Raw genomic sequence first — 50,952 nt, 5'->3', positions numbered from 1 at the left:
GTATTAAGACTAATTGGTATTATATTATTTTCTACGACATACACTTCACAAGGTGCTAAGCGTCCTTTGTTGAATACCCATTTGAAGAGTTTTTCATATCCGCAAATCAACTTATACTCTCCGGTTGCATTGGCACCTAAGACAGTACAGGTCTGCTGTGTTGATGAGTTTATCAAGCGCATGATCTCCTGATTGATGTGATGCCACTGCTTGGTGTTTCTCTGTGCTGTATTTAAGGCAACACCTTTACCTACAAGGATCCCATTTTGTAGCGGAAAAAGTGTCTTAATTGCCTCTATGCTAATATCACGTCGGATAATTTTATTTGCAATTTTATCTTCTATTACACCTAGCTGTATGCCTTGATGGTTGCTTTGTATTGACGATACTTGGTTCATTGTTATTGTTTTCTTTCGTAGTTTGATAATAATTTCAGTATTAGAGTCTTCTTTTTTACTATTCATATCTTAACGTCTAAATTCCCGCAAACTATGGTAAAAACACTCTCTTCATGGAGTACAAAGTGGCAAGTAAATTTACTACCTGCTCGGATCTTATCGGATAAATCTTCAACTATTTCCAGCTCTAGCAAGTGTTTTTCAGTGTCTAACATGACTAACTTTGCCGCATCAAAGCCAAAGTATTTTTCCACATATTTATAGATAGCTTTAAATAAACTCTCTTTAGCAGAAAATAGTAATGTCACTAGATCGGAGTCATTAAAATTACTATGTTTAAAGGCTAATTCCTCTTCTTGTGAAATTACTAAGTCTCTGATTTCATTTGATATATCTTCTTTCATCCAGTGTTCTATATCGATTCCTAAGTATTCGTACTCACTTTCAATTGCTGCGGCACAGATAGCACTTGTATCAACATGAGAGATAGAGCCTAGAAGTCCTTCAGGCCAAATTGGTTGTCTGTTTTCTCCAATAGGTATTTGCTTACAACTCCTGTTTAGAGATTTTACAGCTTGCGATGCACAAAAACGGCCTGCTAAAAATTCACTTTGGCGACTTTTTACCGCTGAGTGAAGTGATTCAGGAAACTCGATACCTAATTCATCAAACTGCATTGAGCTAAAGTTATCACTGTTAAATTGGCACTTATAAAGCTGTATGTCCTTTAAATGTGGTAAAGTATACGACTCAGTGGCTTCTATAAAGGCATTGTTTATACAATGGCTTTCTGATATTTTACGGTTGTGAAAATGTAACTGTTGCATAAGCATCTCCATATTCAAAAGAACTACTGGTCTTTTGAAATTGAAGGTTCGCACTTATCAACGATGCGACAGTATGCCAATGTATATAAGTCGCTAAGCAAAGCTGCTTGTAATTCTTGGTCGTTGTTTGTTGTGTTAGCTTCACTCGCACATGTATTAAAAGAAAGTAGAGTTGTTGCTAAGATTACTGCTAATTTTTTTGTTACGTTTTTCATGTGTTAATCCTTAATAATGGAACATAGTTGAATTGTTTAACTAGGCTTCAGGTCGCTCTCTAAAGCTCCATTTCAAGGTACTCAAGGTAGGATGATTAAAACTCTCGGAATGTTTTTGGTTCTTACTTTTAAATCGTGGGAATAGCTATTTATAATCTCGCGGAATTGTCACGGTATTGAATTTAAAGCTTTTTTTCTTGCTGGCATTAAGGCGGTGAGAAAAAAGGAAACAAAATCTTCTGGTAAAGGTATTGTTTGCGATGGAAATTAAGTGTGGGAATTGGGATGTCTTTGTTGATGATCTCGTTGTGCAGATCCACGATGAGACATTTAAACTAGAGCCCAAAACGATGGACTTATTGGTATGCCTGGCTAAAAATCAGGGTAATATCATGTCTAAGGATGCTCTAATAGAAAGTGTATGGGATGGTATGGTCGTCAGTGATCATGCGGTGACATCTTGTATCGCAAAACTAAGAAAGGTGCTTTCTCAAGATCAGAGTATTCCAATATATATTGAAACTATCTCCAAGCGCGGTTACCGAATCCCCAAGCAGGTATATGTTTCGATCTGCAATAAAGAAGAGGTAACTGAAACTACGAGTCATACATCGGCAACGAGTACGAATAATATCAAACTGATCAAGGTATCAGTCGTATTGATATTTGCACTTGTTGTTATTTTGGTGGTGTTTTATAGCGCAGATACCTTATCCATTGTTAAAGAGAACCATGTTGTAGAGAAGCCGTTAAAGTTTCAAGGTATGCACCCGGTCACTAGTTTAGAGGGGCCTGAGAAAACACCTAGGGCTTCACCGGATGGGAAGTTTATTAGTTACTTATCTTTCAACCTTGATGAGAAAAGGTGGGATATCAATATATCGTTGTCATCTTCTAGGGAAATTGTACATCGCATCTTAGACGTTTCTGAATTTACGGCTCCAGCATGGTCATTTTCCAGTGATAAAATTATATTTCATAGAATAGGAGAGGATTTTTGTGAAATCTATATAGCTGGCTTGCGTGAAAGTACTTGGAGTGAAGAAAGCGTTTATACTTGTGAACTATTCAGCCATGCTATGGATTTTGCTTGGGATAAGAAAATCGAACTTATCTACTTTAATGAAAAACCATACCTAACTGAGCCCGCGGCAATCTTTCAGTTAAACCTAAATACTGGACGAAAAGTACAAGTAACTAATCCAATCGTTAGTGGCTTTGGAGATTACCGTTTAAACTATTCATATGACTTAGGTCTGTTATATTTTCTCCGCAACGAGCATTGGAAGAAGAGCACTGATTTTTATAGCTTAGATCCTCTCAAACAAGAGATAACGCACTTATTTAAAAAAGATAGATTAATCAAATATTTTACGCTAACCGAAGCCGGCTATCCGCTGTTTTCCAGTAGCAAGTACTCCTTTGATTATTTTGATTTATTAACTACGAAACAACATTCTGCATATCGAGCTTCTTTTCCGATAAAGCACCCACAGATATTCGCTGACGATAACAAGCTGCTATTCATGGTGGAATCGATAAAAGGGAGAGATTTAGAAGTTTTCTCACATAATAAGGATGTGCCAACTGCGCTACTTAAAACCCTCAACACTTCTAGGGACGACTATAGCCCTAGGTTTGCCAACAAGACAGGGTTACTTGCGTTCGTCTCCAATCGTAATGGTTCACCGCAAGTGTTTGTTGTTAATATGCAAGGTAAGGTGATTTCTACGAGTAAGTTACCTGAAGAAGTGCGCCCAACAGGCTTAGTTTGGTCAGCAGATGATTCAAAAGTTTTATTTTTATTCGAACAAGATATATACTCAGTGAATGCAAAAACTGGCGAGCATGAAGTGACTGAGTTATACCAACCTTATTACGCATTCAGTGATGTAGCTCGAGAAGGTCGTTCGTATTACCTGTCTTCCGACCATAAATTGGATTGGCAGATATATAAGGTAGGCGACAATCAAGTTGAGCAAGTAACAGATAAAGGAGGGTATTATGGCATCGAAAGTGATGACGGGAAGTATCTTTATTTTAGTAAGTTTAGAGCGAAAGGGCTCTGGCGAACCGCTATCGATGTCGGTAACGAAGAGTTAGTGATCCCCGATATTGATCTATTGAATACTGGCGGGTTTCAAATATTAGGAAAGTACCTTTACTATAAAGAAAATACCAAAGACGGGTTTATTGTCTTTCGGTTTGATACTGAAAATGATGAGCTAGAGCAATTTGCTAATATCAAAGGTGAAGTCGATAAAGGATTTAGCGTTTCATTTGATGGGAAATATGTTATTTATACAAATAATATGACAGAGGTTGAGTCTGACATCGTGATGGCTGAAAGGTTACGCTAGTATGTACGGTTTTCCTCTTTTGTTAATTGCTGAACAAAATAGATGAATGTCTCACGTGTGAGATGTGTTGTTCACGCAACATGGTGACGCATCATAGCACTTTCATTTAATGTGCAATAAATTTGAGAAACTAAGGCTGACGCCAAAAAAGATAAAATCTCGCACCTGACTTGAGGTTTATGTAAGGAATGAGCTAATTGAATGCTTTATCGCTCACCTTAATTATTTACCAAGTTTAGGGATACCGAGGAAAATTCATGGGTCAATAACTCGGCTATTGGAAGTGAATTTAACGCCTCTAGCGCTATGGTTGGATACCAAAGAGGCGATAGTTAGCAAAAGTGCAGGTATTAAGTGTAACCAAAACGAAAAGTTGTGCTTTATGTGCACGGACCAGGAAACCTTGGTGGTTTCAATGTTATTAACAAAATTTCACTATCTGCGGATAGAACATTTGGTTAAGTAAGTCGGAAACACAATGAACAGTAGGCTGTATCAGTTCACTATTTACAGGAAAAATAATGAAAACAATAGAAGTAAATTTTGACGGCTTGGTCGGCCCAAGTCACAACTTTTCGGGTTTATCATCAGGAAATCGCGCTTCACAATTTAACAAAGGACGCATATCCAACCCAAAGTTAGCTGCCTTACAAGGGTTAGAAAAAATGAAGTTGTTGATGGATAGTGGTTTAACACAAGGGATACTTCCGCCTCAGCTGAGGCCTGATATTAGCATGCTAAGACGGTGTGGCTTTACGGGAAGTGAGCACCATATCATTGATAAAGTTTCCAAAATAGAGCCACAACTACTCAGCCTATGTTATTCATCGTCCTCAATGTGGGCTGCCAATAGCGCTACAATTTCTCCCAGCTCTGACACGAATGATGGTAAGCTACACATTACGGCTGCTAACCTTGCATCTAAGTTTCATCGGAGTTTAGAAGTGGAAGGTACAGAGTTAGCACTAAAGAAGATTTTTAAAGATAGTGATAAATTCGTGCACCATCCAGCATTGCCTCCTGCTGAGTTATTTAAAGATGAAGGCGCTGCAAACCAACTGCGATTTTGCAATGAGTATGGTGACGCTGGTTTAAACGTATTCGTTCATAACCAATGTGCAACGGTTGCGGAGAATGAAGGTAGACAGTCGCGTCAAGCGCATGAAAGTATCCGGAGATTACATCAGTTAAACTCAGATACAACCATCCACCTAATGCAAAACCCTGAAGTTGTGTCAAAAGGTTTTTTCCACAACGATACTATTGCTGTAAATAATAAAAATGTTTTTCTCTATCATGAAATGGCTTATATAAACCATGATGAATTGACAACAAAGATAGCCGAATATTTTGGGGGTAGGTCAAACTTTTACCCTATCTGCGTACCTTCAGAAGTGATCAGCCTAGGCTTGGCTTTGAAAACGTATATGTTTAATTCTCAGCTTATTTCTATAAATAGTGAACATATGGCATTAATCGCTCCGATTGAATGCAGTATGGAACCAACAGTTAAACAATTTTTGGATAGCATTATCACCTCTGATAACCCTGTGAAGTCGATACATTATGTCGATCTTAGGCAAAGCATGTTAAATGGAGGTGGGCCAGCTTGTTTACGTTTGCGTGTACAGCTGACAGAAAGAGAGCTCGCGGCGGTGCATTCAGGGGTTATCCTGACACCTGAACTGTATGCACAGCTTCGTCAGTGGATTGAAAAATACTATAGAGATCAGCTTCGTGTAGAAGATTTAGCTGACCCTAATCTATATGTAGAAAGCTGTGAAGCATTGGATAACCTGTCGCAAATTTTAGATTTAAATTCGCTTTATTTTTTTCAGCAGAGCGAAATATAAAAAGATATGGCACTCATTGGGGAGTGCTATATCACATACAAATTTAATTAATCATTATTTATCAATGAGTAGTGTTTAAAGTGTAACAGAAGAATTAGAACCTACGCTTTAATACTAAGATTGTCATAGAGTTAAGAGGAAAAGAAGTTGATTGAACAACAAAATAAGCCACTTCCCAAAGTGCTACTAAAGTTGATTGAGAATAGTCAAAACTATCCTGATAAGGTGGCTTTCACGTTTATCGAAGCGCAAGGTGAAGTAGAACTTACTTTTAAAGAGCTGGAACATCAAGCGAGAGTAATGGCTAAGCAGCTCTTAGATAACGGAAAGAAAGGCGATAGAGTTGCACTTCTACTTCCAAATGGAGCGGCATATATTATCTCGATGTATGCATGTATGTTTGCTGGCTTGGTATCAGTCCCCCTCTATCCCGCAAGAGCGAAAGATAAGCACTCCAGAATCGATGCTGTTGTTGATAACTGTAATTCAACTATCATAGTTACATTAAGTGATAATCTTGAAAATACAAAAGCTTACTTTGACAGTAGCAGCTATGATTTTCACAGTAACATCGTAACGTTTGAAGCATTGTTAGAAGGTGATGCGATAGAAATTGACACCCAAATTGATGCTGACGACATCTCATATCTACAGTATACATCAGGTTCTACAGGGATCCCGAAGGGAGCAATCATTACCTATGGAAACATCGCGGCAAACTTAGATGCATTAATTGCAGCGAGTGATAGCAGTGAAAACGATGTTTTTGTAAATTGGTTGCCTCTGTTTCATGATTTAGGATTAGTAAATACGCTATTCCTACCTGCTTATATTGGTGCCCAGTCAGTTATTATGTCTCCTTCTGACTTTATCAGAAACCCATTTTCGTGGTTGTCCGCCATTGATAAATATAAAGGGACGATATGTGGTGGTCCAAACTTCTCGTTTGATCATTGTTGTAAGCATGTTACGGATGAGCAGGTATCACAGCTAGACCTCAGCAGTTGGCAAGTCGCATTCAATGCTGGAGAGCCTATCAGGGCGAAGACTTTTGAGAAGTTTCACGATAAGTTTAAATTAGCAGGCTTTTCAAAAGAAGCTTACTATCCTAGCTATGGAATGGCTGAAATCACAGTGTTCTTAAGTGCACCACTGCGTGCTAATTGTGCAATAACAACTCACTTTTGTACCGAGTCCCTTGGTGCGGGAATTGCGAAGGCCTTGGATACTGGTGCAACAGCAGTAAACTCGACAACTCTTTTGGGGTGTGGTCAAACATATACAGACCATAGTGCAATCATTGTAGACCCCACAACACTTGAAATTTTACCAGATAATCAGATTGGTGAAATCTGGGCCAGTGGTAGTAGTGTGGCGCTAGGTTATTGGGGTCGAGAGGAAGAAACTGCTAAGACATTCGGTGCACAGCCAAAGGGGAGTGATGCCAAATACCTCAGAACAGGTGATTTAGGCTTTATCTATAATGGTGAAATATATGTCGCGGGTAGAATAAAAGATACCATCATTATCAACGGAACTAATTATTACCCACAAGATATAGAGTTTGTCGCAGAACAAGCGCTAGAAGGGTTGCCTCTTGGGAATGCTGCTGCATTTTCAATAGAAGATGAAGCAACAGAAAAGTTAGTGCTTGTGCAAGAGTTACGCCCAAGCAAAGATATCAAAGAAGAATTAGGCTCGGTTATTCATAAAATCAGTGAGGCTATCAGTACACGTATAGGGCTAGATATTTATAGTATTAAGCTAGTACGCAAAGGTAAGCTTTTAAAAACCTCTAGTGGCAAAGTGAAAAGGCAAGCGACAAAAGAGTCATTCTTAAATGGAGATCTTGGAGAATATCATGGTGTAACATTTAAGGATACACCAAGTGAATTGGCAGATAATCTTGAATTAACTCGTCAGATACAAGCTAACGCTGTAGAGCGCACTACACTATTCGAATATTTACAAGCTGAGATATCATCTGTTACTAAACAGCCTATTGATAACGTGAGTTATGATAGTTCTTTATTGTCATTAGTGATGAATTCACTGCGAGCGTCGCAATTACAAGCAAGATTAGAAAGAACATTTTCCGTCTCCTTGCCACTTGCCGAATTACTCGCAGTTGCTAAGGTCAAAGACTTAATTGATACCATTTTATTAAAATTAAATAACGTTAAAACTGAGCAATCCATTGAACCTCAACAGATCATTGAAGGTAAGCTTTACCCTGCAAGCGCAAATCAAAGGTCTTTGTGGTCGCTACATCAAAGAACGCCATTACAAACAGCCTACAATATTCACTATGCCTTTAAGTTCGAGTCATCAAGCTTGGAGATTGATCGGGTAAAGTGTGCTTGGGATAAGGTGATTGCCAAACATGCGGCGTTACGTACGCAATTTCAATTTGCTGATGGCATCCTAAATCAAAAGATTTCTTCTGATCTCGGTGAATATTTTACGCACAAACACTGTAATAACTCTGTTGCAGTAGAGGACGCATTACGGCAAGCCGCTTCGTATCATTTTGATTTGGAGAGTGGCCCTTTAATTAGAATTGAACTAATCAGTTCCAGTGAAGACAATTATTTAGCGATTACACTTCATCACATTGTGACAGATATGCACTCAATGATGATCTTAATCGAAGACTTCAAGCGCTTTTATACAGCCAATACAGTAGAGGAATATGAACAAACGAACGCATTTTCGTATGTTGACTTTACACTGTGGCAAAGCAAAGTGGAGCGTTCTGAACCCTATCAAACGCAGCACGAATTCTGGCAAGATAGGTTAAGTAACGTAAACCCTAATCTAGAGCTAGTTACAGACTTTGTTCGTCCTAAATCATACTGTTATGATGGTGAAGTGGCCTCGTTGATGCTAAATAGCGATGAAAAAGAGGCTGTTAAGCAGTTTGCAGTGAGTAATAACATTACGATGAACCAGCTGCTTCTATCTATTTATTTTCTTTTCCTATATAGATATACAGGCCAAGATGACATTGTAGTTGGCACTCCAAGTATGGGTAGGCATCTTAGCTGTTTTAACTCAACAATTGGGTATTTTGTTAACCCTCTCCCTATTCGAAGCAGTTTAAGTCGAGATCTGACTTTCCAACAGCTACTCACAGATATAAAACAAAATCTATTGTCTGCAATGGCAAATAGCCAGGTACCGTTTGAACATATTGTAAATAGTACCTTAAGTACTCGGCTTGAAAATTTTGCACCCTTGTTCCAAACCATGTTTGTGTACCAAACAACCGATGCAAAAGACTATGAAGTACTTGATATACTGCTCAATAATAGTGGCGCACTTGCCTTGAGTGAAAATGAAAGACTGATCCCGGTGCAACGCGATAAGTCGACGGCTCAGTTTGATTTAATGTTAGAAGCAACAGAGTTCGATCAGAGTATAAAGTTAGAAATTAACTATAACACTTCCTTGTTTGAGCGTGCGACAGCTGAGAATATGCTCAACAGTATTAAAGAGTTGCTATTTGCAGTAATACAAAACCAGCATGAGACCTTAGATAAAGTCGCTATACTCAGTGAATCGCAGGAGCATAAAGTGGCAGCTATGCTGGCTCCTCGTCGACGCTTCAATAACGCATCAAATACCATTCAGTCTTTATTTGAAGCGCAAGTAGAAAGAGGGGCAGAGCAAATTGCTGTAGAGTCAACAAATGGCGATAAACTCACGTATTTTGAGCTCAATAAGCGAGCGAACCAGCTCGCTCGCCACTTGCAAACGCAGGGCATTCGAGCTGGAGATAAGATTGCGCTGTTGATTGATAGAAACATTAATACCGTTGTTGCTATTCTTGCGGTATTAAAAGCTGGAGCTGCTTATGTCCCGCTCAATACGACTAATCCTTCGTCTCGTTTGGAGGGGATATTATTAGATGCTCAAGTTGATTTTATGATTTGTGAATCTAATACCGAACATACGATATTTGATGGTAAAAAATTCATTATTGATGCAGATGCTGAGTCACAAAAATTGGCAGAGTATAGTGGCCAAAACTTACAAGTTGATATTGAGAACAATGCATTAGCTTATGTAATTTATACATCTGGCTCTACCGGTAAGCCTAAAGGCGTGATGGTAACGCATAATAATGTCATGAGACTTATTGACTCAGCTTGTGAACTCTACTCTTTTTCAGATCAGGATGTATGGACTTTATTCCACTCTTATAGCTTTGACGTCTCAGTGTGGGAAATGTGGGGAGCCTTGTTTACAGGAGCTAAATTAATAGTGATGCCGCTTGAAATTGCTCGAGACTCCTTTGCAATGCGTAATTTAGTGCAACACTATGGGGTAACTGTACTTTCTCAAACGCCATCGGCTTTTTATCCTTTCATGGCTGTTGAAGGACTCGAAAGTTATCATCATGAACTCCGTTACGTGGTTTTTGGAGGAGAAAAATTAGAGCTACAGAAATTACAACCTTGGTTCGAAGCAAACTCAAACTCTCAAACCAAACTAGTAAACATGTATGGCATTACAGAAACTTGCGTCCACTCTACGTTTAAAGAAATTGGAGCGTCCGCATTAAAATCTACAGGTAACTTAATCGGCCAGCCTTTGGGTGATATAGGGATTTACATCTGTAATGACAGTATGCAAATACAGCCTTTTGGGGTGATCGGGGAGATGTACCTCACAGGGGATTGTGTCGCCAAAGGTTACTTAAATAATGAAACACTAACGAGTGAGCGATTCTTTAATCATCAGTTTCCTGGTCAACAAAGTTTACCAGTATACAAATCAGGAGATTTAGCGTATTTGCGACATGATGGCGAACTTTGTTATGTGTCTCGTGCAGACGATCAGGTCAAAGTGCGTGGCTTTAGAATAGAATTAGGAGAGATTGAAGGCTGTATTCAAGCGCTAGATGGTGTGAAAGAAGCCGCTGTTTTGTGCGTGACACATGATGAAAGCAAAAAGCTTGTTGGCTATGTTGTAGCAGATCAAGGGGTTGATTCTAAAGGTGTATTTACACATTTGAAAAGGCACCTACCGGATTATATGGTTCCTGCATCAATCATGATGCTCGATAATCTCCCACTTACTGCCAATGGTAAGTTAAATAAAAGAGCATTGCCTGAGCCTATTTATCATCATGGCAATGATGTTCAATCTGATACTGTACCTGTCACACCTTTGGAGCTTGAGTTACTGGATATTTGGGCCAGACTATTGAGCGTGCCGAAAGAGAATATTTCAAAAAATGATAGCTTTTTCTCTTTGGGTGGTGATTCAATCTTAGCTATTCAACTATCTTCTCAGGCTAAATTGGCTGGCTTATCACTTACACCAAATGATATTTTCAAGCACCCAACGATTGAAATGCAAGCCGTAGTAGGTGATAAGGAAAGTGAGGTCTTAATAGAATGTGAAACAGAATCTCGTAGTGCTCCACTCACTGCCATTCAAAAGTGGTTTTTCTCGTTGGATTTGGTTGACCATTCTCGTTGGACACAGTCACTAAGGCTAGAAGTGAAAGAAGGGATCTCAAAAGAGGTGTATCAAGCCGCATTTAAACAGCTGATACAAGCACATCGAATATTCAAAACTGGATTTTCAGGTGATGCTCAACACTACCTTGATGAGAATGCGCTTGCTTCTTTAGAATATAACACGGTAGGTTCTGCTCAGGAGGCCAGACTTCTTGAAGCTAAATTACAAGGTAGTCTGAATATTGAGACCGGTAATACTGTTGCTGCAAGTTATATTTGTTCACAAGACACTCCTGATTATATTTTTATTACTATTCATCATTTGATTGTCGATGCTGTTTCATGGCGGATCCTAATTGAAGACTTTTCCCATGCAATCTTAGAGCGTGTTAATAATGTCGTGTCGGAGCGAAAAAATACGACTTCTTATTTTCAGTGGGCTGCGGAATTACATGCTTACAGCGACGTAGACTCGGTTGCCAAAGAGATCCCATATTGGCAAGGTATTATTGATAAGCACTACACTGCTTTACCGTTTCGCTCCGAAATGCAAGCAACCTATGAAGAGCAGAAGAAAGTTACGGTTGAGTTAGGACAAAGAGAAACGCATACATTGCTCAAAAAAGCCAAGGATACTTTCAATACAGAGATGCAAGATATATTGCTGAGTGCGCTTGGAATTGCATTACACTCATGGTCCGGTGGCTCTGACTTTATGATTGACTTAGAAGGGCATGGCCGCGCTAGTCTCAATGAGCGTATTGATTTAAGCCGAACAATTGGCTGGTTTACAAGCATTTATCCATTCAGTCTACGTATCTCTGATCCCAGTGCTTTAGGGCAAACGGTAATTGAGACGAAGGAACGGTTAAGAAACGTGCCTGAAGCAGGATTTAATTACTCTGTGATCAACTATCTAGCTAATGACATACAACAAAATCATCGAGCCCCAATTTTGTTTAATTATCTTGGTCAGCTGGATTATTCACTGCAACAAAGTGATGCGTTTAATAAAATACAGCTTGTTGAGGAAGGCGATAGAAATCCTGCCGACAAGAGAGCATACCCAATAGAGGTGCTTTCAAAGGTACAAGATGGTCAGCTTTGTATTGAATTACTTTATGATGAGCTAACACTGAGTGAAACAACAGCTCGGCAGTTGGTAAACGATATTCACACTCAGCTACAGCAATTTAGTCGTGTTTGTCTAGATCAAGATACGTGTTTTTATACGCCGAGCGATTTCCCGTTGATTGAACTGCCGGAGCATAAATTTAATTCACTAATTCATGATTTAAAACTGAGCACTAATAAAAAAATTAGCAATATATTGCCGACTACTGAAACGCAAGAGTCTATTTTATTCCATTGCCTATCCTCTTTGAACAAGAGCTTATACTTTGAACAAGTTAAGTTTAACTTTACAAAGAAACTAAATGCGCAATATTGGGCAGAAGCTTGGGAACAGGTAATTGAGAGACATCAGATATTGAGGTCGGGTTTTGTCTATAAAAACTGTGCAAACCCACTGCTGGTTGTATATGAAGAGCAGCAATTCTCAATGACGGAGTATGACTTTAGTCACTTGGATGCGTCTACGAAAGTTACCTATCTTGCCAATGAATTAAATGCACAAAGGCAAAAAGGGTTCAATTTAGAAGATGCGCCATTGAGCCAATATCATTTATACAAAATGAGTGATTCATCATTTGTATTTGTCTGGAACTTCCACCATAGTATTCTTGATGGTTGGTCGATGGCCAACATTATCAAAGAAGTGCTTACTATATATGAGCAGCGTCTTGGTCGAGAGTTACAAGAGTTACCTGTTGCTGCAAAGCTAGAAGATTACGTTGAGTTTAAACTTACTAATACATCTAAAGAGAAAGAAACAGAGCGTTTTTGGTCTAATTACCTGAAAGGTATTTCTACGGCAACCACACTGCTCGCGGATAGGTACAATGACCCTAAATTAGATGAAACTCTTGAAGAAAAAGAAAACTTTTCTAAAGATTTCTCACCTTCTCAAAGTGAAAAAATACATCGCTTTTTGACGAAGGAAAAGTTAACACTTAATCACTTTATGCACACCCTGTACACTTTACTCATTGCCAGTCATAGCGGCAGTAAGGATATCATGTATGGCGAAACATACTCAGGCCGACCTGCTGAAGTTAAAGGGATTGAGCAGTTGGCGGGTCTATTTGTAAAGTCTCTGCCAGTTAGGCAACGATTAGAGGCAGGTGAGACAATAAACTCCCTGTTGCAGAAGCAAAAAAGTGAGCAAAGCAGTAAAAATGGTCATTTAGATATTGAGCAAGATAGGCTATATAAATTGACTAACTTTAGTAGCTCACAGTTATTTGAAATTCTGTTGAACGTTAATAATTATCCAATTGATAATAAAACACTTGAACAGTCTACGCTGATAGATCTTCAGGATATTGAACATCATGGTGAAAGTCCGACAGCATTAACACTGATAGTAATACCACGAGATAATATACAGCTTTATTTCTGTTACGACGTTCGTCGCTTTTCTCGAGTAGCGATTACAAACTTACTGGATGATATTCATTATCTTGCAGAGCTGATATGTGACCAGCCTGATACATCAGTGACAGAAGTCTTGCAAAATCTAGATGAGCGTAAACGGAATCTGCGCTCAGCAACAAGCCGAAAACGAGTCGTTAGAACAGGAACTTCTAGACGCGAACCTAGTAATATTTAGTAGAGAAATTGTATATGATTGAATTAAAAAGCAGCCCTAAAATGGCAAAAAGAACAATAACAAGAAGTCGTCAAGCTCCTATTTCTAGTTTAGATCTAGTGGCTTGTACTGAACTGTTTCAAGGTGACTCTTATGCACTGTTAATCACCCCCCAGGTTCCAGGCGTTAGCCTTAAAGATTGGACTCGTACGAACCAAAGCTTTATTGATCAAAAACTTTTGCAGCATGGTGCAATATTGTTTAGAGGCTTTGATGTTTATGGTGATAAGGAGTTTGTTGAATATGTTCGAGACTCACAGTATCAATTAATTGAATATGTAGAACGTTCTTCACCCAGAAAGACGATCGCGAATAATGTGTTTACTTCAACATTGTACCCAGATGATGAAACTATCGCGTTACACAATGAAAATACAGCGTCAATTTCATTCGCATTAAAAGTATGGTTCTTCTGTGAAGAAGAGCCGATCACTGGGGGAGCTACACCAATAGGTTGCAGCAAGCGTATATTGCAACATATAGACCCAGATGTATTAGATAAGTTTAGAAAAGTAGGCTGGACACTACATCGAAATTATGGAAAGTATTTGGCATATGATTGGAAAGATGCTTTCGCTGGACGTTCTAAAAGTGAAGTTGAAGAATACTGCCGTGTGAATCAAATTGACTTTCGATGGAAAGAAGACGACGGCCTCTTCACTAGCCAAACTCGCTCTGCCACGATTATTCACCCGCAGACTAATGAAGAATGTTGGTTCAATCACATTGCCTTCTGGCATCGTGCAAATTTGCCACCGTTTGTACTTGAAAGCATGTTAAGTCAAGTGGGTGAAGAAGGGTTACCATTTGATACCTTGTACGGTGACGGTACAAGGATCCCAGATGATGTAGCGAGACACTTGAAAGAAGCATATTTAAAAGAAAAGAAAATGTTTGATTGGCAAAAAGGGGATGTACTACTTATTGATAATGTGCTCTCTGTTCACGGAAGGGAGGCATTTACAGGCCCAAGAAAAGTACGTGTAGCCATGGCTGACCTTTATTCAAGACCTGAATTTTAATAATAATAATTAGGAGAAAATTATGTCTGATGGATTTCTGACTTCACCACAGCAGAGGGATCTTTTTCAAATACTTGAGCATGATCGCTCTGGTGCACAAATTGTAGTAGAGCTTAAAGGTAGTGTAGATATTGCTGCTTTAAAAGAATCTTTAAGCACTGTCGTGGAAAGGCATGAGATCTTTCAGACAGATTACACTGTTATTCCAGGGATGAAGTACCCACTGCAAGTGCTAGCGGGAGCAAACCTCGAATGGAGCGAGCATGAATTGAGTGAATCGTCGCTAACAGAGATTGCTAAAGTACAAAATGAAGAGTTCCAAAAAAGTGGTAATAGCAGCACAGTATATATCTCTTTAGTAAAAGAAGCCGAGAATAAGCATCATATCATTCTTTGCTGTCATGCCCTGGCTATGGACTACCAAGCCGTAATGACTATGCTAAAAGAGTGGTCCTATTGCTACGATGCTATACACGGATCAGGGTGTCCTGAACTGGAGGAGCCTCTACAGTATATCGACTATGCAGCATGGTTAGATGAGCTTCAAATGTCAGATGATGCTTTTGAAGGAAACAAGTTCTGGAGCAATTATTGCAAAGACTTTTCCCCACGTTTTAGCTTTGCGCTTGAAGAGCCAACAACAGAGCGTGCGTACACCCAACACAGTCAAGTTGTTAACTTACCTAGTGTGTATACAGAGCAGCTTAATGCGTATTGTTCACAACATGATTTGCGGGCTCAAGACGTGCTTTGCTCGATGTGGCTTTTAATTGTCTCACGCATGAGTGGGCAATCCAATCAAGCTGTCTCATTCAGGGTTGAAGGGAGAGATGATGAGCAGCTACAAAGTGTCATGGGTATAGTTCAAAAAGACATACCAATTTGTGTGGACATCACTGAGTTTAAATCATTTTTACCACTTGTTAAGCAACTTTCTAGGCAGTTAACTTCTATTCAAAGTTGGCAAGACTTTTATAAATGGCCTGAGTGTTGGAGAGAAGAAGCATCGGAATCGTTAGATATCGGTTTCGCTTTTTATAACAGCGCCTCTACACTTACTTGTTCCAACAGCGAGTTAAGTTGGACCCCTAAACATATCCAGCTGCTCCTTCTCTACACAAGCTAGCTTTGCATGCCGAAGTAAACATCGACAATAATATCGAGCTATGTTGGCGATTTGACAGTAATGCTTATACTGAACAAGTAATCCATCAAATAAACAATGCGTTTATTACCCAAATGCGTTATTTGTTATCAGCACAAGTTGATGGGTTGCACAATATACCGATATTCGAGTTAGAAGAAGCAGTGCTAGATAATACCAAAGTTAAAACATCGACAGGCAATACAGTAAACAAAGCGATCCACCAACTAGTTGCAGAGCAAATCAAACAATGCCCCGATAAAGTGGCACTAGAGCATGATTCGGACACGCTTAGCTATCAAGAATTGGGTAATTGGGCGAATGCTATTGCGCAAAAGTTAGATGACAATGGGGTAGAAAAAGGGGAAGTAGTTGCCGTTTTTGCACCGCGTTCATTTTTACTGATCGCTGCTATGTTAGGGATTTCAAGAGCAAATGCAGTCTATTTACCACTGGATACTGAGTACCCAGAAGAACGCATCAAATACATGATTGAAGATTCAAACGTCAGCAAGGTTATTTGTTTAGCAGATGATCAGCAACAGCTAGAGAAATACAACTTACAGCTGATTACGGTTAATAAACCCTGTGAATCAATAGCATACAATAAAAATCATGAATATTGTCAAGATGACGATGCCTATATGATTTATACATCTGGCTCGACAGGGAACCCAAAAGGGACTTTAATACCACATCAGTCAGTGATAGCACATACATTATCCATGATTGAGTACTATCAAATGAGCGGAGCTGATCGTTCGCTCTTATTTGCACCAGCAAACTTTGATCCATCTATTGAACAAATCTATGTTGCGTTGGCGAGTGGAGCGACACTATGTATTAGAGGACCCGTTGTTTGGAGTCCTGCTGAGTTAGCTGAAAAGATTGCACAGTATCAGTTGAGCGTGGTTAATATACCTACAGCATATTGGAATCATGTGGTTGATGATTGGCAAAACTTACCATCACTTGAAAAGGTAAGTAGCTTAAGGCTCATGATCGTCGGTGGAGATCGGATGGTAGCTGACAAAGCGAATAGTTGGAACGAGCTATTTGAAAACACTGTCAGATTAATAAATGCTTATGGCCCAACGGAAGCAACGGTAACGGCACTGGCGCATGAAGTTGGTCGCGACCAAAGTAACGCAATCTCAATCGGGCAGCCATTACAGGGAAGGGAGGCTTATATCTTAGATGAAAAAATGAACCCTTTGCCCCCAGGCTTTGTTGGCGAGCTATATTTAGGTGGGATGAGCCTTGCTAAAGGCTATATAAACCGTGATGAAGAAACACGTGCTAAGTTTGTAACCTGTGAAATTGGCTCACAACGGAAGCGATTGTATCGTACAGGTGACAGAGGGTATTACGACATAGATGGTTTATTCTACTTCACAGGCCGAAACGATGCGCAGTTGAAAGTTCAGGGCTATCGCGTTGAGCTTGGTGAGATTGAATCGCAGGTACATGCTATTGCAGGAGTTACAGAGGCGGTTGTTATAGGACACCCATCGAACGGTGATGCAGATAGTGTTGAGCTTATGGCATTCTTCACGGCTGAAGCTGCCACAATAGATGTAGAGCAGCTGAAGAACACGCTAAAAAGCAAAATGCCGGACTATATGATACCCAATGCACTATTTCAGGTTGAAAGCTTTCCGATGACACCGAGTGGAAAAATGGATAGAAAAGCTTTGGTAAGCGAAATAGATAAGTATCAAAAGGAAGAAAGTCGACCCTACCTTGCGCCAACAACAGAAACAGAAGCTGTATTAGCTAAGGTATGGGAGAGTGTCTTTTCACAAGACAAGGTGAGTATCAATAGTAGCTTTTTTGGGCTATATGGAAACTCTCTCAAAGCAATGAGGATGATTGCAAACATTCGTGACGCATTGGAAGTTAAGCTGACAATTAAAGAAATATATGATTCAGAAAGCTTAGCGTCGATGGCCGCACTTATTGATGAGAAAAAAGGTAAAGCGACGAGTAAACAAACTCAGTTGCCTGAGATTAAGCCGCTCAGCGGCACAGAGGATATTCCTTTATCTTATGGTCAAGAGCGAATGTACTTCCTTGATAAAATTGGTGAAAGTACAAAGTACCATATGACAGGCTTTGTTAAGATTAGTGGCCAGATTGATACTAAGGCTTTGGAAAAAGCCATTGCTTACACAATAGCGAGACACGATTCGCTGCGAACTAAGTTTAGTGAGTTAGGCGAGCGACTTTGCCAAATTGTGGAGCCACATATTCAGCTTCCATTACAACAGCTAGATATGTCTACAGAGGCTGATATTACTGATCTATCAAGCTATAGAGCGACATTAGAAAGCTGGGTTGAAAAACCATTTAACCTTGGTGAGTTGCCCTTGATCCGTGCATTACTTGTTCGTTTTGCAGAAGATAAATGGGTATTAGGACTATGTATGCACCATATTGTGGCAGATGGGTTATCTCTGAATATTATTCTTGATGATATCACGTCTAGCTATAGAGATTTTGTACAACAAAAAGATGTGGAGGTCGTGCATCCTGCCATTCAATATACTGACTATGCGAAGTGGCAGCGCGACTTTATCAACGAGAAGACATTAGCTAATGAAGTGAAGTTTTGGAATAAGGAATTAAGTGGCTATCAAAACTTAGAAATGCTAACAGATCACCCAAGACCTAAAGTACTGTCAGGTAAAGGGGAGCGAGTACTTTTCAATCTAGACAAAGGACAATTTGATTCCTTAAAATCTCTATGTGATAGCCGTCAATTAACCGTATTTAGTATGTTAATCAGTGCGGTTCATCTCCTTTTACAACGATATTCAAATCAAACGGATTTTTGTCTGGGTATCCCGGTTGCAAATCGAGAGCAATCTCAAATCCAAGATACTGTTGGACTATTTTTAAATACAGTCGCATTTAATTTAAAAGGTATTTCTCAAGACAGTTCGGTTGGCCGTTTTCTTGAAACAACACAGGAGAAGATGCTAGAGGTACAGTCCAACCAAGCTCTGCCTTTTGAAAAGGTTGTAGAGCTCGTTGAGCCTGACAGAGACCTTAGCAGAAACCCCCTATTCCAAGTATTAGTTAACTATCTTGACCTAAATAATAATATTGACTTTGCAGGGTGTGATGCCGAGCTGATAGAGCCATTACAAATATCGGCCAAATTTGATTTAACTTTTGACTTTGCCAATACGGATGCTGGTGGGCTTGAACTACAAATCGAGTATTCTCAGGACTTATATAACAGAAGTACAATTGACAAAATTGGTGAGCAACTACTATACCTATTAGAATCGCTACAAGCGCAGTGGCTAAGTCCAATAAAGGATATTTCATATCTAAGTGAAGCGGATAAAAACGCTATCTTAAGTCACAGTAGAGGTAAGAAAAGCGATTTAGCTGCTACATCTGTGAAAGACTTATTTGCTCAGCAAGTTCAGGTATCTGGCCATAAAACGGCGATCAAATGCGAAGGGATGGAATTTAGCTATGAAACCCTAGATGCTCGAAGCAACCAAGTGGCAAATATGCTGCTCCAGTCTTCTCAGTTTGTACAAGGAGACTTTGTCGGTATTTTGATGGAGCGCTCTGAGAATATATTGATCACCATGTTAGGGATCATCAAAGCGGGAGGTGCGTTTGTTCCTTTAGATCCTACCTATCCAGCTGAGCGATTGGGATATATCGTTGAAAATAGCGACATGCGTTTAGTGATTTGTAGTGACACGCTAAGTGTTCAGGCAAGCCAGTATGGAGATGAGGTCACAGTATGCCGTATAAGCGAAACTGAGCATCTCAGTAGAGCTGTTGCCAGTAAAAAGTTAGAGCAAGAGCAACTGGCATACGCAATTTACACATCGGGTAGTACAGGAAAGCCTAAAGGGGTTCAAATATCACATGGAAGCTTTGTAAACTTCTTGATGAGTATGCAAGTAGAGCCTGGGTTTAACCGTGACGACTCCATTCTTGCCATTACACCATACAGCTTTGATATAGCGCTACTTGAGCTCTTTTTGCCTATTGTATCAGGTGGAACTTGTGTGATTGGCTCAAGCGCTCAGTTAGCTAATATTGAGTCATTGGCGAACACCATCTCTGATGTCAAACCCAGCGTATTACAAATGACGCCTTCAACTTGGAGTGCATTGCTCAATTTCGGTATTGACCTCCCTAGCAGCATTCGTGCGCTCTGTGGTGGTGAAAGCATGCCAACACAACTGAAGCGTCGGTTGTTAGATGTGACGAGTGATGCCTGGAATATGTACGGCCCAACAGAAACGACTATTTGGTCATCTTGCACTAAAGTTAGTCGTGACGAGTCTGTTGCGTTAGGCCAGCCTATCTTGAATACAGACTTGTATATTCTTGATGAGAACCTTTCATTAAGCCCACAAGGCGCGCAGGGAGAAATTTATATTGGTGGTGCCGGCCTCTCAACTGGTTATATTGCTCGTGATGATTTAAATAGCCAGAGCTTTATAGACTCACCTTGGGGTCGATTATTCAAAACAGGAGACATGGGCCGTTGGGTCGGTGAACGAGATAACTTAAGTGTGCAGTATCTTGGTCGAAAGGATACTCAAGTTAAAGTTCGTGGATTTAGGATTGAGCTGAGCGAAATTGAATCAATCCTTGAGCAACAGGCTGATGTCTCTGCAGCAGTCGCTATGATTAGTGGCAAAGGAGATATGACCACATTAGAAGCGTTTGTGCAGGTAATTGATGGCGGAAGTGTTGATACGCAAAGTTTGCTAACAATATTAAAGCAGCAGCTACCGCATTACATGGTACCTAATTATATTCAGCTACTTGAGCAACTTCCGAAAACACCAAGTGGTAAAGTGGATAGAAAGGCGTTAGCTAATCAGTTTACTGTCGCAAACGAGGTGCAAACATACGAGCTACCAAAGTCTAAAACAGAGCAAGAGCTATCGGTAATGTGGTGTGACGTTCTTGGTGTCTCACACGTGAGCAAAACAGACGGGTTTTTCAAACTAAAAGGCCACTCATTAAAATTGGCCAGTCTGTATAAACGGATCAAGGCCCACTTTGATGTAACCTTTTCACTGCGAGATCTGTTTGAAGCAGATTCATTAGAGCAGATGGCAAGCTTGATCGATAGGCATACATCAGGTGGGAATAAACAAGAGGCAATAATCCGTAATACATCAGCAACAGAGGGGCCGCTTTCTTTTGCTCAGCAAGGCTTATGGCTAGCAGATCAAATAGATAACCATCACACTAGGTATAATAATGTTGCAGCTATTGCCTTAACTGGCTCGCTCAATACTGCGAAGCTTGAGCAAGCAATCAATTGTGTGGTGGAAAAACATGCGGTACTGCGCACTGCGATTATGATGGATGTAGAAAAAGGCATCCCTCATCAAAAACTGGCTGCAATTGGAACTGTTGCATTACCAATTGAGCCGCTGCACCACCTACCGGAGTTTGAACAGCCGGATGCCATCAATAAAGTAGTTACCGAAGAGGAAGCTTACCAGTTTAACTTATCTGCTGCACCTTTATGGCGGGCTCGTTTATTACAGCTCTCACCAGAGAAGTTTATTTTGGTGCTTAACTTCCATCACATTATTACTGATGGTTGGACAACGCGTCTGTTCATCAGTGAGTTGTGTCGCTTCTATGAGCAAGGACATAATGAGCAATCTACTACAGATACCTGCGATTCTGTAAGCTATATTGACTACGCCGTTTGGCAAAGAGATACGCGTAAAGATGAGCTCCAACAGCTACGCTTTTGGCAACAGTATTTGGCAGATATGCCAAACACGATGCTAGCACTGAGTGATAAGTCTGTACCGCAAGCCGGTGACGTGATTACAGGCTCCCAACAGTATGAGTTAGGCGCTGATTTGACGTCACAGCTAAGACGATTTAATGATCAGACACACTTTTCACCATTTATGGTGCTTCAAACCGCATTCAATCTTGCGCTTGCAGCATTAACTGGAGAAAAAGATATTGTTATCGGGACAGATGTGGCAAATCGTGAGCATTATCAACTTGAGAATACAATGGGTTTCTTTGTAAATCAGGTGGCATTGAGAAATGCTGTAGATCATGACAGCAAGGTCTCAGAATTTCTTGATCAGGTTAAATCTAACACCTTAGATGTGTTGAGTAATCAAGAGGTGCCATTTGAAAAAGTTGTCAATCATCTAAGAGGAACGCAAGCAAATAGAAAGTCACCGATTTTTCAGATCAAGCTATTTTTAGATCAAGCGCCAGACACCGAAATTGCATTAGAAAACGTGTATTGTGAAGTTTTAGATATCGGTGAGCCCAAAGCTCGTCTTGATTTAACACTAGGTCTATTAGAGTATTCAGATACGATAAAAGGTAAGCTTGTCTATAATGCGAATGTGATAAGCGAAAAGCGAGTTGATGAACTATTGGCAAGCTTTGAAGCTGCATTAAGACAGATTGCGGCAGGCGCAGATACAGTAAAAGTAGGTGAGTTAATTAATTCTCTGCAACAAAATCTTGCGACACAACGGCAGAATCAAGAAAATGCACTACTAGAAAAACAGTCAACACTTAAGATAACAGGGCGCCGCAGGGGGGCGGATAATAACGGTTCTGCGATTGTATTAACGCCCCCAAGCAACATCAGTGAGCCAATGTCTATCAGTGCTTCACAGCCTGGTGTGAACTTAAGGAATTGGATAAATAGCAATAAAGCTATTGTAGATTCTTATTATTCACGGTATGGTGCTATTCTATTTAGAAATTTCAATGTTGGATCAGTAGAAAACTTCTCCAGCATAGCTAATCTGCTAATCAGTGATTTAGTTGAAGATAATGGCGAGCACAATCCAGTTGATGGTCACGCGACTGTACAGACTCCAGTTCAGTACTCGAGCGAACATCATTTGTTGTGGCACAATGAAAATACATTTAATAGCACATGGCCTTCTCGAATTATGTTTGGGTGCCAAGTCGCCGCCCTTGAGGGGGGAGAAACGCCACTGGTAGACACGAATGCGGTTTATCAAGCTTTACCTGTTGAGGTTGTTGAAAAGTTTAAACAGCATGGTGTGATGTATGTTCGAAATTATTCTCGTACTGATGATGTAGGCTTAGGTTGGGAGAGCGTATTCTGTACAACCGATAAAGCAATTGTTGAAAGAAAATGTAAAGAGCAAAACATCCGCTTTGAATGGCTAGAGAAAGACAAGCTGCGGACTTATGCGGTAAGACCTGCTTTTGTAACAGACCAAGAAAATAAATGTTATTGGGTAGCTCAAATCCAGCATTGGCACTTTTCTTGTTTGGATGACAATACTAGGCAATCAATAGCGACTGTTTACAGCGAAAGTGAATATCCTCGTAACTGCTATTTTGGTAATGGGGACAAAATAGAAGATGGGTTTGTATCAGATTTATTAGCGCTATATAAAAAGCTTGAATCGTCATTTGCTTGGCAGGACGGCGATGCTTTATTAGTCGATAATGTCATGATGGCTCATGGGCGAAACCCGTATAAAGGTGACAGAAAGCTTCTTGTATCAATGGGCAACCTAATCACATTTGAAAGCTAAGGGTAATATTTTGAACGAAAATTGTTATGCAATGACAATTCAGCAACGCAACCTCTGGGCTCAACGCCCGGAGGTTGTAACTGAAAAGTATAATTCAGTGTCAATAATCATCAATGGTATTATTGATAGACAGCGGCTTAGAGACAGCTTACATGAGGTGATTAATGAACATGAATCACTGCGTATGGAGCTGGTACATGATGAGCTGTATCATCAGCCAAGACAGAGTGTCGTATCACCTAAATTAATATGGCAGGAGACGCCAGAAGGTGATGATAATCAAATGCCTACAAGTGGAAGCTACGGCGTTCATGCGACACTAACAGCACTCGCGATTGATAAACATCAGCTAGCTATCCGTGTGCCAGTATTGTTTACAGATAGCCAGAGTTTACAGAATATCTTTAAGCAATTAGTTTCTCGGTACAGTGGTAAAGCTCCCTCATTGGCTTCAACAGAATATATTGATTATGGACTTTGGCAGCAAGAAATGATTGAACAAGACAATCAAGCTACCGAATTTTGGTCATATCATGAAAATGAAGTCGAGGATATTCAAGCACCTTCTGAGCGTGGTAATTATGAAGTTGGATTACCTGATTCAGTCGAAAGTAATATTGTTCTAGCGCAGTGGGCTGGTGTATTGGCTCAGTACTCGGGGAACAACCCATTATCTATCAATGTGGTACTAGACGGTCGTGTGAACCCAGAGCTTCGAGATGCAGTGGGCTTGTATGCGCGAGCGCTACCTCTACAGCTAACCATAGGTGAAACTGAATCTGTAAAAGATGTTGCGTTGCAACTCGCCGATAAGCTCAAGGCGAACAGCGCGTATCAATTATATGCACCTGAAGCGATCAGTAGTTCTATGGCATTTGCTTTTCAAGAGATACAAATTCACAATGTGCAGGCTTCTGAAGGGGCTGAGTTCGTTATTGTAGATCTAGACTGTTGCCATACTTATCAAGGCATTGTGCTAAAGTTGCTTTGTTTTGAAAATGGCAAAAGAGTGGCCAAGTTTGATTATGCAGAAGATCAATACACGACAGAACAGATTGAAGACTTAGCTAATATGCTCTTATGTGCGTTGTCTCATCAAGATGACGATAAGGCACTGTTGGCGACTCAGCTTTTAGATGCTGAAAAAGAGCAAAGCTTACTGTCACAGCTTAATCCTACACCATCTACCACACCTAACTTGACGAGTCTGTTTTCTGACTCTTTTGCTGCATATGCAAAAGATATCGCTGTAACAAATGGTGAGGTTAGTTATGATTATGCCACGCTAGGCTCCGATGTGGGTAAATGTATAGCCTTTCTAACATCCCATGGCTACGGACGTGGCGACACGATAGGTGTGATGTTGCCTCGAAGCTATGAGTTACTAGTACTTCTCCTTGCATCTATATATTCAGGAGTTAGCTATTGCGCCATTGACCCTAAAACAAAGGGTAAACGTCTAGAGCGTTTGCTGACAGGTCTCAAATGCACGTTTGTGAAGCACTCCTGTGTAGAGGTGCTAGATAGTGTATGTCACGACACGAAGGTCTTTGATATTGATTCGGCATGGCAAAGTATTAGTGAATGTTCTGAGGTCTTGCTGCAAGATATCACTGACAACACTGATATCGCATATCGACTTTATACTTCTGGTTCTACAGGTGAACCAAAAGGGGTCGAAGTAACTCGTCAAGGGCTCGCAAATTATTTATCTTACGCAGCTAAGCATTACTTATCTCATCAAGGTAACAGCTTAGTTCATACCGCCATAAGCTTCGACCTGACTGTAACCTCGCTGTTTTCTCCTTTACTTGTTGGTGGCAGCGTTCAGCTGGTTGAGGGCGATGAGACTGATGATTTTAAACGTGCGCTGGTTGATATCAAAAATATCAACTTACTTAAAATTACCCCATCACACCTGAAGCTAGTAAACAGCTGGCTCGCCTCAGGGGAGTTGGAAAGCCTTTGTATAACCCATTTGGTTGTTGGTGGCGAATCCTTACAGCATGAAGATTTGGCTCCTTTGTTCCAACACAATCCAGATATCAAGGTGTTCAATGAATATGGCCCCACAGAAGCAACTGTAGGTTGTTGTGTAGCTAGATTAGAGCGTGGTGGTAAGGGCAACGCTGCAATTGGTCTGCCAATCGACAATATGCAAATGTATGTGCTAGATAGCGCCCTGCGAGTTGCACCGTATGGTATTGCTGGTGAAGTTTATATTGGTGGTACAGGACTTGCTGCCGGCTACTTTGAAAAAGAACAACTCACGCGTGAGCGCTTTTTGACAGTGCGTATAGCTGGCGAGGATAAACGACTATATAAGTCGGGTGACGTTGCTAAGTTAAATCGCACGAAACAAGGTGCAGAGTTAGTATTTCTAGGACGTAATGATCGACAAATTAAGATTAATGGCTATAGAATTGAGCTAGATGAGATTGAGCGCGTTATTAGTCAAGTTAGCGGTAAGAATACCTTGGTTACTACTCGAGAAAATCAACTATCCAAATTGTCGATTTGTGCTTTTCTAGAGACTCCAGAGCAGGATCTAGAGGAAACGCTACCGTATCAATTAGAGGAATTTCTTCCACACTATATGATACCCGACAAAGTGATAACCTTAGATGCGTTCTCGCTTAACACCAACGGTAAAGTCGATATTCAAAAGCTGTTGGCTCATGCAGATTCAAAGCTTAGTAACGTTGCGTATGTAGAACCTAATACGCCCCTTGAAGCGCAGTTGGTGAGTATTTGGCAAGAGAGCTTAAAGGTTGAGCGAATAGGGATAAACGATAACTTTTTTTCCTTGGGTGGAGATTCTATTCGAGTAGTACAGATTGTTGGAGGTGCCAAAAAGCAACAATTGGAAATTTCTTCTGAAGATGTTTTTCAAGCGCCTACTATTGCAAAACTGGCCAACTTGATTGAAACGCGACAGAAACGTCAGGCTGCTGATGAAGCACAGCTAACAGAGCAGTTGCTAGCGGAAATAGAAATGCTTTCAGAAGAAGAAGTGGAGAGGCTTTTGGCTGAAGGCTAAAAGGTTTGGTAATCGGACAGGCAGAATAAGTATAACAATTATGAATAATCTTTCGAACAACAAAAAAAAAATTACTAGCACTACTAAAGCAAAAAAAACTAAAAGAAAATGCCCAACATAACGTAGAACCGGTAGCTCCTTTTAGCTTAATTAGTGACCATGATAAGAGCTTGCTTGCCGATGATGTTGTAGACGCTTATCCGATCAGTGTCTTACAAATGGGCATGCTTCACCACATGGATATGAGTAATGGTGAAGAAAGTCCTGCTGATTACCATAACCTGACTACCTTTAGAGGGCGCATAAAAGGCGCCTTTGATAAAACGCTTTTTCAAGAAAGTATCAATATCATCGTAAAGGAGCACGATAACCTTAGAACTACTTTTGACTTAACGAACTTTAGTATCCCGCTTCAATTAGTGCATCGTGAAGCCTCTTTGGAGATGGGGTATGACGACCTTAGAGGTTTGTCTGAAGCAGAGCAAGAAGCTGAAATTAGTAGATATATCGAACTCGAAAATAAAAATATGTTTGATATTACTCAGGCTCCACTGATGCGTTTTCATGTACATCAAATAGAAGATGATGTGATCAGTCTATCCTTTACGGAGCCTCATTCTGTATCCGACGGTTGGAGTACACACTTAACCGTCATGGATATTTTTGATATTTATTTCGCGCTGCAAAGAGGGCAGACCTTCTCTTTGCCAGAACCGGCGCTGAAATATAGTGATTTTATTCACGAAGAATTGAAAATATTGAAATCTCAAGAAGCCATTGATTTTTGGGATGCAAAGCTTAAAGAGTGCGTTAATACAGAGCTACCTTTCTTAGAAAAAGAAGTCGCGACACAAGAAGTAGACATATATAGCCATAAATACCCATTTAAATTACCCCGTGACATCGTTAAGCAACTGCATGAAGTGGTAAAAAAAACAGGGGTGCCATTCAAAGGAATTCTGCTGGCTATTCACTTTAAGTTTTTAAGTATTGTCACCGGTCAGAGCAATGTGACAACTGGTTTAGCATTTAATGGTCGGCTAGAAGCGGAAAATAGTGAGCAAATGCGCGGAATGTTCCTCAACACTTTGCCGGTAAGCATGGATCTGTCCGCGGGGAGTTGGCGCGATCTTATTCTTGCTTCGCATCAGTCTGAGCTAGAGCTAGTACCATTTCGTCGATACCCATTTGGTGCGATCCAGAAAAAGTACGGAACTCAGCCTGTTTTTCATACTCATTTAGGGTTTCTTCACTTTCACTCGATGGCAGATAAAGTCGCCGAGGGGAATGTAGAAAAAATAAGCAATGTCGACTTGTCAAAGACCAACTTTGATTTATCTACTGTGTTCTGTATGGATCCGAGCGATAAGTACAACATAGAATTTCTTGGTGAGGTAAACCTTAATAAAGTATCTAAGTCGCAATTTGTAAGTTATATGGAAGTTTACGTTCGACTGATGAAGGACTTAGTTGAGAACCTAGATAACCCCCATGCAAGTAGCTGTTTTTTGAGCAATGATGAAAAAGAAAAGCAGTTAGTATTGTGGAATCAACATGAACAGGAGTATGACCGTACTTTACATATTCACACTATGGTTGAGCGCTGTGCTGAGCTTTACCATGATAAAATTGCTGCAAAATATGACGATGAGTCTATTACTTATGGGGAACTAAATACAAGAGCTAACCAGCTGGCATATTGTCTCGTGGAGTTGGGACTAAAAAATAACGAATTAGTCGGTATCTGCTTAGAACGCTCCGTTGAGTCTTTAATCGCAATGACCGCGATCCTAAAAGCGGGAGGGGCGTATTTACCGTTAGATCCTGACTATCCCCAAGAACGCTTGGAATATATGTTTGAAGACACACAGTTAAATCTTGTTATTAGCACCAAAACGTTGCAATCAAAATTACCAGCTAATTCACATACCATGATTTGCTTAGACTCTTTTGGAGAAGAAAAGTGGGATCTTCAACATTTATCTACGCTACCGAGCAGTAACCTACATCACTCAGAGTTACTTCCTAGCGAACAGCAGCTTGCTTATGTTATCTATACCTCAGGCTCCACGGGTAAACCTAAAGGTGTGGCAGTAACACATAATAATGTCGTTAGCCTTGTCGAGGACAATAAAAATATCGAAGTATTACCATCAGATGTTATGGCTCAGGCATCCAACGCCGCTTTTGATGCCGCGACCTATGAATTTTGGGGAGCATTGACTAAAGGCGCGATGATATGTGGGGTAAACAAAACGACTCTACTTTCTCCTGAACTTTTAAAAGCGCAAATTGAACAAGATAAGATTACAGTCATGTTTGTTACTACGGCGTTGTTTAATCGTATTGCCGACGAGCAACCGGACACTTTCCAAACGCTGAGAAAAGTTTTATTTGGGGGAGAGGCACACTCTCTAAAAGCGATTGGAAACATTCTATTGGGTAAATCACCACAGCAATTAGTACATGTTTACGGGCCAACAGAAACAACGACATTTGCGACAGCGTTTAAGTTTGACTGTAATGAGTTTCGCCGCTACGCGAGTGCGCCAATCGGTAAGCCATTGAGCAATCATAAATGTTATGTACTGAACCCACAGTTAGAACCAGTACCCGTTGGTAGTGTTGGTGAGCTATATATCGGTGGAGATGGCGTTGCGTGTGGATACTGGCAACGTGAAGCCTTAACGGATGAGCGCTTCATTCCTAACCCTTTTAATCACAGTGGTGCAGCAACGCTCTATAAAACAGGGGATACGGTACGTTACCTAAGTGATGGTAACATTGAATTTGTTGGTCGTGTTGATAACCAAGTAAAGATCCGAGGCTTCCGCATAGAGCTAGATGAGCTCAGTACAACACTACAGTCTTGTCCTATATTAAAAGACAGTACTGTCATCGTCAGAGAAGATGAACCTGGTGACAAAAAGTTAGTGGGCTATATTGTTTATCGTGATGACAGTGAAAGTAATTTAGACGAAGTAATCAAATATTTAAAATCCAAACTGCCTAGCTATATGGTACCAACACTGTTTGAGGAGCTTGAAAGTATCCCATTAACAGTAAACGGAAAAGTAGATAAAAAATCGTTGCCGAAGCCAACACTTACAGGACAGAATCAGAGCCACTTTGAAGCACCACGTAACACCAATGAAAAGATACTCTGCGAAATTTGGCAAGAAATTTTGGGTCTTGAGAAAGTGGGGATCCATGATAATTTCTTTACTTGTGGCGGTGACTCAATTATTTCAATTCAACTGGTATCTAAAGCAAATCGACAAGGTATTAGCATTAATACAAGGGATATATTTGAAGCACAAACAATCGCTGAACTTGCGAAGAAGTGTGCTGAAAATGATACGGTATCCGCTAGCAAGGTGAGTAGTGGTAAACTGACACTTCACCCAATCCAAGCTAATTTCTTCTCAACACAACATACAGATCACAATCACTTCCATCAATCCGCATGTTTGAGTGTACCAACAGATTTTGATATTAAGTTTTTGGATGAATTTGTTTCAGCTTTATACCAACGACATGACGTGTTGAGGCTAACTTTTGCAAAGCAAGATGAGAAGTGGCAGGGTAAGTTTGCACACATGGATACTGACAAATTAAGTCAGGTAGTTAAGCAGGTAAACTTAGACACTCGTGATGGTGAGTTAGCAACGCGTTATGAAGAGATAGGCTTTGAGTTTAAATCATCATTTGATATTTCATCGGGGCCGCTCCTTAATATCGTGTATATTGATAGCCAAGAGCCTGAAAACAGACGCTTATTAATTATTATCCATCACCTTATTGTGGATGGTGTCAGCTGGCGGATCTTATTAGAGGATTTGAATTCGGCTTATCAACAGTATTTGGCTGATGGCAGTGTGTCTCTTACAGCTAGTGGCACTTCTTACAAAGATTATGCGGCGATGTTAAGCAATCAAGATAGCCAGCAGCGCTTTGAATCAGAAAAGCAATACTGGCTACATCAATTGCAAAATGGCGATCTAGTACTTCCATATCAAGATACTGATTCCAGCGATACTTATGCAGATGCTGCAAATCAAGAGGTTGTTGTAGATGCTAAAACAACACAGTCATTATTAGGTCAGAGCAATGCACCATTTAAAACCAAAGTGAACGAGTTGCTCCTAAGTGCGCTTGCACTTGCGTTTAACCGCTGGTGTGGTTCTACTGCGATCAATGTCACACTTGAAGGTCATGGGCGAGAAGAGTTTCATGAAAACGTGAGTTTGTCTCAAACAATGGGCTGGTTCACGAGTATGTATCCTGTCCTGCTTAGTCACCAAGATTGTAAAGCCAGTGGTGGACTTGGAAATCTTATTTGCTCAGTTAAAGAGCAGCTAAGAAAAGTACCAAATAATGGAATAGGTTTTGGTGCGCTTAGCTATATATTTGACGATCAAGATATTAAGCGTGCGTGTGAGCAACATGAAAATAGCATCTTATTTAACTACCTAGGACAATTTGATCAACAAGCTGGTGAGCAAGCACTATTCAAAGGCGCAGGAGATTTTACCGGCGCAGATATTAGTGCCCAACATACTCGCAGTCATTTATTGGATATAAATGGCATGGTGTTTAATGGCGAGTTGAAGTTCCAAGTAAACTATCATGCAGAAAAGTTCGATAATGCAGACATTAAGAAATTTTGTTCATTTTTCGAATCTGCACTGATGGAAGTATCGGCGTATTGTGAACAGCCTAATGTAGAAAGACTAACACCTGCGGATTTCCCTTTATGTCAATTGAGTCAAGGTGAATTAGATACTCTACAGTCTCGTTATACCAATATCGCAGAGTTATATCCTGTAACTAGTATGCAAGCGGGATTGATTTATCATGGACTGTTAAATACTGAGAAAGATTCTTATATCAATCAGCTAAACATTGAGTTTAAAGGCAAGTTTGAGATAGAACTGTTTAAAAAAGCGTGGTTAGCCGTTATCCAGCGGCACAATATCTTAAGAACGGCGTTTGTTGGGTTAGATCGTGAAACACCATTGCAGCTTGTATCTGAGTCAATTCAAATGGATTGGACACACCTAGATTGGAGTGCCAAAAGTGCAACTGAGGTAGAACATGAATTCGCTGACTTGTTGCAAGAAGACAAACAGCAAGGGTTTGACTTTTCAGTTCCTGGACTCATGCGCTTTTTCACTATTAAGGTTAATGCAACTTGCTATAAGTTCGCATGGACTCATCATCACACACTGATTGATGGTTGGTCACAACCAATTTTATTTGGTGAAGTCTTTAGTGCCTATCAGGCTTTTGCAGCTAATCAACTACCTGAGTTTGTTGGTGAAGCTAACTATAAAGAGTACATAAAGTGGTGTGTTGAGCAACCACTGGATGAAGCGAAGCAGTTTTGGTCTGAACATCTCAAAACACTAGAATCACCAACGCAACTGGGCATTGAGAAGAGAGAGGGTGATGATACCTCCGTAGCCATTGCTGAGCAGAGAAAGTCGTTAACCACAGATCTTACAAGCCAATTAAAGAAGGTTGCGGGCGAGGCACAAGTTACATTGAACACTTTAGTTCAAGCTGCTTGGGGTTATTTACTGCATCGCTATAGTGGTAACGATGAAGTTATATTTGGTGAAACGGTTTCTGGGCGCAATGTTGAAGTCGATAACGTGGATAAAATGGTTGGTTTATTTATCAAGACGTTACCTTCAGTTGTGTCGTTCACAAATGACACTCGTGTCGATCAGTGGTTGAAAGGGCTGCATGAGAATCAGAACAAACGAGATAAATTCAGTTACCTATCACTCACGCAAATTAAAGAATGTAGCCAATTTGATCCGATTGCACCGTTGTTTGATGTTGCAATGGTATTCGAAAACTATCCTATCGCGGATGCTCCTGAGCTTGGTCAGCAAGAGAGTGAGTTTGAAATCTCAGACTTTAATGCAAAAGCACATGCACACTTTGGTATGAGTTTGATAGTCGCACCAGGCGAGGCTTTGACATTTGAATTAAATTATTCAGAGCAAAAATATGAAGCTCATTATGTTCAGACGTTACTGGATCATCTTGAAACCGTTTTAGCAGGCATTGTAAATAACTTAACAGCCAACGTCAGTGAGCTACCATTACTGACCGCAACTGAGCTGGATGCCATGGTAATATCATCGGATAATGCCGCTGAAACTGTACCAGGTATGACAGTACACAGCTGGTTTGAACAACAAGTTGCACAGTACCCAACTCGTCCGGCTCTGCAGTTGCATGATGAGGTCATGAGCTATCAAGCTTTAAATATCGCGGCAAATCGATTTGCCGGGTATCTGCAAGCCCAGGGCGTTAATGCACAGAGTAAAGTCATTATTCACTGTGAACGTTCGTTTGAAATGATCGTTGCGGTTTTAGCCGTTTTAAAAGCGGGAGCATCTTATGTTCCTCTTGATGTATCTTACCCTGTTGAGCGCAAAGATTATGTGATTAATGACTCTGGAGCTGCAGTTATTATTACACACTCAGCGCTAGAGGAGACGTTACCGACTCATTCTTGTGATGTCGTTAGTGTCGATAATTTATCTGAATTAACTGCGGCCTATTCCGAGTGTAATACCGTCAGTGAACACACTGGTGCGAAGCCAAATGACCTTGCATATGTTATTTATACATCTGGCTCGACTGGCAATCCAAAAGGTGTGTTGATTGAGCATGCGTCAATGTTAAATTTAGCTCGCCAACAGACTGGTTTGTTTGCAGTTGATCAGCAAAGCAGAGTGTTGCAGTTTGCATCGCTGAGCTTTGACGCCGCGGCATGGGAACTACTCATGGCATTATGCAATGGTGCTTGCTTGTGCTTGATTGACGCTCACACATTGATGAATCCAGATCTAATGGCTCAATACCTTTCTGACCAAGAGATCACACATGCTACGCTGCCTCCGGCGCTGCTAGTAAACTTAGCCTCAGAGCAATTTAGTCAATTAGAAACTTTGATTGTGGCAGGTGAAGCCATATCAAAAGAGCAGGCAATCATTTGGTCAGAAGGACGGAAATTATTTAATGCCTACGGACCAACGGAGAATACAGTGTGTATTTCTGTTGGAGAAATTACCACTGAGAATGTGCATATTGGACGCCCGATTGGTAATGTCGAGTGCTTTATTCTTGACGCATATCAAAGGCCAGTGCCTGCTGGTTGTGTCGGGGAACTATATGTTGGTGGCCGAGGTCTGGCGCGAAGCTATTTAAACTTACCTGAAGTAACCGCTGAGAAATTCCTGACACTTCCAACGAATGTGGTGGGAAGTAATACCGAGCGAGTATACCGAACCGGTGATTTAGTGAGGCTTAACCTTGAAGGTAATCTTGAGTTTATAGGAAGAGTTGATAGCCAAGTCAAAATAAGAGGCTTCAGAGTGGAGCTAGGTGAGATAGAGAGTGTTATTAACAGCTTCGATTTCATTGCAAATAGTGCTGTTCTCTTGGCACAGGGAGAATCACATGACAATAGATTGATCGCCTTTATCGAGACGACTGAAGCGCTGACAAATGCAGCGGATGATGTATTCACCTTGTTGGAAGCTAAGTTACCGTCTTACATGCTGCCTTCAACTATTAATGTGCTTGAAGCATTGCCTTTAAACCATAATGGCAAAGTGGATCGCAAAGCCCTCAGTCAAAAAATACAAAGTGAACCGAGCACGCTGGAGTATGAAGCGCCAAAATTTGAAATTGAAGCACAATTGATAGCGCTGTGGCAAAGCTTGCTCAATAAGCGCAATATTGGGATAAAAGATAACTTCTTTAAATTGGGTGGAAACTCTCTGTTAGCTATGCGGTTAAGAGAAAAAATTGTTCAAGAGTTGGAAATTGAGGTTTCAGTCACAGACATCTTTAACTACCCAACGGTGGAGCAATTGGCAGGTTTCATTCTGCATGAGCACAAAGATAACCCATTAGTAAATACGGCGCTGATTCAGTTTACCGAAGAAGGTAGCGGCAATGTCCCAATCGCGGTTGTCGGTATGTCTACTCGCTTCGGTAACACACAAAACTTTGAGGAGTTTTGGTCGTTGCTTGAGTCAGGACATGAGGCTATTGAAGAGCTGACTGATGAGCAGCTACGAGCAGCAGGTATTTCAGAGAAGCTAATTGGTAACCCAGAGTATATTAGGAAAACTTTCCGTTTTCAGGGAATGGAAATGTTTGATGCGGAGTTCTTTGAATTTAGCGAACGTCAGGCTGAAATGACAGATCCACAGCACCGAGTGCTGTTGGAGTGTGCATATGAAGCTATGGAAATAGCTGGATACCCAAGTGAACCTGAATCAGGAAGTGTGGGTGTTTTTGTTGGCAAGAGCGACAATATTGGATGGATCCAAAAGATGATGTCGCAAAGTCATGGGCATAATGCCGTTGATGGCATGGAAGCGATGAAAGCATCATCGGGCGCTTTTTTATCGACTCAGCTTTCTTACAATCTGAACCTCACTGGACCGAGTGTTAATATCAATACGGCTTGCTCAACGTCACTTGTTGCAGTTCACCAAGCATGTAAAAGTATTCAAAATGGTGAATGCACGATGGCCTTAGCGGGAGGGGTTTCTATCTCGGCTATGGAGCCTGCTGGCTATGTTCATCAAGAAGGCTTTATCACCTCAAAAGATGGACATTGTCGCCCGTTTGATGAGAGCGCGAGTGGGACACGAGTAGGACAAGGTGCTGGTATGGTGTTACTAAAGCGCTTAGATCTTGCTATTGAGGACGGTGATACCATCTTCGCAGTCGTCAAAGGCTCGGCTATAAATAACGATGGGTCGCTAAAGCCTGGCTATACAGCACCGAGTGTTGAGGGGCAAGCTAAAGCAATTGCGAGTGCAATGACAGTGGCAGGTGTTGAACCCAGCACGATAGGTTTTGTTGAAGCGCATGGTACAGGTACTTATTTAGGAGATCCGATAGAGGTTCGAGCGCTTAACCGAGCATATAAGAGTGTTGCTGGCAAAGAGCTAGATAAACAGTCGATCGCGCTGGGTACGCTCAAAGCCAATATCGGCCATTTGGATACAGCAGCTGGTGTAGCTGGATTTATACATGCCGTTTGTGCACTTAATTATAAGAAAATATCTCCAAATATTAATTTTAACAGCCCGAATCCTGAACTTGATCTACAGTCGACCCCATTCTATTTAGAGAATGAATTACGCGAATGGAAAGGTGGTGTGGAGCCGAGAAGAGGTGCTGTAAGCTCCTTTGGAATTGGTGGAACGAATGCACATGTTATTTTGGAAGAGTTTGAAGGATCCGGTGAGGACAGAAGCCGTATGAAATATCACGTATTACCTTTATCAGCAAAATCTCCAGAGGCGTTAATTGCAAGTAAGGGGAGATTGTCTGCATACATCAATAGCCATGCGGATATTGATGTGGCGAATATGGCGTATACTTTGCAGCAAGGCAGAAAACCTTACCAGTATAGAGATGCGTTGGTCGTGACGTCGGCATCTGAAGCGACTGAATTACTACAAACAACAGCTCAAAAAGTACATCGCGCAGCGTCTCGTGAGCTGACCTTTATGTTCCCAGGGCAAGGTGCACAATATACCGGTATGCTACTGTCTCTATATCAGTCTAGTGATGAGTTTAAACAGCAACTAGACGAGTGTATCGCGCTATTTAATCCATACCTAGACAGTGACTTGTACGCAGTCTGCTTTGACCCCGAAAAAGAAAGGTTATTAGATCAGACTAACTACACTCAAGCTGCGTTATTTAGTATTGAATACGCGTTAGCACGTCACCTTATGACTCTTGGGATCAAACCGAGTGCGATGATAGGCCATAGTATAGGAGAGTACGTGGCTGCATGTCTTGCTGGTGTGTTCAGTCTAGAAGATGCGATTCATATCGTAGCGAATCGTGGTAGGTTAATGCAGAGCATGCCAACAGGTAATATGGTGGCGATTAAATGTACGGCTCAGCAAGCTAATGAGATTGCGGCTCAGTTTAATTTATGTGTAGCTGCAACAAATGCAAAAGAGAGCATCGTGCTATCAGGCGACAGTGACTCTATCTCTCGTTGTCTAGCGTCTCTTGAAGCAAACTCGATTAAGTACAAGAAATTAAAAGGTGATAGAGCATTCCATTCTCGTCATACTCACTCAATCTTGATGGAGTTTGAGTCTGTTTTTGATGGCGTTTCTCTACACGCTCCTGCATTACCTTTTATTTCCAATGTGAGCGGCGACTGGATCACGCCGGATCAGGCTATGACAGCGCAATACTGGGTTGAGCAGCTTGCTGGGGAAGTGCGCTTTGCCAGTGGGATTGAAAGTTTGATAAATCGTTATCCAGAGCATGCACTATTAGAAGTTGGGCCTGGGAAAACGCTAGCGGGCTTGGTTTCAATGCATCTTCCTGATCTAATAGAAAGTGTAGTACCTTTTGTGTCATTAGCGGATAACCATAGTGAAGGCGAAGAGCTAGTCGCCAATGTAATGGCTAAGCTTTGGTCAATTGGTGCTCATATTGATTGGTCAGTTTGCTATCGTGGTGAGAAAAGAAGACGCATTCCTTTGCCGACGTATGCGTTCCAGAGAAAGCGATTTGAACCACAAATACGCCAAGAGATGCACAGTGCAACTACCAATCAAAACAATAAGCTAGACTTTAGTAAGTGGTTCTATGCTCCAAATTGGCTGCGCAAGCCAAACCAGCCTAGCCAAGTAGATGGCCATAGATGTTTATATATTCATGATGCTAAGCATGATCCATCTCTACATATTGCGCAGTTAACAAGGGCAAACGTAGAAGTTGTTCAAGCGATGGGTGCTCAAGCAACGAGGCAAATCAGTGATTCAACATTTGAGGTTAACTTAGCATCTGAGCAAGGAATGGTTGCACTATTCACGCTGCTAGAGGAACAGCACTTTGACCATATTGTCATGCCGTTGGGCTTTAGTACACAAGCCAGTAGTGCGATGTTGTCCTATGAAGCACGTTTACAAAACGACTTCTATCCTGCATTTTTCATGTTTAAAGCGCTTGCAGAAATTCACAGGTCAGACTTGAAAGTTACGCTGTTAACAGCTGAAGCATTTGAAGTCGTGGGTTATGAAAATAACAACGCAATTGCCGCGATGCTCCCTGCATTATGTAAGAGTGCAACTGCTGAGCTCGTGAATATTGATGCGGGTGTGGTAGATATAGAAAACACACAGGCTTCATTCAGTCATAGTTGGGTAGATGAATTAGGCCGCGTGTTCAGTAACGATAGAATTGTCGCGCTTAGAGGAAAAAATCGTTATGTTGAGACCTACTCACAGGTAGATGTTTCAAGTTCTGCGTCCAATCTTAGCCAAGTAAAAGAGAATGGTACTTATATCATTATTGGTGGATTAGGTGGGATGGGATTGGCGGTTGCAGAAGAGTTAGTTTCTAAGGCAAGTGTAAACCTTGTGCTCACAACAAGAACTCAATCTACAATTGCTGATTTACGGACAAGGCTTGAACCACAGGCATATCAGCGCTTACAAGATATTAATAATAGTGCGATGTCTTGCCAGATTAGCGCACTTGATGTCGCCGACAATCAAGCATTTGAAGCCTTTGTTACTGATTGTATTGCGACAACGGGCACGATTGACGGGATTGTATACTGTGCGGGGGTGCCTGGCGCTGATAAGCCCATCGCTGAGTTAGATATTGCAGAGTTACAAGCGGTTATGGCAAGTAAGGTCTCAGGGCTAATCAACCTAGAAATGGTAATTAAACGCCATGAATTGCAGCCTAACTTCATTACCTTGATGTCATCATTACAAACCGTGGTGGATACCCATAAAAACCGAGTTGATTATGGTGCTGCAAATAGTTTTGTTGATAACTTTATCGCGCAGCTATCTGAAACAATACCTACGTGCCAAATCCAAGTAATTAATTGGAACACTTGGAGTGAATCGGGTATGGCTGTGAACGCCGTATCGGAGCAATCTTTGGAAGTTAACATTGCTGAAAAAGTCGTAAATAGCATTTCTAATAGTGAAGGTCGAAGAGTTTTCGCAACGGCCTTAAATAGTGGCTATCAGCGTATTGCAATCTGTGCCACTGACTTATCAGAATTGAAAAATCTTGAAAAACAAGCTTTGAAAAAAGCACACCCCAAGCAGGAACAACAACTAACCTCGGATGAGGCTGCCGAAATCTTTGATAGTATATTGTTTGATATTCTTGGCTGTCAGGAGGTAGATTTACGTCAGAATTTCCATGCGTTAGGCGGGGACTCTTTGGCTGCTATTCGCTTAAATGCGCAATTTGCAGAGCGCCTTGGCGTCGATATTTCGATGGCGGAGATCATGGAATCACAAAGCATGTTGTCTTTATTTGACAGCATAAACCAAAAGCTAGGTGACTCTGTACAGAAAAGGCAAACCATTGCGAGTGTGGAAAAGCTGTATGGCCCACTTACTTTTGCACAGCAACGCCTTTGGTTCATAGATGAAATGGAAGGTGGAAGCTCTGCATATAACCAAGCTTGGGCTATCAAATTAACAGGTGAGCTAAATACGGTTGCGATGGAAAATGCAATCAAGTCAGTGATTGAACGCCACACAATCCTAAGAACAACGTATCATCAGGGTGATGAGGCCTTCCAACAAATTAATGAAAATTTCGAATTTGAGTTGGCATTAGTTGATATTAGCAATGTTAACAAAGCGCAGAGAGATGATGAAATCGAGCGCATAATTAATGAAGAGCAACGCCTACCATTTGTACTTTCTCAGGATCTCATGGTGAGGTCAAAGTTACTTAGACTGGGACAAACAGAACATGTCTTGCTGTTTTCACAGCATCATATTTGTACTGATGGTTTTTCAATGAGTCGCTTATTTGAGGAGTTAAGCTTCTACTATAATGGCTTCCTGAGTGATAATAAGCCGGCTTTACCAGCACTTCCTATTCAGTATATGGACTATGCTTACTGGCAGCGTGAACATATGCAAGGCGAGACGTTTGCGGCTGAGCTTGAATCTGTGTGTGAAAGGTTGAGAGGTGCACCTCAGGTACATAGTCTTCCTTTAGATTTCCAGCGACCAAATCAACAGAGTTATCGTGGTGATAAGTGGATCAGTAATCTAGACAATACGCTATCTAAAAAGCTCCATGCGCTGGCAAAATCGACAAATACGACCCTATTTATGGTGATGAATAGTGCGCTTTCTATACTCATTTCAAAACTTGGGACAGAAAATGATGTAGTCATTGGTACTCCTGTAGCTAACAGAGGTGAGCAAGAGACCATGCCATTGATTGGTTTTTTTGTGAACACAATGGCTATTCGTACGCAAGTTGATGTTGAGCAATCATTTACTGAACTACTGACACAGGTTAAAGAGGAATGCCTTCATACATACGAAAATCAACATATTCCTTTTGAGTTAGTCGTTGAAAAAATTAACCCAGAGAGAAGCTTGGGATACCATCCTTTGGTACAAATTTTACTGGTTGTACAAGATAAGAATGTGGGTGATCTACAGCTAAATAACCTTGATATTGAACGTATGTTACCTAGTGAAGCTTATAGTAAGTTTGACTTGAGTGTAAATGTGACCGATCACGATGATGGTATAGAGGTTTGCTGGGAGTATGCGAAAGATTTGTTTGCTGAGTCTAGTATGGCACGTTTTACCAAACACTTTATCACTTTGTTAAATAATATTGTTGAAAATCAATCTCTCCCAATAGCTGAATTGTCTTTGATTAGCCCAGAAGAGCAAGTTGAGTTATTGTCTTTTGCCCAAGGTGAGGTGATAGAGCTATCTAAAGAGCCGACGATCCACGCCTTATTTGAACAGCAAGTCCAGAAAACACCAGAAGCGACTGCTGTGAGTTACGATGATGACACGCTAACTTATGCAGAACTTAATAACCGAGCGAACCAATTAGCGAGTTACTTGAAGCAAAAAGGTGTTGGGGAAAATAAATATGTGGCCCTGTACATGGATCGCTCCGTCGAGTTGGTGGTAGCAATTTGGGCTGTGTTAAAAGCTGGTGGTGCATATATTCCTTTGGATGTGTCAACGCCGAGTGAGCGCTTAGCTACGATCCTGATGGATAGTCAGCCTGTCTGTATTTTGACTCAGCAGCATCTATATGACTTGGTCGCTCCATGCTCCGCTCTTCCAGTGATCGCGCTCAATGAGCAAAGTCTACAAGCTGAGCTTATGAGTTATACTACTGTAAATCAGTCAATTAACTCTCAGTCACCAGATAGTTGTGCCTATGTTATTTATACCTCAGGCTCGACAGGCACACCAAAAGGCGTTGTTTGTACTCATAGAGGACTGATTAACCGTATTGATTGGATGCAAAATGAATTTAAATTGCATCAAAGTGATGTCGTGCTGCAAAAAACACCTTACAGTTTCGATGTATCTGTTTGGGAGTTTGTATGGCCTCTTACTTCGGGTGCTAAACTTGTCGTGATGCGACCAGAGGAACACAAAGATCCAGAACAAATCCGTCAGTTAATTCAAGCAAAGCAAGTAACCACTTTACACTTTGTGCCCTCAATGCTGAATGCGATGTTAAGTGCTGATGCATGGCATGGATGTGATTCTGTTGCCCGTGTAATTTGTAGCGGAGAAGCTTTACCCATAGAACTGCAAAATACTTTCTATAGCAAAGCAAAACAGGCTTCATTACATAATTTATATGGCCCAACAGAAGCATCGATAGATGTGAGCTTTTGGCACTGCCCGAATGATACATCGGCAAAGACGGTTCCGATTGGTAAACCTATCCAAAATACGCAGCTGATCATTTTAGATGAGCATCAGCGACTTGTTCCTCACGGTGTGGTTGGTGAGCTGTATATTGGTGGTGTTGGTCTTGCGAGAGAGTACCTTAACCGACCAGAATTAACGGCTTCGACCTTTATTGCTAATCCATATTCTAGCTTGAACACACAGCGATTATATAAGTCAGGAGATCTTGCATATGTTAATCAACAAGGGCAAATCGAATATGTTGGACGTATCGATGATCAAGTGAAGATCCGAGGGCTTCGTATCGAATTGGGCGAAATTGAGTACCATTTAAACAATATTGAGCAAATATCTAAAACCACAGTGCTTGCAAGACAGGATCTGTCAGGTAACACCCGACTGGTTGCATACTACAGTGTGGTTGGCGATGCAGAACTTACAAATGAACAACTACATCAAGCACTTGTTGCGGTGTTACCTGAATATATGGTGCCAGCAACTTTCGTGCTGATGGAGCAATGGCCGCTAACGGTAAGTGGTAAAGTAGATAAAAAGCAATTGCCCAACCCTGTGATGCAGACAGCATCGGAATATCTTGCTCCGCAGACGGATGTCGAAAAAGTACTTAGCAGTATTTGGGAGGAATTGTTAGGTATTGCAAAGGTAGGTATTAAAGATAACTTTTTCTCGCTGGGCGGAGACTCTATTTTATCCACTCAAGTCGTGGCTAGAGCGAAAAGGGCAGGTTTAACGTTTACAATTAAAGATATGTTTAATTATCAAACGATCCAAGAGCTTGCACCTGTAGTGATGAGTAATGCTGCAATTGATATTCCTCAAGAAGCAGTCGTTGGAGAGCAGTTACTCACACCAATTCAAAAACAATTTGTCGAGAAGCGTTTAGCTAACCCAAATCACTATAACCAGGCCGTATTATTAAATGCTCCAGAGGGAATGCAGCTATCTGAGCTAGAAACAATTGCAAAAAGTGTAATATCTAGGCATGATGTACTACGTCTGAAGTTTGGACTTGAACAAAATCAATATTGTTACATCCCCGAGTCTGATATTGATATTTCTACTGTTGTACAGGAAGTTAGCTTTACTGAGATTGCTGATTCGGAGCAAGCAAAAGCAATTGAGCTTTTCTGCGGGGGTCTGCAAGAGTCTCTGAATATCAGCAGTGGAGAGACATTTAAGCTTGCTTTAATCCATCTTGGAAATGGCCGCTTGAAGCTGTTTATCTTGGGACATCACTTAATTATCGATGGTGTTTCATGGCGGATAATCATGGCGGATCTAGAACAAGCTTGGGAAGATTTGAAATCTGGTAATGATGTGTTATTGTCTGCTAAGACAACTTCTTATCAGTTTTGGGGTCAGACGCTATCTGACTATGCATGTAGTGATGATTTGCTAAGCCAACGTGAATATTGGATTGATCAGCTAAGTAAATATGAGCAGCACAATATCGAGTGTCTGGCTGATACGCAGGACAGCATTATTAGTACTGCAAGCCTTGCTGTTTCTGAGGAAAACACTGCACAGCTTGTAGATTCCGCTAATAGTGCATATAGAACAAAAGTGCATGAGTTGATTATAGCGGCTGTATTTAGTGCATTTCGACAATGGTCTGGCGCTGAAACCATACGTGTGGATATTGAAGGCCATGGGCGGGAAAATATTGCCGATGGGATTGACCTAAGTGATACGGTAGGCTGGTTTACGTCAATCTACCCATTAATGTTAAATGCACCGATGAATGAACCTGTTGGTGAGTTGATTAAGTTAGTTAAAGATTCGTATAGAGGTGTGCCTGACAACGGTATTGGGTTTGGTGCCTTGCGTTATCTAGCAAATGACCATGAGATACAAGCGCTTGACGAAAGCACGAGTAGCTATAATGTCGTGTTCAATTATCTTGGTCAGTTTGACAACATTGCTTCGGCGAAATCAGCGTTTTCCTTTGCTGAAGAAAAAACGGGTCTATCGTCGAGTGCAGAGAATAAGATTGACGATTTTATCACTGTGAATGCTCTTATTTATCAAGGTAGGCTCAAGGTTGATATTTCATCAATTAAAGTCGGTGAAGCACAATTAGCGCAATTGCTGTCATACCTAGAACAAAGTATCGAGACAGTGTTGCTGGCTTGTCATAGCAAGCTAGCAGAGCAAGAGATGATTGCCGAGTATAACGAGCTTGCACATTCGCTTCCTAAGCAAGTTGAAGCAATTGAAATTTAAAAACGGATAATAGATAAGCTGTTAATATGAATATCTTCAATTTACTAAAACAATTAAAAGAACGAGATGTCTCTGTTGGAGTAGAAGGGGAGAAGCTGAAAGTTTACGACCCTGAAAATAACTTAACACCTGAGTTGTTACAGAGCTTGAAAGAAAAGAAACAAGAAATTATTCATTTCTTCAGTAACAGTGATGAGCTAACCAAGTCTGACTTTCCTTTGGCTGATCTCACGCGTGAGTTATTTACGGAAATTCATGCAGAGTATACCGATCTACAGAGCATTATGATTGCTACACCAATGCAATCAGGAATGATTTTCCAAAGTCTAATGGATAAATCCAATGCTGCTTATACGGTTCAGCTATCAGGGGAGCTGGTCGGTGTTATCGATGAAAAGGCCTTTGAAGCAGCATGGCTTCACCTGATTGAGAGACATGAGATCTTAAGAACTTGTTTTGTTGGACTTGGAGAAAAGCGTATTCATCAATTGGTCCGTAAAGCGGCTGCTTTTTCAGTCCAGTATCATGACTTATCAAGCTATAATCGAACGCTCGCATATGAGCAGCTTGATGCCATCAAACAAGCAGATAGAGAGCAAGGCTTTGACCTTAAAGTGCCTCCTTTGATGCGGGTGCAACTTGTTAAACTTGATACGGAGCTATATCAGTTTATTTGGTCATATCATCATGCTTTGCTCGATGGTTGGTGTAACCCTATTGTGATCCAAGAAGTGATGGCGTTTTATCAAGGAGTCGTGAATGGGACTCCAGTGGTGCTCGGTGAACCTGCTAAATATGAAAACTTTATCCGCTGGTTGAAATCCAGAAATACAGATAAATCAAAACTATTTTGGCGGGAAACTTTATCTGGTTTATCTGAAGCTGCGCCTTTGCCATTTTTGAAACCTGCAAAGACGCTTACTTCACACTATGAAAAATGTTCTTTTTCGCTGTCTGAAGAGCAAAGTCGTAACCTTGCGCAATTAGCCCAAAAAGAAAAATGCACAGTGAATGTACTGTTGCAATTTGCTTGGGCATACCTATTAAGCCAGTACTCGGCGCGCCAAGATGTGCACTTTGGGGTCACTGTATCAGGCCGTCCAGCGGAGCTGTTGGTGTTGAGAATATGCTAGGGTTATTTATTAACTCTATTCCCCTGTGCGTATCAGTGGACAAAACGTCAACAATTCGAGCTGTGTTAGACCATATTCATCGAACTAACATGGAATGTAACGAACATAGCTATTTGTCATATAGCGATATTCAAAAGCAGTCAGATATTCCTGCGAATAAACCGTTATTTGAAAGTCTCGTTATTTTTGAAAACTATCCCTCTGATGGGGTGGCTGGTGATGACAGCTCAGTGAGGCTCACTCAATTAAACAGTGAAGAGGATACTAACTTTGCATTAACCTTATACGCGTCAATGGCTGAGAAATTGGAGGTTGACTTACATTTCCAAACCGCAAGAATATCTCTAGAGAATGTACAGAGTGTAGTGGAATATCTACAACAGATCTTAATCAGCTTAAGTCAGGTATCAATGGAGGAAATAATATCTGAAGTAAGCCTTATCCCGGTACCAAAAACGAAGGCTTTTATTGCTGGGGAAACGAAAGAGATTAACGCTAAATCAGGGTTGTTGGCACAGTTTGAACATTATGTTGGAATGACGCCAGACAAAGTGGCGGTGGTGTGTGATGATTACGCTTTCACATACAAACAGTTGTCTGAGCGCATCAATAAAATGGCGAACATGTTACATACACAAGGCCTTGGTGCTGGCGATTTGGTTAGCGTTTATTTGCCAAGAAATATTGAACTGTTAACCTCTATGTTGGCAATTCAGAAAGTAGGAGCCGCTTATGTCCCACTTTCGACCAATTATCCAATTGACCGGATAGCCTACATGCTAGAACATTCAAAAGCTAAGCGTGTTATTACGAGCGGTGATTTAGCGTTGGAGCTTGAGAACTGCGCGGATAGGGTTTTAGATTTGTCTGCATCAAACATAGTGACTGCCTTAGAAGGCAGCTCAGTAGCCCTTAACAATGAAATTCAGCTTCCTGCGCCTGATGATCTCATGTATGTGATTTATACCTCAGGATCGACAGGCAAGCCAAAAGGGGTTTGTATCAGCCATAATAATGTCGCTAACTTTCTCCATGCAATGGAGCAAAGTCCTGGGTTATCTAGCCAAGATAGGCTACTTGCGATCACCCCTATCAGTTTTGATATTTCAGTACTTGAGCTCTATTTGCCACTGTATGTTGGCGCAACTGTTCATATTGTCGATGAGAAAATAAGTAAAGATAGCGGTAAACTGGTAAGCTATATCGAGCAAAATCAGATCTCTTGTGTACAGGCAACACCAGCTACTTGGACGATGTTAGAAGGGCAATCAAACTGGTCTACAGTCCAGCCTATAAAAGCGCTTTGTGGCGGTGAAGCATTGCCTCTGCATTTAGCAACAAAGATGGTGTCTAGGTACGAAGAAGTTTGGAATATGTACGGTCCAACTGAGGCAACCGTGTGGGTTGGTGCACATCGTATTGACAATGCTGATACTATTTCAATTGGTACGCCAATACTCAATACTAAGTTTCATGTTTTAAATGACAAGCTAAAACCAGTAGTGCCAGGCATGAGTGGAGAGTTATATATATCTGGGGCTGGATTAGCGAAGGGTTATTTGAATGAGCCGGAACTGACAACTGAACGATTTTTATCTTCTCCAGAATCTGGAGAGTTGATTTATAAAACTGGAGATGTTGTTCGACAGAACAGCAACAATGCCTATCAATACCTAGGGCGTGTGGATGAGCAAGTCAAAGTGCGTGGTTACAGGATTGAACTAGCAGAAGTGGAATCAGCGCTGATACAAAACGAATTAATTGAGTTCGTTGTGGTTAAAGCCGTATCAAATGGGGATGATTTCTCTCAACTGGTTGCCTATTGTGAATTAACCCCGGCAAGTAATGAGTATGATAACCTCGACTTACTTCAAAAAGTTAAAGCTCATCTCAATGAAACTTTACCTGAATATATGCATCCAGCTTACTTTGAAATTATCGAAAATTGGCCGCTTACGCCAAGTGGTAAGGTAGACAAAAAGGCATTACCAAAACCAGAGATCTCACTTGCTTTAGAAGAGTATGTTGCGCCTAATACAGACACTGAGCATAGCTTGGTTGCTCTGTGGTCAGAGTTACTTAAATTAGAGCCTTCAAAGATAAGTGTTACCAGCAGTTTCTTTCTTTTAGGGGGCAACTCTTTGCTATTGATGCGCTTAGTATCACGACTTAGGGAACAATTTTCTGTTGATATTGAACTAGAAGAAGCAATGGAACTATCTAGCATTCGATTGTTGGCTGAGAAAGTCGATGACTATCAGAAAAGTAATGCACTTTCAGACATCAGTAAGGTATCGGATGTATTGGCAGAAGATGAAGTGGAAGAAGCTATATGATAGAGAATCTACTACAAAGAGTTAAGGAACAAGGGATAAAGTTATACCTAGATAACGAAGGTGCCTTAAAACTAAGAAGAAAAACGAACACAGCAAACGACTCATTAATTGCAGAAATAAAAGAAAAAAAAGCACAGATTATCGAATGGCTTAAGGTTTCAGCAAAGGTAAATGACAAAATAGCAAGAGCTGAACATATTGATAGCGAAGCGCCAGCATCTTTTGCTCAGCAGAGAATGTGGTTGATTAATCAATTAGAAAGCAGTGATGCACATTATAATATGACAGACGCATTGCATATTAATGGCACCATAGACTTATCTGTGATTGAACAGGCTTGTGATGAGATTATTAAACGACACGAACCTCTTAGAACCGTTTTTTTTGAAAGAGATGGGCAGGTGTGGCAAAAGGTATTAGACAAGTTTCATTTTCAAGTTACTCGTTTTGACTTTACTCAAGAAAGTGAAAATGTGGACAACCTAGTTTCTGAGTGTGTGAAGCAGTTTTCGTTACAAGCTTTCTCTCTTGAATCTGACTTGATGTTGAAAGTTGGCTACATTGAGCTGCCAATGAATAACACCGGTGAAGCGCAAGGAGTATTACTCTTTAATCTGCACCATATTGCTGGAGACGGATGGTCCAGAGGACTGCTGCTTAAGGAGTTCAATCATCTCTATCAATCAATTCAGCAGGGAGAGCCGGGTCGGCTGACACCAAATGCACTTCGATACATAGATTACTCGGTATGGCAAAGAGAGCAGTTCGAGTCATCAACAGTAGACTCTCAGAGGGCGTATTGGTTGAAGCAGCTTACTGAGTTGCCAGATGTGCATGCTTTGCCACTTGATCATCCTCGCCCACCAGTGCAGAGCTTTGATGGTAGTCGTGTTCAATTTGCTCTAGAAGCGCAGTTGAGCATGCAGTTGAAAGCGTTGGCTGTTGAGCAAAATGTAACATTATTTATGTTACTTCACGCAGCGTTTAGTTTATTGTTATCTCGCTATTCGGATTGCACTGATATTGTAATTGGTACACCTGTGGCAAATCGAAGGCAGCAAGAGTTAGAGGGATTAATAGGCTGTTTTGTAAATACGCTTGTACTGCGTACCAATACGTCTGAGAACAGGCGCTTTATTGATTACTTGCATGATGTAAAAAAAATCAATGTAAATGCACAAGCAAATCAAGATATGCCATTTGATTTACTTGTTGATGAGCTAAATCCGCAGAGAAGTCCTGCATACTCACCGTTATTTCAAATTCAGTTTAGTATGAATAATACTGAGTCGGTGAAGCCGAACTTAGCGAGTTCTTCAGTTTCTTCTGCGAATGTATCACGTAGTCTAGTAAAGTATGAACTTGCGTTACATGCCGTGGAGGATCATGACAGACTGAATTTTAGATTTGAGTATAATACTTCAATATTCAAACAAGATACGATACAGCAACTACAAGCCTGCTTTGTTCAATTGCTAAAAAGTATTGTTGCGACGCCACAACAGGGTATTCATGAATTAACACTAGTTTCTGAATCTAACCAACATCACCTTTTGGTTGAGCTCAATGATACATCAGCACCAATAGCGCACGATGACAATGTCGTCGCAGCATTTACGCAGCAGGTTGCCGATAACCCACAACGTATAGCTGTGACTTATGAGGGAGAGTCGTTAACGTACCAGCAACTCGATGAAAGAGTGAATCAATTAGCAAACCATCTACAAGATAATGGTGTTGGGGCGCATAGTTATGTTGCTTTATATATGGAACGTTCGCTGGAAATGGTTGTTGCTATTTGGGCGATTTTAAAATCTGGTGGGCCTATATTCCGATCGATCCGACATTACCCGCTGCAAGGGTAAGGGTTATACTGCAAGACGCGTCACCAGTCCTAGTTTTAACACAGAAAAGGTTTTACGGCTCACTGTCCTCATACCATCATAATGTTGTCTCTCTTGATGAGGATTCGGTGATACAAACCCTAAGTAGCGGCTCACAGTCATTTGAAACTAATTCACTATTTCAGCAAGGGCAGGAAGCTTATATTATCTATACTTCAGGTTCTACTGGTGAACCAAAAGGGGTAATTTGCGAACACAAAGGCTTGTTTAATCGCATTGATTGGATGCAAAAAATGTATCAGCTGAACTCGGCTGATTGTGTGCTACAAAAGACACCATACAGCTTTGATGTATCGGTATGGGAGTTTATATGGCCACTAATTACAGGGTGCCGTCTAGTCGTAGCAAAACCTGAGGGTCATAAAGAGCCGAGTTACTTGTCATCACTTATTCAATCACAAAAGGTAACAACATTACATTTTGTGCCCTCTATGCTTAATTTGATGCTTCAAGCTGGTGACTGGGAGCAATGCAGTACGGTTCGCCAAGTGTTTTGCAGCGGAGAAGCGCTATCAAGTGAATTACAAGCGCAGTTTTTTGCAACGGAGACAAAGTCTAAATTACATAATTTATATGGTCCAACAGAGGCTTCAATAGATGTTACTTATTGGGAGTGCGATAGCGCTGCTGATAAGGGGGCTAGTGTGCCAATAGGTAGACCTATACAAAATACAAGTTTAGTTGTGTTAGATAAAAACGGAAAACTTGTTCCATATGGTGCTGTTGGAGAGCTTCATATTGGCGGAATGGGATTGGCGGTAGGTTATCTAAACAAACCCAAATTAACAAAAGACAAGTTTATTCCAAACCCATTTCCACAGTTAAATGGCCCTAGACTATACAAAACGGGTGATTTGGTTCGTTATAGCGAAGGTGGTAAGCTGGAGTATTTGGGTCGAATAGATCACCAAGTTAAGCTGCACGGCTTAAGAATCGAGCTTGGCGAAATTGAGTATCAGCTGGTTCAGCATGACAAGGTTAATCGATGTCTCGTTATGGTTCGTGAGGACATTGTTAATCAACCAAGATTGGTTGCGTATTTTGATAGTCCACACCCTGATATAGAAACACACTGTACAGAGTATCTAAAACAACAATTACCAAGTTATATGGTACCGGAAGTCTTGATCAAGGTAACGCAATGGCCGCTCACTGCGAACGGCAAAATCGACAGAAAAAAGCTACCTGTACCTAATGTGCCAGACACACTGAAGTATCTAGCTCCTGAAAACGAAATAGAAAGTCAGTTGCAACTTTTTGTGATGTCAGTACTACATTTAAACGAAGAACAAGTAAGCGCCGATGCTGACTTCTTTGAGTTGGGTGGTAATTCTTTACTGGCAATAAAGTTGATATCGAAGATTAACGAACAGTGGCAAATAAATATATCTAGTAAAGAAATCTTCAATACTAGAACCATAAGAGGGTTGGGCGCAGAGATAGAAAAATATACTCTAGTATTGGCTTCCCAAATAATAACAAATAATACGCAAGTAGAGGAAAGTGGCTGGCTATGAACATTGTACAACTAATTCACCAAGCAAATAGCTCGGGTGTAACACTATTTTGTAAGTCTGGAAAATTAGGGTTTAGATTAAATAAGGGTTGTACTTTCCCACCAGAACTAAAACAAAGCATAGCGGATAACAAGCAAGCTATTATTGAATTTTTGACAGCCTATGAATCTTCGCCGAGCCTAGCGTTAAAGCCTATCACCCCAGTAGACAGAAACACAGATAAGTTCCCTCTGTCTTTTGCCCAGCAGCGGCTATGGTTTATTGATAGTTTGCAAGGTAGCACTCCAGAGTACAATATGCCGATGGTATTTGAGCTGTCAGGCACGATTAGTCTGACGAGTATTCAGCGAGCCTTTCGTGAAATTATCGCGCGTCATGAAGTCTTAAGAACCGTCTATGAAGAGCATGATGG

Annotated in this window: 16 protein-coding genes; 13 read left to right on the top strand and 3 right to left on the bottom strand. The window is 40.9% G+C overall.

From position 1 onward, the window contains the following. From D9603_RS13460 to D9603_RS13450, 3 genes are all read right to left on the bottom strand, one after another. A partial coding sequence (locus D9603_RS13460) for a hypothetical protein (RefSeq protein WP_153188197.1) occupies positions 1-464 on the bottom strand: 464 nt, incomplete at its 3' end. After that, complete coding sequence (locus D9603_RS13455) at positions 461-1,225, bottom strand: 4'-phosphopantetheinyl transferase superfamily protein (RefSeq protein ID WP_161972750.1); 765 nt, start codon at positions 1,223-1,225, stop codon at positions 461-463. The genes D9603_RS13460 and D9603_RS13455, both read right to left, overlap by 4 nt. A 23-nt stretch (positions 1,226-1,248) precedes the next feature. After that, positions 1,249-1,440 carry a hypothetical protein gene (locus tag D9603_RS13450; RefSeq protein WP_128731692.1) on the bottom strand — a complete coding sequence of 64 codons (192 nt, stop codon included), beginning with the start codon at positions 1,438-1,440 and terminating at the stop codon, positions 1,249-1,251. Positions 1,441-1,700: 260 nt separating this feature from the next. Here D9603_RS13450 and D9603_RS13445 point away from each other — a divergent pair, with 260 nt between their 5' ends. From D9603_RS13445 to D9603_RS13385, 13 genes are all read left to right on the top strand, one after another. Then, positions 1,701-3,800 (top strand): winged helix-turn-helix domain-containing protein, encoded by a 2,100-nt coding sequence (locus tag D9603_RS13445; RefSeq protein WP_128731691.1) that lies wholly within the window; start codon positions 1,701-1,703, stop codon positions 3,798-3,800. A 521-nt stretch (positions 3,801-4,321) separates the two neighbouring features. Continuing rightward, positions 4,322-5,653 (top strand): N-succinylarginine dihydrolase, encoded by a 1,332-nt coding sequence (astB, locus tag D9603_RS13440; RefSeq protein ID WP_128731690.1) that lies wholly within the window; start codon positions 4,322-4,324, stop codon positions 5,651-5,653. Between the two features lie 147 nt (positions 5,654-5,800). After that, entirely contained in the window at positions 5,801-13,855 is an 8,055-nt protein-coding gene (locus D9603_RS13435; protein WP_128731689.1) for a non-ribosomal peptide synthetase, read from the top strand. A 41-nt stretch (positions 13,856-13,896) separates the two neighbouring features. After that, complete coding sequence (locus D9603_RS13430) at positions 13,897-14,916, top strand: TauD/TfdA family dioxygenase (protein ID WP_161972749.1); 1,020 nt, start codon at positions 13,897-13,899, stop codon at positions 14,914-14,916. Positions 14,917-14,938: 22 nt separating this feature from the next. Further along, complete coding sequence (locus D9603_RS13425; RefSeq protein ID WP_128731687.1) at positions 14,939-16,042, top strand: condensation domain-containing protein; 1,104 nt, start codon at positions 14,939-14,941, stop codon at positions 16,040-16,042. 2 nt (positions 16,043-16,044) lie between these two features. Further along, the gene (locus D9603_RS13420; RefSeq protein WP_128731686.1) at positions 16,045-23,622 is read left to right on the top strand and encodes a non-ribosomal peptide synthetase; all 7,578 of its coding nucleotides are present in this window, start codon (positions 16,045-16,047) and stop codon (positions 23,620-23,622) included. Positions 23,623-23,719: 97 nt separating this feature from the next. Further along, a complete protein-coding gene (locus D9603_RS13415; RefSeq protein ID WP_161972748.1) occupies positions 23,720-26,662 on the top strand; it encodes an amino acid adenylation domain-containing protein in 2,943 nt (980 codons plus the stop codon). Between the two features lie 170 nt (positions 26,663-26,832). Beyond that, positions 26,833-43,650, top strand: a complete 16,818-nt coding sequence (locus D9603_RS13410; protein ID WP_128731684.1) for a non-ribosomal peptide synthetase/type I polyketide synthase — start codon at positions 26,833-26,835, stop codon at positions 43,648-43,650. 26 nt (positions 43,651-43,676) lie between these two features. After that, a complete protein-coding gene (locus D9603_RS13405; protein WP_128731683.1) occupies positions 43,677-44,783 on the top strand; it encodes a condensation domain-containing protein in 1,107 nt (368 codons plus the stop codon). Further along, positions 44,777-47,119, top strand: a complete 2,343-nt coding sequence (locus D9603_RS13400; RefSeq protein WP_161972747.1) for a non-ribosomal peptide synthetase — start codon at positions 44,777-44,779, stop codon at positions 47,117-47,119. The genes D9603_RS13405 and D9603_RS13400 overlap by 7 nt, the downstream gene beginning before the upstream one ends. Beyond that, positions 47,116-48,984, top strand: a complete 1,869-nt coding sequence (locus tag D9603_RS13395; protein ID WP_128731681.1) for a condensation domain-containing protein — start codon at positions 47,116-47,118, stop codon at positions 48,982-48,984. The genes D9603_RS13400 and D9603_RS13395 overlap by 4 nt, the downstream gene beginning before the upstream one ends. Next, positions 48,918-50,540 (top strand): non-ribosomal peptide synthetase, encoded by a 1,623-nt coding sequence (locus D9603_RS13390; protein ID WP_161972746.1) that lies wholly within the window; start codon positions 48,918-48,920, stop codon positions 50,538-50,540. The genes D9603_RS13395 and D9603_RS13390 overlap by 67 nt, the downstream gene beginning before the upstream one ends. Continuing rightward, on the top strand, positions 50,537-50,952 hold a 416-nt coding region (locus D9603_RS13385), incomplete at its 3' end, for a condensation domain-containing protein (RefSeq protein WP_241651660.1). The genes D9603_RS13390 and D9603_RS13385, both read left to right, overlap by 4 nt.

The sequence above is a fragment of the Pseudoalteromonas sp. PS5 genome (assembly GCF_004103255.1).
Lineage (GTDB): Bacteria > Pseudomonadota > Gammaproteobacteria > Enterobacterales > Alteromonadaceae > Pseudoalteromonas > Pseudoalteromonas peptidolytica.
The sequence above is the reverse complement of the archived record's forward strand: the minus strand, read 5'-3'. Positions and strand labels throughout refer to the sequence as shown.

Excerpts from the sequence above, each read along its gene's own strand:
- D9603_RS13455 (WP_161972750.1), bottom strand. The coding sequence starts at position 1,225 with ATGCAACAGTTACATTTTCACAACCGTAAAATATCAGAAAGCCATTGT.
- D9603_RS13405 (WP_128731683.1), top strand. The coding sequence starts at position 43,677 with ATGAATATCTTCAATTTACTAAAACAATTAAAAGAACGAGATGTCTCT.
- D9603_RS13430 (WP_161972749.1), top strand. The coding sequence starts at position 13,897 with ATGGCAAAAAGAACAATAACAAGAAGTCGTCAAGCTCCTATTTCTAGT.
- D9603_RS13445 (WP_128731691.1), top strand. The coding sequence starts at position 1,701 with ATGGAAATTAAGTGTGGGAATTGGGATGTCTTTGTTGATGATCTCGTT.
- D9603_RS13400 (WP_161972747.1), top strand. The coding sequence starts at position 44,777 with ATGCTAGGGTTATTTATTAACTCTATTCCCCTGTGCGTATCAGTGGAC.
- D9603_RS13395 (WP_128731681.1), top strand. The coding sequence starts at position 47,116 with ATGATAGAGAATCTACTACAAAGAGTTAAGGAACAAGGGATAAAGTTA.
- D9603_RS13425 (WP_128731687.1), top strand. The coding sequence starts at position 14,939 with ATGTCTGATGGATTTCTGACTTCACCACAGCAGAGGGATCTTTTTCAA.
- D9603_RS13450 (WP_128731692.1), bottom strand. The coding sequence starts at position 1,440 with ATGAAAAACGTAACAAAAAAATTAGCAGTAATCTTAGCAACAACTCTA.
- astB (WP_128731690.1), top strand. The coding sequence starts at position 4,322 with ATGAAAACAATAGAAGTAAATTTTGACGGCTTGGTCGGCCCAAGTCAC.